51 protein-coding genes (2 of these 51 running past the window's edge) are annotated in these 57,291 nt (G+C 65.5%); 26 read left to right on the top strand and 25 right to left on the bottom strand.

Going from position 1 to position 57,291, the window contains the following annotated elements; all coding sequences use genetic code 11:
* A protein-coding gene (locus KHO22_RS09230) for a hypothetical protein (protein ID WP_211946809.1) crosses the window boundary here: on the top strand, nt 1-426 show its 3' portion. 147 nt of this gene lie to the left of the window's left edge; only the last 426 of its 573 coding nucleotides appear in the window; its start codon lies off the left edge, out of view; it ends in the stop codon at nt 424-426.
* A gap of 94 nt (nt 427-520) precedes the next feature.
* Nucleotides 521-736: a CDGSH iron-sulfur domain-containing protein gene (locus tag KHO22_RS09225; protein WP_211946862.1), complete on the top strand. Its 216-nt coding sequence runs from the start codon at nt 521-523 to the stop codon at nt 734-736.
* 139 nt (nt 737-875) lie between these two features.
* Here the strand turns inward: KHO22_RS09225 and argC are convergent, their stop codons facing one another.
* A complete protein-coding gene (gene argC / locus KHO22_RS09220; RefSeq protein WP_211946808.1) occupies nt 876-1,805 on the bottom strand; it encodes an N-acetyl-gamma-glutamyl-phosphate reductase in 930 nt (309 codons plus the stop codon).
* Nucleotides 1,806-1,932: 127 nt separating this feature from the next.
* Between argC and KHO22_RS09215 the strand changes: the two genes are divergently transcribed.
* Nucleotides 1,933-2,817 carry a LysR family transcriptional regulator gene (locus KHO22_RS09215; protein WP_211946807.1) on the top strand — a complete coding sequence of 295 codons (885 nt, stop codon included), beginning with the start codon at nt 1,933-1,935 and terminating at the stop codon, nt 2,815-2,817.
* 281 nt (nt 2,818-3,098) lie between these two features.
* Nucleotides 3,099-3,482 carry a VOC family protein gene (locus tag KHO22_RS09210; protein ID WP_211946806.1) on the top strand — a complete coding sequence of 128 codons (384 nt, stop codon included), beginning with the start codon at nt 3,099-3,101 and terminating at the stop codon, nt 3,480-3,482.
* A 133-nt stretch (nt 3,483-3,615) separates the two neighbouring features.
* On the opposite strand, the gene KHO22_RS09205 is transcribed toward KHO22_RS09210, so the two are convergent.
* The 6 genes from KHO22_RS09205 to KHO22_RS09180 form a co-directional block, all read right to left on the bottom strand.
* A complete protein-coding gene (locus KHO22_RS09205) occupies nt 3,616-5,226 on the bottom strand; it encodes a FadD3 family acyl-CoA ligase (protein WP_211946805.1) in 1,611 nt (536 codons plus the stop codon).
* Nucleotides 5,223-6,329 carry an alkene reductase gene (locus KHO22_RS09200; protein ID WP_211946804.1) on the bottom strand — a complete coding sequence of 369 codons (1,107 nt, stop codon included), beginning with the start codon at nt 6,327-6,329 and terminating at the stop codon, nt 5,223-5,225. The genes KHO22_RS09205 and KHO22_RS09200 overlap by 4 nt, the downstream gene beginning before the upstream one ends.
* 31 nt (nt 6,330-6,360) lie before the next feature.
* Nucleotides 6,361-7,014: a nuclear transport factor 2 family protein gene (locus tag KHO22_RS09195; RefSeq protein ID WP_230426804.1), complete on the bottom strand. Its 654-nt coding sequence runs from the start codon at nt 7,012-7,014 to the stop codon at nt 6,361-6,363.
* Nucleotides 7,015-7,045: 31 nt separating this feature from the next.
* On the bottom strand, nt 7,046-7,876 hold the full coding sequence (locus KHO22_RS09190; RefSeq protein ID WP_211946803.1) for an SDR family NAD(P)-dependent oxidoreductase: 831 nt from the start codon (nt 7,874-7,876) through the stop codon (nt 7,046-7,048).
* 71 nt (nt 7,877-7,947) lie between these two features.
* On the bottom strand, nt 7,948-8,754 hold the full coding sequence (locus tag KHO22_RS09185) for an SDR family NAD(P)-dependent oxidoreductase (RefSeq protein ID WP_230426803.1): 807 nt from the start codon (nt 8,752-8,754) through the stop codon (nt 7,948-7,950).
* A gap of 31 nt (nt 8,755-8,785) precedes the next feature.
* Entirely contained in the window at nt 8,786-9,874 is a 1,089-nt protein-coding gene (locus KHO22_RS09180) for a 3-ketosteroid-9-alpha-monooxygenase, oxygenase component (protein ID WP_211946801.1), read from the bottom strand.
* Between the two features lie 311 nt (nt 9,875-10,185).
* Between KHO22_RS09180 and KHO22_RS09175 the strand changes: the two genes are divergently transcribed.
* Together KHO22_RS09175 and KHO22_RS09170 are read left to right on the top strand one after the other, a co-directional pair.
* On the top strand, nt 10,186-11,355 hold the full coding sequence (locus tag KHO22_RS09175) for a helix-turn-helix transcriptional regulator (RefSeq protein WP_211946800.1): 1,170 nt from the start codon (nt 10,186-10,188) through the stop codon (nt 11,353-11,355).
* A 153-nt stretch (nt 11,356-11,508) separates the two neighbouring features.
* Nucleotides 11,509-12,306: an SDR family NAD(P)-dependent oxidoreductase gene (locus KHO22_RS09170; protein ID WP_211946799.1), complete on the top strand. Its 798-nt coding sequence runs from the start codon at nt 11,509-11,511 to the stop codon at nt 12,304-12,306.
* A gap of 176 nt (nt 12,307-12,482) precedes the next feature.
* Here the strand turns inward: KHO22_RS09170 and KHO22_RS09165 are convergent, their stop codons facing one another.
* The 4 genes from KHO22_RS09165 to KHO22_RS09150 all read right to left on the bottom strand — a co-directional run bounded on the left by KHO22_RS09165 (nt 12,483) and on the right by KHO22_RS09150 (nt 19,375).
* On the bottom strand, nt 12,483-14,162 hold the full coding sequence (locus KHO22_RS09165) for an FAD-binding protein (RefSeq protein ID WP_211946798.1): 1,680 nt from the start codon (nt 14,160-14,162) through the stop codon (nt 12,483-12,485).
* A gap of 239 nt (nt 14,163-14,401) precedes the next feature.
* Entirely contained in the window at nt 14,402-15,586 is a 1,185-nt protein-coding gene (locus KHO22_RS09160; protein ID WP_211946797.1) for a helix-turn-helix transcriptional regulator, read from the bottom strand.
* Nucleotides 15,587-15,899: 313 nt separating this feature from the next.
* Nucleotides 15,900-18,365 (bottom strand): efflux RND transporter permease subunit, encoded by a 2,466-nt coding sequence (locus tag KHO22_RS09155; RefSeq protein WP_211946796.1) that lies wholly within the window; start codon nt 18,363-18,365, stop codon nt 15,900-15,902.
* Nucleotides 18,362-19,375, bottom strand: coding sequence for a WD40/YVTN/BNR-like repeat-containing protein (locus KHO22_RS09150; RefSeq protein ID WP_211946795.1), 1,014 nt, complete (start codon nt 19,373-19,375; stop codon nt 18,362-18,364). The genes KHO22_RS09155 and KHO22_RS09150 overlap by 4 nt, the downstream gene beginning before the upstream one ends.
* Before the next feature lie 223 nt (nt 19,376-19,598).
* On the opposite strand from KHO22_RS09150, the gene KHO22_RS09145 reads away from it, so the two are divergent.
* The 5 genes from KHO22_RS09145 to KHO22_RS09125 all read left to right on the top strand — a co-directional run bounded on the left by KHO22_RS09145 (nt 19,599) and on the right by KHO22_RS09125 (nt 25,629).
* Nucleotides 19,599-21,098 carry a DUF1302 domain-containing protein gene (locus tag KHO22_RS09145; protein WP_211946794.1) on the top strand — a complete coding sequence of 500 codons (1,500 nt, stop codon included), beginning with the start codon at nt 19,599-19,601 and terminating at the stop codon, nt 21,096-21,098.
* Between the two features lie 51 nt (nt 21,099-21,149).
* Entirely contained in the window at nt 21,150-22,529 is a 1,380-nt protein-coding gene (locus KHO22_RS09140; RefSeq protein ID WP_211946793.1) for a DUF1329 domain-containing protein, read from the top strand.
* 103 nt (nt 22,530-22,632) lie between these two features.
* Nucleotides 22,633-23,874, top strand: coding sequence for an MFS transporter (locus KHO22_RS09135; RefSeq protein WP_211946792.1), 1,242 nt, complete (start codon nt 22,633-22,635; stop codon nt 23,872-23,874).
* Complete coding sequence (locus tag KHO22_RS09130; protein WP_211946791.1) at nt 23,871-25,208, top strand: NAD(P)/FAD-dependent oxidoreductase; 1,338 nt, start codon at nt 23,871-23,873, stop codon at nt 25,206-25,208. Before KHO22_RS09135 ends, KHO22_RS09130 begins: the two co-directional genes overlap by 4 nt.
* A gap of 13 nt (nt 25,209-25,221) precedes the next feature.
* Nucleotides 25,222-25,629 carry a RidA family protein gene (locus tag KHO22_RS09125; protein ID WP_211946790.1) on the top strand — a complete coding sequence of 136 codons (408 nt, stop codon included), beginning with the start codon at nt 25,222-25,224 and terminating at the stop codon, nt 25,627-25,629.
* A 103-nt stretch (nt 25,630-25,732) separates the two neighbouring features.
* Here the strand turns inward: KHO22_RS09125 and KHO22_RS09120 are convergent, their stop codons facing one another.
* Nucleotides 25,733-26,584, bottom strand: coding sequence for a phytanoyl-CoA dioxygenase family protein (locus tag KHO22_RS09120; RefSeq protein WP_211946789.1), 852 nt, complete (start codon nt 26,582-26,584; stop codon nt 25,733-25,735).
* 292 nt (nt 26,585-26,876) lie between these two features.
* Between KHO22_RS09120 and KHO22_RS09115 the strand changes: the two genes are divergently transcribed.
* Entirely contained in the window at nt 26,877-27,338 is a 462-nt protein-coding gene (locus KHO22_RS09115) for a TetR-like C-terminal domain-containing protein (RefSeq protein WP_211946788.1), read from the top strand.
* A gap of 482 nt (nt 27,339-27,820) precedes the next feature.
* On the top strand, nt 27,821-28,300 hold the full coding sequence (locus tag KHO22_RS09110) for a nuclear transport factor 2 family protein (protein WP_211946787.1): 480 nt from the start codon (nt 27,821-27,823) through the stop codon (nt 28,298-28,300).
* A 302-nt stretch (nt 28,301-28,602) separates the two neighbouring features.
* On the opposite strand, the gene KHO22_RS09105 is transcribed toward KHO22_RS09110, so the two are convergent.
* From KHO22_RS09105 to KHO22_RS09095, 3 genes are all read right to left on the bottom strand, one after another.
* Nucleotides 28,603-29,358 carry an SDR family NAD(P)-dependent oxidoreductase gene (locus KHO22_RS09105; RefSeq protein ID WP_211946786.1) on the bottom strand — a complete coding sequence of 252 codons (756 nt, stop codon included), beginning with the start codon at nt 29,356-29,358 and terminating at the stop codon, nt 28,603-28,605.
* A gap of 144 nt (nt 29,359-29,502) precedes the next feature.
* Complete coding sequence (locus KHO22_RS09100) at nt 29,503-30,981, bottom strand: FAD-dependent oxidoreductase (RefSeq protein WP_211946785.1); 1,479 nt, start codon at nt 30,979-30,981, stop codon at nt 29,503-29,505.
* 30 nt (nt 30,982-31,011) lie between these two features.
* Complete coding sequence (locus KHO22_RS09095; RefSeq protein WP_230426815.1) at nt 31,012-31,878, bottom strand: SDR family NAD(P)-dependent oxidoreductase; 867 nt, start codon at nt 31,876-31,878, stop codon at nt 31,012-31,014.
* A 454-nt stretch (nt 31,879-32,332) separates the two neighbouring features.
* On the opposite strand from KHO22_RS09095, the gene KHO22_RS09090 reads away from it, so the two are divergent.
* Nucleotides 32,333-32,812 carry an SRPBCC domain-containing protein gene (locus tag KHO22_RS09090; protein ID WP_211946784.1) on the top strand — a complete coding sequence of 160 codons (480 nt, stop codon included), beginning with the start codon at nt 32,333-32,335 and terminating at the stop codon, nt 32,810-32,812.
* A 27-nt stretch (nt 32,813-32,839) separates the two neighbouring features.
* On the opposite strand, the gene KHO22_RS09085 is transcribed toward KHO22_RS09090, so the two are convergent.
* From KHO22_RS09085 to KHO22_RS09065, 5 genes are read right to left on the bottom strand one after another with little or no spacing between them, the layout of a single operon-like run.
* Nucleotides 32,840-33,115 carry a hypothetical protein gene (locus tag KHO22_RS09085; protein ID WP_230426802.1) on the bottom strand — a complete coding sequence of 92 codons (276 nt, stop codon included), beginning with the start codon at nt 33,113-33,115 and terminating at the stop codon, nt 32,840-32,842.
* A 47-nt stretch (nt 33,116-33,162) separates the two neighbouring features.
* Nucleotides 33,163-33,786 carry a TetR family transcriptional regulator gene (locus tag KHO22_RS09080; RefSeq protein ID WP_211946783.1) on the bottom strand — a complete coding sequence of 208 codons (624 nt, stop codon included), beginning with the start codon at nt 33,784-33,786 and terminating at the stop codon, nt 33,163-33,165.
* 21 nt (nt 33,787-33,807) lie between these two features.
* The gene (locus KHO22_RS09075) at nt 33,808-34,185 is read right to left on the bottom strand and encodes a nuclear transport factor 2 family protein (protein ID WP_211946782.1); all 378 of its coding nucleotides are present in this window, start codon (nt 34,183-34,185) and stop codon (nt 33,808-33,810) included.
* A 19-nt stretch (nt 34,186-34,204) separates the two neighbouring features.
* Complete coding sequence (locus KHO22_RS09070; protein ID WP_211946781.1) at nt 34,205-34,990, bottom strand: SDR family NAD(P)-dependent oxidoreductase; 786 nt, start codon at nt 34,988-34,990, stop codon at nt 34,205-34,207.
* A 40-nt stretch (nt 34,991-35,030) separates the two neighbouring features.
* Complete coding sequence (locus KHO22_RS09065; protein ID WP_211946780.1) at nt 35,031-35,903, bottom strand: alpha/beta fold hydrolase; 873 nt, start codon at nt 35,901-35,903, stop codon at nt 35,031-35,033.
* A 127-nt stretch (nt 35,904-36,030) separates the two neighbouring features.
* Between KHO22_RS09065 and KHO22_RS09060 the strand changes: the two genes are divergently transcribed.
* From KHO22_RS09060 to KHO22_RS09010, 11 genes are all read left to right on the top strand, one after another.
* Nucleotides 36,031-36,819, top strand: a complete 789-nt coding sequence (locus KHO22_RS09060) for an SDR family oxidoreductase (RefSeq protein ID WP_211946779.1) — start codon at nt 36,031-36,033, stop codon at nt 36,817-36,819.
* A 136-nt stretch (nt 36,820-36,955) separates the two neighbouring features.
* Nucleotides 36,956-38,518: a DUF1302 domain-containing protein gene (locus tag KHO22_RS09055; RefSeq protein ID WP_211946778.1), complete on the top strand. Its 1,563-nt coding sequence runs from the start codon at nt 36,956-36,958 to the stop codon at nt 38,516-38,518.
* 67 nt (nt 38,519-38,585) lie between these two features.
* Entirely contained in the window at nt 38,586-39,368 is a 783-nt protein-coding gene (gene dmpE, locus KHO22_RS09050) for a 2-oxopent-4-enoate hydratase (RefSeq protein WP_211946777.1), read from the top strand.
* A 35-nt stretch (nt 39,369-39,403) separates the two neighbouring features.
* Nucleotides 39,404-40,306 carry an acetaldehyde dehydrogenase (acetylating) gene (locus KHO22_RS09045; protein WP_211946776.1) on the top strand — a complete coding sequence of 301 codons (903 nt, stop codon included), beginning with the start codon at nt 39,404-39,406 and terminating at the stop codon, nt 40,304-40,306.
* A gap of 11 nt (nt 40,307-40,317) precedes the next feature.
* Nucleotides 40,318-41,343 carry a 4-hydroxy-2-oxovalerate aldolase gene (dmpG, locus tag KHO22_RS09040; protein ID WP_211946775.1) on the top strand — a complete coding sequence of 342 codons (1,026 nt, stop codon included), beginning with the start codon at nt 40,318-40,320 and terminating at the stop codon, nt 41,341-41,343.
* A gap of 88 nt (nt 41,344-41,431) precedes the next feature.
* Nucleotides 41,432-42,415, top strand: coding sequence for a 5'/3'-nucleotidase SurE (gene surE / locus KHO22_RS09035; protein ID WP_211946774.1), 984 nt, complete (start codon nt 41,432-41,434; stop codon nt 42,413-42,415).
* 137 nt (nt 42,416-42,552) lie between these two features.
* Nucleotides 42,553-43,149 (top strand): phenylacetic acid degradation protein PaaY, encoded by a 597-nt coding sequence (paaY, locus tag KHO22_RS09030; protein WP_211946773.1) that lies wholly within the window; start codon nt 42,553-42,555, stop codon nt 43,147-43,149.
* Between the two features lie 220 nt (nt 43,150-43,369).
* Nucleotides 43,370-43,708, top strand: a complete 339-nt coding sequence (locus KHO22_RS09025; RefSeq protein ID WP_211946772.1) for a hypothetical protein — start codon at nt 43,370-43,372, stop codon at nt 43,706-43,708.
* A gap of 218 nt (nt 43,709-43,926) precedes the next feature.
* Nucleotides 43,927-44,802 carry an acid phosphatase gene (locus KHO22_RS09020; protein WP_338031328.1) on the top strand — a complete coding sequence of 292 codons (876 nt, stop codon included), beginning with the start codon at nt 43,927-43,929 and terminating at the stop codon, nt 44,800-44,802.
* A 416-nt stretch (nt 44,803-45,218) separates the two neighbouring features.
* The gene (locus tag KHO22_RS09015; protein WP_211946771.1) at nt 45,219-48,941 is read left to right on the top strand and encodes an alkyl sulfatase dimerization domain-containing protein; all 3,723 of its coding nucleotides are present in this window, start codon (nt 45,219-45,221) and stop codon (nt 48,939-48,941) included.
* Between the two features lie 8 nt (nt 48,942-48,949).
* Nucleotides 48,950-50,371, top strand: a complete 1,422-nt coding sequence (locus KHO22_RS09010; protein WP_211946770.1) for an aldehyde dehydrogenase family protein — start codon at nt 48,950-48,952, stop codon at nt 50,369-50,371.
* A 195-nt stretch (nt 50,372-50,566) separates the two neighbouring features.
* Here KHO22_RS09010 and KHO22_RS09005 read toward each other — a convergent pair whose 3' ends face one another.
* The 5 genes from KHO22_RS09005 to araD all read right to left on the bottom strand — a co-directional run bounded on the left by KHO22_RS09005 (nt 50,567) and on the right by araD (nt 56,438).
* Nucleotides 50,567-51,544, bottom strand: coding sequence for a Bug family tripartite tricarboxylate transporter substrate binding protein (locus KHO22_RS09005; RefSeq protein ID WP_211946769.1), 978 nt, complete (start codon nt 51,542-51,544; stop codon nt 50,567-50,569).
* Nucleotides 51,545-51,564: 20 nt separating this feature from the next.
* The gene (locus KHO22_RS09000) at nt 51,565-51,777 is read right to left on the bottom strand and encodes an SDR family NAD(P)-dependent oxidoreductase (protein WP_211946768.1); all 213 of its coding nucleotides are present in this window, start codon (nt 51,775-51,777) and stop codon (nt 51,565-51,567) included.
* 298 nt (nt 51,778-52,075) lie between these two features.
* Entirely contained in the window at nt 52,076-53,515 is a 1,440-nt protein-coding gene (locus KHO22_RS08995; protein ID WP_211946767.1) for an NAD-dependent succinate-semialdehyde dehydrogenase, read from the bottom strand.
* A gap of 130 nt (nt 53,516-53,645) precedes the next feature.
* The gene (locus KHO22_RS08990) at nt 53,646-54,593 is read right to left on the bottom strand and encodes a 2-hydroxyacid dehydrogenase (RefSeq protein ID WP_211946766.1); all 948 of its coding nucleotides are present in this window, start codon (nt 54,591-54,593) and stop codon (nt 53,646-53,648) included.
* Between the two features lie 105 nt (nt 54,594-54,698).
* Nucleotides 54,699-56,438: an L-arabinonate dehydratase gene (gene araD, locus KHO22_RS08985; protein ID WP_211946765.1), complete on the bottom strand. Its 1,740-nt coding sequence runs from the start codon at nt 56,436-56,438 to the stop codon at nt 54,699-54,701.
* A 456-nt stretch (nt 56,439-56,894) separates the two neighbouring features.
* Here araD and KHO22_RS08980 point away from each other — a divergent pair, with 456 nt between their 5' ends.
* Nucleotides 56,895-57,291, top strand: partial view of a porin gene (locus KHO22_RS08980; RefSeq protein WP_211946764.1) — the beginning only. 668 nt of this gene lie beyond the right edge of the window; the window shows 397 of its 1,065 coding nt (coding positions 1-397); it begins with the start codon at nt 56,895-56,897; its stop codon lies beyond the right edge, outside the window.

Here is a 57,291-nt window from a genome sequence, read left to right as displayed (position 1 = left end):
GCCGGCGCGGTGACGTTCTCAGGAACGGACAGCAGGCTCGTCGAACCGTGCCGACGGACGGGCGCGGGCCAGGGTGGTTTCTGGATTGTCAGCCTTGACCGGACAGGCCCGGTGCGGTCGAGTCAGGACGCCACTGTTGAAGCCACTGTTCTCGGCGGCGAGTGGCAATGGTGGCAGGCTGACGGTACCCTGCAGAGTGGCAGCGTTACCGGGGGGCGTGTGATATGGCCAACCGATTCGCGCCATGACGTCGGCAGTTGCGGCTACGGAGTTGCACAAATCAGCGTCGCGCTCTCAGTGAGCCAGGCGCATCGGGGTAGCGGCACCTTTGAGGGCTGTCTGGATGGCACGCACATGGACCCGACATTGCCGTGGGTTGTCTTCCCGCCCAAGATCTGGGGCAGGTTGACGACAAGTTCGCCATAGTGCAGTTCGCGCACCAGGACGGAGCCCGATAAGCCCGATGACGCAGGCCGCCCTGCAACATATGCCTGATACTCCCTACCAGAGCGGGGACATCATGAACGAGGACACCGTTTCGACCGTTACCGTACAGGACAATGGCCCCTACCGCATAAAGGGTCCCGTCAGGATCGTGACCCCGGCAGGCGCTGCCTTCACTTTCGAAGGGGATCAGGTCTGGCTGTGCCGGTGCGGCCATTCCGAAAACAAGCCCTTCTGCGATGGCTCGCACAAGCGAGTCGGGTTCTCCAGCACGCCGCAACCCAAGCCTTGAACTGCTGATTGCATACCTGCTCGACGCGCGCGAGCAGGCCCCTCCCCGCAACGTCGGTTCCCGGGCCAGCATGAGACCTTCGACGGCCACGACCAGATTGGCAGCAATCGTTGCGACCTTTAGCTCACGCTATCGGCCGCTATTGCTGCGTGAGCATCAGGTTCAGGTTCTGAACCGCGGCGCCGGATGCGCCCTTGCCAAGATTGTCGAAAACCGCGGACAGCAGGACGTGCCCGTGTTCCATGTTGGGAAATACGCTTAAGTGCATGTCGTTCGTACCGTTCAGCACTTGCGGGTCCAGGTGCTTTAAAACGCACGATTCGTGCAAGGGCAGGACATGTACATGGGCCGCCCCGGCATAGTGGCAGGCGAGGCATGCATGGAGCGTGGCGCCATCCACGTCGGGGGCCAGCAGCCTCAACGCGAGGGGCACCGTCAGCACGATGCCCTGGCGGAACGCACCATACGCGGGAACGAAGATGGGACGCTGCGCGAGCCCGGCGTGCTGCTGGATCTCCGGGGGGTGCTTGTGCGCGAGTTCCAGGCCATACACCTGGAATGCCGGCGCGCCGACGGCATCCGCCCCTTCATACTCCTCCACGCCGGCACGCCCGCGTCCGGAGTAGCCGGACACCGCATGAATGCTGATCGGGTAGCTGGCCGGCACAAGCCCGGCCTGCACCAGGGGACGCAGCAGGCCGATCGCACCGGTCGGATAGCAGCCGGGATTGGTGACCCGTCGCGCGTTCGCGACGCGCGCGGCCTGTCCCGGTGCCATTTCCGGAAAACCATATGTCCAGTCCGGATGCGTGCGGTGGGCGGAACTTGCGTCGATCACCCTGACGGCGGGATTGACGATGGCGTTCACCGCCTCGCGTGCGGCGGCATCGGGCAAACAGAGGATGGCGATGTCGCAGGCATTGATGGCTTCCGCACGACGCCGTGGGTCCTTGCGTTCCGACGCGGCAAGCGTGAACAGGCTGAGGTCGGTCCGGCCGCGCAGCCGTTCGTGGATTTGCAGCCCGGTGGTGCCTTGGTCGCCGTCGATGAAAACCAGGGGAGAGCTCATGCGAGGAATACTCCGGTGACTGAAGGGGTAACACGTCGAAGGAGCCCCAATCTTCCATGGTCCACTAGAATAGGGAAAGTTGAATTTCATAACCCTGACATTCAGCTTTCCTGACTCTGGAGCCGACATGCGAGAGATCAGCCTGGACCGCCTGCGCACGCTGGTCGCGATTGCCGACCATGGCTCATTCGCCGAGGCGGCGCGTGCATTGCACCTTGCGCCGCCCACGGTCAGCCTCCACATCGCTGAACTGGAACACCGCATCGGGGCACCGCTGCTGTCGCGAAAACGCGGACAGGTAAGGCCGTCGGCGATCGGAGAGGTGCTGGTCGAGCGCGGGCGTCGGCTGCTGGCCGATGCCGAGCAGGCGCTGGACGATATACAACGACAGGTGCAGGGGCTCGAAGGGCGCGCCCGGCTCGGTGCGTCGACTGGCGCGATCGCGCACCTGCTGCCACAGGCGCTCGAGGTGCTGCGCCAGCAGCATCCCGCCATCGACATTCAGATTGCGGTCCTCACTTCGCAGGAAACACTGTCCCGACTGGCGGACGGCACGCTGGATATCGGGCTGGTTGCACTGCCTCAGCCGCCGGTGGCCGGGCTGGTGATAAAGCCCTGGCGTCGCGACCCCGTGATGGCCTTCGTGCCGGAGCATTGGCAGTGCCCGGCCCGCGTCACGCCGGAATGGCTCGCCGCCCAGCCTCTGATTCTCAATGACGCCACCACGCGTCTCTCGCGTCAGACTGCGGAGTGGTTCGCGGCCGCGGGACACCATCCCGCACCACGCATTCAGCTCAACTACAACGACGCGATCAAGAGTCTGGTCGCGGCGGGTTACGGCGCGGCGCTGTTGCCCCACGAGGCCACCACGCCATTGACGGACAAGCGCATCGTCATGCGTCCGCTGCGCCCGGCGTTATGGCGTCGGCTCGGCATCGCGCATCGCGCGGGGTACGTTGAACGCTCCACCCAACACGTACTGGATGCGCTGTGGGATTTGCGATTGGTGTAGTAGTGCCAGTCGCAGCTTCGGTTCGTTCTCGCTGGGGCGGTAGCCCTATTGCACGCCACGGCGAATGAATGGCCGGTTTGTAGAGATCTGATTGACGAAATGGGTCGTTCAGGGACGACCCCAACCTGGAGTTGAGCCGGCCGCGACCGGCCATCATCTGCCGACCGTCGTCACCCGCACTTGCATGCCATCAGGCGTCGGCTATGGTGAATCCATGACTACACAGGAGTACCGTCCTGGTCAGAAGGACATACTCCGCCACATTCGGTGAGGGCCGCAACATGGGCGTACAGCTAAACCACACCATCGTCTGGTGCAGCGACAAGCAGAAATCGGCAAGCTTCCTCGTGGACATCCTGGAGCTTCAAAGGCCCATCGAGTTCGGGCAGATGCTGGTCGTTCAACTGGACAACGGCGTCTCGCTCGACTTCTTCGAAAGCGAAGGCGCGATCTCCATGCAGCACTATGCGTTCCTGATCAGCGAGGACCAGTTCGACCGGGTCTTTGCCCGTATTCGGGACAGAGGGCTTCAGTACTGGGCCGACCCCAGCAAACAGCGGGCCGGCGAAACCTATCAGCACAACGGCGGCCGGGGAATGTATTTTGACGATCCCGACGGTCATTTTCTTGAGGTCATGACCCGCCCTTACAAGATCGGCTCCTGACGGATTGCTGCTGAATGGGGACCGGCACCGGCACTTCGTGCCGGGTGTGCTGGCGCTCGCCGATCGCGCCTCAGCCGTCAAGGCACGCGCGCAATGCTTGCGCGAGACGGTTCCGGCCTTGCAGCCGGCATGCTCAAGTGCCGGCCTTCGCCTGAACCGCCCTCAGTTCGTGCTTGACCACCTTGCCCGCGGCGTTGGTCGGCAGCGCCGCCATGAACGCCACGGAGCGAGGCACCTTGTAGTTGGCCAGGCGGGGCCGGCACCATTCCAGCAAGGCCTCGCCGCTCAGAGTCTCGCCTTCGCGCAATACCACGAAGGCGCTGCCGACCTCCCCCATGCGCGCATCGGGAACACCCACGACGGCAACCTGCGCTACCGCCGGATGCGTGCCGATCAGGTGCTCGATCTCCGCCGGATAGCAGTTGAAACCGCCGACGATGAACATGTCCTTGAGCCGGCCGGTGATCGACAGGTTTCCGGCGGCATCCAGCTTGCCGATATCGCCCGTGTGCAGCCAGCCTGCGTCGTCGACGGCCTCGCGAGACGCGGCCTCGTCATCGAAGTAGCCGCGCATGACGTTGTAGCCGCGGATCCACACTTCGCCCTGCTCCCCGGCCATCACGTCGCTGCCTTGCGCGTCCACGCAGCGGATCTCCACGCCGTCAAGCGGACGCCCGCTGGTAGTGGCGATGGTCTGCAGGGCGTCGCCCAGCCGGCAGACGGTGGCCAGCCCGCAGCACTCGGTCAGTCCGTATGCGGTGAGCACGACGTCGAAGCCGAGCACCTTGCGCATGCGCCGGATCAGTTCGGGCGCGATCGATGCCGCTCCGGTGACGGCCACGCGCAGCGACGACAAGTCGTATGCACCCAACCGCGGATGGGCCAGCAGGCTCAGGTAAAGCGTGGGCGAGCCCGGCAGAAAGCTGACACGGTAACGCGCGATGCACCCAAGCACCACGTCGGCATCGAACTGCGCCACTGGCAGGATGGTGGCGCCGCGAATCACGGCCGCGAGCCAGCCGGCCTTGTAGCCGAACGCATGGAAGAAGGGATTGATGATCAGGTAACGGTCGCTTGCGCGCAGGCCGACAATCGCCGACCAATCGGAGAAAGCGCGCAGATTCTGCCCATGCGTGCTGATCACCCCCTTGGGCTTGCCCGTGGTGCCGGAGGTGTATAGCAGGTCGGACGGACTGTCCGGTGTCAGCGCGGCCATGCGCGCGTCAAGCCTCTCCGCTGGCGTGTCTTCGGCGCGCGCCATGAAGGACTGCCAGGACAGCCAGCCCTCGCGTTCGCCGCGCAGGATGACTTGGTGGCGCAAGGCGGGCAGTGCATGCCCGCGCAACATCGCGGGATAGTCGGCACCCAGGAACCCGGCGATGCCGAACAGCACGCGGGCTCCGCTTCTGGCGAGAATGTCGGCCGCCTCACCGCCCTTGTACCGCGTATTGAGCGGCACCAGCACGCCGCCGGCCATGTGGATGCCGAGCGCCGCGACGATCCACTCATGCAGGTTGGGCGCCCAGACGGCGACCCGCTCGCCGGGCTCCAGGCCCAGCGCCATCAGTGCCCGCCCGGCAAGCCGCGCCGACTCGTACAGTTCGCCGTAGCGCATCAGATGGCCATCTTCCTCGATGGCTACCTGATCCCCATATCGCCGCGCCGTGTGCGCCACGGCGTCAGGGATGGTTGAAATCGCCGGATCCGTTGCAATCGCCGGAAACTGTGGCAGGCAATCGCTCATCGCTGCAAACCTCCTTCACGAACGCCACACGCGGCAAGCTCCGCGGCGGCCGGGTAATCCGTGTAGCCGCGCCCACCCGGCGTATAAAGCAGCGAACGGTCGAACGTGGCCAGCGATGCGCCGTGCCGAAGGCGCGCAGGCAGATCCGGATTGGCGATGAAATGCCGCGCAAACGAGACTGCCTGGCCGATGCCGTCGGCCAGGGCTCGTGTGGCGCTCGCGCCGTCAAAGCCGTCATTGACGATCAGCGCGCCGCCGAAATGCCGACGCGCGAGCGCGAAGGCATCCAGCGCGGGATCCGGCGAACGGCTCACGTGCAGGTAGGCCAGCCCGAGCGGTGCCACGGCATCGAGCAGCGCGCCATACGTGGCGGCCGGATCCTCATCGTGCATGTCGTTGAACGGGTTGCCGGGACAGATGCGCACGCCCACGCGCCCCGGGCCGATTGCGCCGGCAATGGCCTCGATCGTCTCCACGACAAAGCGCAGGCGCGCCGTCAGCGAACCACCGTAGCCGTCGCTGCGCCGGTTGGCACAGGCGAGCAGGAATTGCATCGGCAGGTAGCCGCTGCTGCAATGCAGTTCAACGCCATCGAAGCCGGCAGCCATTGCATTGACGGCCGCCTGACGGTACTCGTCGATCACGGCCACGATCTCGTGCCCGGCCAGCGCGCGCGGCGTCTCCATCCCGACCAGGCCATGGCCGTCGGCATAGATGGTGCCGCGCGCTCGGATGGCCGAGGGCGCCACCGTCTGCGCGTCCGCCGCCTTGTTATGACGGCTTGCGATGCGCCCCACGTGCATCAGCTGCAGCACCATCGCCGCGCCCTGGCTGCGGGCGGCGCCGGTCACCTCGCGCCAGGCGTCGATCTGCGCCGCGGTCTCGATGCCCGGGGTACGGCAATAGCCCTTGCCGTGCCGGCTCGGGTAGGTGCCTTCCGCGACAATCAATCCGGCGCCAGCGCGCTGCGCGTAGTACGTCTGATGCAGCGCGGTGGGCAGGTCGCCCGCGCCGGCGCGGCTGCGCGTCATCGGCGCCATCACGATGCGATTGGAGAGTGCTATATCGCCGAGCCGCAGGGGCTCGAACAGGCTGGCGCTCATCTGGGACTCCTCCTGTGGTGTCGGCATCGCGTCAGCGCGTGCGGACTTTCGGTAGCGAGGATCCCCGGCGCATCGCTGCAAGAAACTGATCCAGCGCCACCGGCTCCGAGACGCCGGGCAACAGCTCGCCCGGCTTGGCATTCCAGAATGCCTTCCACGAGGGCCATAGCGCATGCCAGGAGCCTTCGTAGGGTTCGCGGCCCGGCCAGCGCATCTTCCTGTCGCCGATGGGCGGCTTGTTCAGGTCGCTGGCATAGAGATAGCACGGCAGGCGGCGACGGAAATGCCAGCGTCCGCCAATGCGCTCGTAGTCGTCCCAGTAGAGCATCTGCATGATGACCCATTCCGGGCCGGTCTCATGCTCGTTCTTCGAGTACACCACGCCGCTCGCATGATCGGCGTCCTGGAACTCGATGATGTGTCCGCCGATGTGGTGCGACGTCACGGTGAACTGGTTGCGCAGCGTGTCGTCGATCCAGCGCCGCAGATGTTCGCGGCCCACCTGGTCCTTGCCCACCGCCACGTCCTCCGGAAACAGGCTGGTCCAGGCATCGAGGTCGCGCATGTCGAGCGCCAGCGCATACTTGGCCGGCAGCATGCGGATCTCCTCGATCGACTCCAGCCGGTCGAGCCGGGCCTGCAGCGATTCCGTTCGCGCCGCGTCCGGCGCCATGTCAGTTGTCACTTGCCTCTCCTTGGTCAGTCAGCGGATACGTTCAGCTTGCCTGCGGCTCTGCGCGCCGCTCGGTCGACGTTTGCGACACGTAGTCGGTAGCGCCCACATCCAGCCGGCAGGTCTTGCCGCCATCGACGACCAGGCTCTGCCCGGTGATATACGATGCCTCGTCCGAGGCCAGGAACAGGATGGCGCCAGCGACTTCCTGCGGCTCGCCCACGCGCCCCAGCGGCACGGAGCGCGCGGTACCACGGGCCATTTCCTCGCTGGCAAGTGCCTCGCGCGTGCCCTCGCTCCAGACGACGCCGGGAATCACCACGTTGACGCGTACGTTGTGGGCCGCGCCTTCAAGCGCCACGGCGCGGCTGAAATTGAGCACACCGGCCTTGGCAGCGCCATAGGCCGACAGTCCCGGACTGCCGAGCAGGCCCACCACGGAACCGAGGTTGACGATGGCGCCGCCCCCCGCCGCCTTCATGACGCGCAGCGCCGCCCGCGTGCCGAAGAAGGCCACATCGAGGCTTCCGCTCAGGCACTGCCGCCAGGCTTCGGTGCTGACCTCGTCGAGCACGCCCCAGGTGTAGTTGACAGCGTTGTTGACCATGACATGCAGGCCCCCGAAGCGGGAAACGGTCTGCGCCACCGCCCGCTCCACGTCCGCCTCGCTGGTCACATCGGCCTGAATCCACGCGGCCTCGCCGCCGCGCGACTGGATCTCGTCGGCCATGGCACGCAGCGGGCCCTCGCGCCGCCCGCACAGCATCACCTTCGCCCCTTCGGCCGCAAAGCGCACGGCCGTGGCCGCGCCGATTCCCGTGCCCGCGCCGCTGATCAGCGCCACCTTGTCCTGCAAACGACCCTTCACTTGCATGCTGTTCTCCCTTGCATCCTTATTTCCGGGCAGGACAACGATCCGAATGCGTTGCCCTCGTGCCCGCGCCGTTAAATCATGGCCATGCCGCCGCTGACGGACAGCGTCTGGCCGGTCATCTGCATACCGTCCCCGCTCACCAGGAACAGTGCCGCCGCCGCGATCTCCTCCGGCTCGGCCATGCGGCCCAGGGGGATCGCACGCTCCAGGCTGCGCGCCCATTCCTCGCTGATCGACTGCATCATCGGCGTGCGGGTGGGACCCGGGCAGATCGCATTGACACGGATCCCTCGCGGGCCCAGGTCACGCGCCAGGCATCGGGTAAGGCCGAGCACAGCCGCCTTTGACGCGCAGTAGCTGAGCGGACCTTCTCCGTTCAGTGCGGAGACACTGGCGATATTGACAATGGCGCCGCCACTCCCCGCGCGCGTCATCAGCCGCACGGCCTCGCGCGAGCAATAGAACGTGCCATTGAGATTCACGTCCACCACGCGCTGCCATCCGGCATCGTTGAGGTCGACGATCATGTCGGTATGGACCGTAGGGGTTTCGCCGGCCGCCAGTTGTCGTCCGCGCTCCGCCGCGCGCGTCTGATAGTGCTCGAAGCCGTCTCCGGGCACCTGCCCGATGCCTGCGTTGTTGACAAGAATGTCGAGCCGCCCCCAGCGCCGCGCGACCTCGTCGTACAGCGCCGCAACCGCCGCGCTGTCCGCGACGTCGCAGCCGCGCGCGATGCCGTGTGCGTTGCCGATCCGCTCAAGGGTTGCCTGCGCGGCGCCCGCGTCGCGATCGACGACGACCACCGCCGCGCCCTCGGCTGCAAAGCGCTCGGCCATGGCGCGCCCCATGCCGGATCCGGCGCCGGTGACCAGCGCCACCTTTCCTTCCAGTCGCATGATCTCTCCCTGATCAGATCAGATGCAGCTTGCTCACGGCGTCCGGCGGCACGTCGTCGAGCGTGCGCCAGGTGCCGTCGCGCCGCTCGAAGACCTTCTTGCGGTCCAGGTCGGCAGGCAGGTCGGCAACGTCGGTGTAGAACTGGCGGTACCACTCGCGCAGCTGGTAGACCGGACCGTCGGCGTCGCTGAGCACGGGGCGGTCCACGCGGATCTTGTTGTGCCAGATCTCCACGTCCTGGAAGAAGGAGGCCTGCGCCTGCTCGACATAGGCCTGTGCCATCTGCTGGTTCTGCGCCTCCGACTGCCCCGGCACCTTCCTGACCATGACGCCATAGCGCAGCTCGAAGCTCTGCGCGTCGACCGGCACATGGCAATTGAGCAGGATGGTGTCAATGGGCTTGCCGTCCACCTCCGCGGTCATGCGCGTCACGTGGTAGGCCGGCCCGAAGTACGCACTGTCCGCAACCATGCCGCTGCCAAGCAGTTCGCTCTCTTCGCCGCGGAACATCTGGTAGCCGATGTGGCGGTCGAACGTGTTGCAGAAATAGACCGCGGGCGAGCCGTGCACCGGGCCGAAATGGGCGACGTCCGCGAGGTTGTCGACCAGCTCGCGGCAATGGGTGCCGATCACCATCTTGCGGATCGTCCAGCCGGTCCACTCGCCGGTGAAGCAGGCATTGATGCGCGGTACCGCGACCTCGGGCGGCGGCGGCGCGCCCTCGGGGTCATGCCAGATGAACAGCAGGTGGTTCTGCTCGCAGACCGTCCATGCACGTGTGCGTGCCTTGGGCGGAATGCGCTTCGCGCACGGCACGTGCTCGCAGGCGCCTTCGCCATTCCAATGCCAGCCATGAAAGCGGCACACGATGGCATTGCCCTTCACTTCGCCCAGGGCCAGGTCCGCACCCATGTGCGGGCACCACGCGTCGAGGATGCGGATGCGCCCGTCCTCCCCGGCGAACGCCACCAGGCGCGTACCGAAGATGTCCAGCCGGTGGGGCTTGCCGTCCTTATAGTCCGAGGCTTGCCCGAGGCAATGCCAGCCGCGGGCATAGCGACTGGCCGGCGGGGTTGTCTGCGAGGTTTGCTGCGCTTCCATGTCTGCTCCGTGATGACTGTTTGCACACGGCCGTATTGTTTTGACAGGGCCGGTCCGGGGGCATGGTCCTGACGGACTAGATTCGGCGCATTGGCGAGCAACATGACAGCGCGAGGCCCAAAGCTAGTCTGTTGGGACGACATTTCGTCACACGACGGGCGTCGCCAGGACCCGCGTCCGGGGAAATACCCACTGCGAAGCGCGCGGACAAGCCGCTATGATTTCCGGCCGACCGCAGGGCGGTGGCACCGAAGGACCGGTTTGGTGCCGCGCCGATGCGGCCATTGCACGGCAGAATTGAGACAAGACCGATGACACGCCCCTCCTGGATCGACGCCCGGCGTCCCGGCCAGTCCGCGCTCGACATGGACGAGATCAGCGATCTGATCGGCCTGGTGTACGACGGCCCGCTGCTCGAGATCCCGTGGCAGTCCTTGCTCGATGCCCTGCGAAACCTGCTGGACGCCAACTACGTGACACTGGTGTTGCGCCCGCCGTCGAGTACATCACCCGGGCTGATGATCACTTCGAGCGCGGTCGATACCACCGTGGGCACTGGCGCCTACGCGCAGCATTTCTACGCGATCGATCCGTTCGTCAACCTGCCCACCGGGCGAGTCCTGACCGTTTATGAACTGATCGGCGAGGCCAGGTGGCTGGAGAGCGAGATCTATCGTTTCTTCAACAAGCCCTACGACGTGCTGCGGATCATGGGCGTGGACATCCGCGCCGAGCAGGGAGAGGAATGTCGCCTGCGCGTGTGCCGCCCGCACGGAAGCGAGGACTTCTCCGATGCCGACAAGGCGCTTTGCCAGCGCATCGTGCCGCACCTGCAGCGCGCGGTGCGGATCCACGCCAACCTCAACACGACCGAGTCGGAACGGCGCCTGTACGCCGGCACGGTCGACAGGCTGCTCATCGGCTCGGTGGTCCTGGACGATGCCGGCCAGATCCTCACCACCAACGGCATGGCTGACGAGCTGCTCGCGGAGAAGAACGGCCTGGTGGTCTGCAACGGCCAGCTGACAGTCGACTCTCCGCAGGAGAACCGCAAGCTGCAGGCACTGGTCCGCCAGGCCACGACCTTGCGCGACTCGGTGCAGCCTGGCATACCGATCGGGCTCTCCGTGCCGCGCAAGGGCGGCCGCGCCAAGCTGGGACTGCTGGTGCGCCCCATCGCCACGCCGACGTGGTCCCAGCAGCCGCGCCAGCCCGCCGTGGCAGTGCTGATCCGCGACCCGGAGCAAAAGGCCCTGGCGTCGACCGACCTGCTGCGCAATATGTTCGAGTTCACCCGGGCAGAGGCATCGCTGGTGCTGTTGCTGACCCAGGGCCTGTCGCTGGACGAAGCGGCGCAGGAACTCGACATCCGCCGCAATACCGCACGCGCGCACCTGCGTGCCGTGTTCGCCAAGACCGGTGTGACGCGGCAGGCGGCGCTGGTGCAAACCGTCCTGCACAGCATCATTCCGCTCGGCTGATGTGCATGCGGACGGCGAAATGGTCCCCGATGCGGCGGTTCTAGTCAGTTCGGACTATGTTGCCTGCGGCGTCACCCGAAACAATGCGCATATCCGCCGCGCCTGTCGCAGTCTGTCGCAGCGGTTGACCAACCATGACGGGAGACCCACCAAGTGACCATCCAACCTGACGACGCGCATGACTTGCGCGTGACCCTCAACACGCCGGCCAGCGCGGTCGTGGTAACCGGGGGCGCCTCCGGCATCGGCGAGGCCTGCGCGGCAGCCCTGGCCGCCATCGGCCGGCCCGTGGCCGTCTGGGATATCCGGGAGGACAAAGCGCGCGAGGTCGCTACCGCGCTTGCCGAACGCTATGACGTGCCGACCTGCGGGATCGGCATCGACCTGCGGGCCCCCGACGGCATCGGCGACGCGCTCGCACGCACCCGTGCGGCCCTGCCGGCGCTGGGCGGCATGGTGCACGCCGCCGGCGTGGTGGACCAGAGCGGGATCGATGGCCTGACACAGGCGCGCTGGGACGCCGTGCTTGACGTCAACCTGCGCGCCATGGCGCTGCTGGTGCAGGCCATGCTGCCTGACCTGCGCGCGCAAGCCGGCGCCGCCGTGGTCGGCATCGCGTCGATCAATGCCACGCTGGGCAACGCACTGATCCCGGCCTACTCCGCCTCCAAGGGCGGCCTGCTCTCGCTGGTGCGCTCGCTTGCCGACAGTCTTGGCCGCGACGGCATCCGCATCAATGCGGTGTCTCCCGGACAGATCCACACGCCGATGCTCCAGCCTGCCATCGACGCCCTGCCCGCGGGCACCTTCGAGCGTCGCATCCAGCTCGGCCGCCTCGGCACGCCCGCGGAAATCGGGCGCGTGGTCCGTTTCCTCCTGTCCGACGAAGCCAGTTACGTCACGGGTACCGAACTCATTGTCGACGGCGGTAACATCCCCTCGCAGCGCTGAACCGGAGTGACCCGCCCCGTGGCCATGCGCCTGACCGCACGAATCGGCATGGCGCGAAGCCACGGGCTACCTTCCTCGCTTGCCGGCAGCGGCTACGGCGCGCAGCCATTCATCCTTCCAGCCGACACCGCGGGGAGCGCCGGCCGGAAGGACAATCGCTCATTCCGTGCGCCGGCTCATGCCGGAACTGCCTCCGATGGTTGCGCAAGCTGACAGGCGGCAATGTGCCGGCCCGCGTTGCGCCCGGACCAGATACTGTCGGCCAGTGACAGGCCGCTCACGTAATGGTTTGACGCCAGCCCTACCGCGGTGCGGCCCACGGCATACAGCCCGGTGACCGGTGCTCCCGTTGCCGAGAGCACCTGTCCGCACGCTTCGTTGACCCGCAGCCCGCCCAGCGTGATCGAGGAGCACGGGAAAACGCGGCTGTGCGCGGAGATATCGATGGCAAGCCACGGGCCTTCGTCGAGCGGCGCGCACATGGCGGAGGACTTGCCCGCCGGGTCGGGCCGTTCACCGCGCGCTGCGGCGCTATAGGCGGCAAGCGTTGCCTGCAGCGCGGCGCGCGGCAGGCCGAGGCGATCCGCGAGCGTGTCCACCGAAGACGCGCGATGGCTACCGGCCAGCATCAGCAGCGCTGCCGGCACGGCCTGAAATGCCCACAGTTTCCCGCTCAGGCATTCACGCAACGCCGCGCGTGCCAGCTTGCGGTTCAGGATGAGCCAGGCCCGGCCCCCGTGGTGCTCGCACATGGCATGTCCGAGCGTGGCGCCGTAGACCTCTTCATTGCCGATGCGCGCGCCGTGCGCGTCAACCACGCAGCCGCGCGCCCAGTCGAATGGCGGATTGATGAAGCGCCATGCCGATACGCGTTCCAGGTGCCGTGCCTCGCCCCCGGCCGACAGGCCAAGCCGGATGCCGCTGCCATCGCAACCGGTGGCGCCGAGGCGCCAGTTCGAGCGGTACTTGCTCGCATGTTGCGCGACCATCTGCGGGTTGAAGATAAAGCCCCCGCTGGCCAGCACCACCGCGTCGGCCCGTACCGCGTAAGGGCGGGCATGACGCAGTTCCAGCCGCAGCAGCCGCGCGCGCAGCGCATCGGCCAGCGCCGGCGCCATGTTGTGCACCTGCTCCGCCCAGCGTGCCAGGCGCGCATGCCTGCGCTGCAGCCGCCCGGGCGGCACCTGCCACAACTCGACACCGATCACCGCGCCGCTGGCATCCGTAATCAGCCTGCGCGCCGCCGTGTGGCGCAGCACGGATACGTTCGCGCTGCCCTGCACCGCACGCTGCAGCACGCCGTAAAGCGCGCGCCCGGACATGCCACGCCCCTTGGTGCGATGTCCGCGTGGTGCGGGCTCCGCGAAGCGCGCATAGGCCGGCACGGCCTCATTGCCCGAGTAATAAAGGTAATACGGCTGTGCCGGATACGACGTCTTGCGCGGCGGCATGGCCGCCGAAAACCCGGCCCCGAGCCCCTCCAGCCAGCCGAGCATGTCCCGGCTGCGCGCACAGAACGACTGCAGTGTGGTCTCGCTGACGACGTCGCCGACCTCCTGGCGCAGATAGTCCGCCATCGCCTGGGGCGTGTCGTGGTAGCCGGCCTCGGCCTGGTAAGGCGTGCCGCCGCCGGCATAGACCACGCCGCCGCTCTTGATGCTGGCACCGCCGCCTTCGAAGCGCTCCGCAACGATCACCTTGCACCCGCCAGCCGCGGCTTCGAGCGCCGCACAGGCGCCGGCCGCCCCGAAGCCGACGATGACCGCGTCACAGCGTGCCTGCCAGGTGAAGGCGTCAGGGTTGGCGAGCCGCAGAGGCGCGGCGATCGGCGTAGTGGATCCATCCAGTGTTGTCATGCCTTTCTCCCCGCATATGGATGCAGCGTGATGCCGCACACAGGGAACGCAGCGGTGCCGGCGCGGTGTCCGCGCGGCACTGCGGTCTCCTTGTTGGCGTCTTGTGTGGTGTCTTGGTGTCTTGTGCCTGACCGGCATTCATGGTTGCATCGGCACTGGCGGGCGCCATCGTCTGATGGGACTACGGGCGCCCCATTCGCAAGATTCCGGCCCCGACATGGCATGTGGCAACCGGACGGTCAGCCGAGCGATATCACGCTGCCCAGCAGCATCCGCACCAGCTTCGCCTGCCGCGTGACCCCGGTCTTCGAGAAGATCGCCCGCAGATGCGCGCGCGCCGTGTTCTTGCTGATTCCGAGTTCCGCTGCCGACTCATCCAGCGTCAGCCCGTTGGCCAACTGCAAGGCGAGCTCCGTTTCGGCCGGTGTGAAATCGAATAGCTGTCGCACCATGTCACGCGACGCCTGCGACTTCCGCTCGGGATCGCGGATAAAGATCACGCACGCGGGTCGGCGCCGGTTGTCTTCCGACCACTCGCTCAGCGGTATGGTGCGGATCAGCAGGCCCAGCCGGGCCTTGCCGGACGGACGCGTGATCGACATCGCTTCAGTCCCCACCGTAGCCGTGCCCCGGTGCGCCATCATGGACTGACGCAGCAGGCGCTGGAGCTTTCGATTCTCCTGCCCGTAGCTCGCTTCCAGCGTTCCTGCGGCGACACGAATGCCATCCCTGGCGGACAGAATCTCGTCCGCCGCGGCGTTGGTCTTGATCATGGTGCCCGACTCATCAATCATGACCATGCCGACCAGCATTCGATCGATGGCAGCGGCACAGACATTGCGCTCGGATTCGACCATTTCCATCCGCGAGTGCAGGTCCACAGCGCGTTTCAAGTGCGGCAGCAATGCCGTGCAGAGGGACTTGTCAGATTGGCTGAAATCCGGCGCGTCCAGATTGCGCGAGACGCGGAGCCGACACTCCACGCCATCATCCGTACGCAAGTCCGCGCCGAGTACAAAGCGCACGCCGAGAGGATGCAGAAACTGCCGGTACAGCTCGCTGCTGCACCACGCGGCCTGGCCGAGGTGCTCATCGATGGTGACCACACGATTGGACGGCAGCCCGACGAAGGGGTCGAGCGAATAGTAATAGCCGTTGTAGGAAGCTTCGCCGGGCTGCGTCGTACCGTGCTCGGACGCATTGACCATCAGACCCGCGCGGTCCGCGGCCGGCGAGCGCAAGATCAGCGTGACATAGTTCGCGCGGAGTTGCTTGCGTATCAGCTCGAGCGCCTTTCCCCACGGCACCTTCTCCATCGGACCCTGATAAATCTGTCCGAGGAGTGCACTGAAATCCGAAGGCGACAGCTCCAGCTGCGCGAAGGGGCCAACGGCCACCGGATTCTGGCTCACCTCCGTCCGCATTTCCTCTCGCCTCCATCTTTCTCATCTCGGCCGGGGCAACCCCTGGCGTTGATACACATGCTCTGCGGGCACTGATGTCGTCGCGGATTATAGGAGCCGGTATCTCTCATTCCGGCAACCGGCGCGAGCTTAATTCGCAGAATCCAGTGAACGTAATCCGGACGGACTAGGGAGTCGGGCAAGCGCGCACACCCAACCCCGCGCCGCAGTGCCGCGAAGAAAAAAAGCCCGTCGTAATGATGGGCCAAAGCCATGCGATAAGAGGAGATGGATATCGCATGGGCGAGACTACCTGTGCGCTGCCGCGAGCCAATCAAACCTCGCGCTCCAGCACCGGGGTGGCCACTCCGGTCGATGACCGGAAGCCGGAAGACTGCTCTCGCGGATCGCGCATCGCCCCCGTTGACGGGCGCTCCGCCCGCTCGACGCCGAGCCACGCAGCAAGCGCAGGCAGCAGGAACACAGCACCGAACAGGTTGACAAGAAACATGAACGCCAGCAGCACGCCCATATCGACCTGGAACTTGAGGGCCGAGAATACCCACGTCCCGACACCGATGAACATCGTGACAGCGGTAAACAGCGCCGCCGTGCCGCGTTGCCGCATCGCCTCCAGGAACGCGTCGGGAAGCGAAGCGCCGGAGCGAAGCTCGTGCTGCATGCGCTCGTAGAGGTAGATGCCATAGTCGACGCCGACGCCGACGCCGAGCGTGATCACCGGCAACGTGGCGACCTTCAGCCCGATGCCGAGCCGTGCCATCACGGCATTGCACAGGATCGAGACAATGGTGAGCGGCACGACGATACACAGCACCGCGCGCCACGACCGGAAGGTAAGCAGGCACAAGAGGGCGATCGCACCGAAGATCGACAGCAGCATGGCCACCTCGGCTTCGCCGACGGCTTCGTTGGTCGCGGCCATCACGCCCACGTTGCCACCGCCAAGCCTGAACGCGACGTTCGGGTTGGTGTTCTGCGCGGCCAGCCGCTTGGCTTCCGAGATGATGTGCGCAATGGTCTTGCCTTCATGATTGCGCGAATAGACCAATACCTGCGATGCCTTGCAGTTTTCGGTATTCATTCCGTTGTCGGGGTCATAGGCGCTCGCGCCCTGGGTCAGGCCTTCGCTGCTGCGCGGCAATGCGGCCCAGCGGGGATTGCCTTCATTGAAGGCCGCGATCGAAACCTTCGCTGCCGTCGGCACGCTGACGACGGACTGCACGCCCGCCACGCCCCGCATCGACATCTCGAAGCGCTCGATGGCGCTCATGGCCGGGAAGTCCAGGCAGGCGCTCTCGACGCCGGTCACTTCGACGATGACGGACAGCACGTCCACGCCGATGTCGTACTGGCTGGTGATGGCTGCGTTGTCAAGGTTGTAGCGTGAGGTACTGCGCAGTTCCGGTGCGCCCGCGCCGATGTCGCCGATCTCCAGCTTGCGCGATTCCAGCGTCCCGCAGGCAAGCAGCGCAAGAGCGGCCAGCAGCACCGCCGCGGCGGGCACGGGCCTGGCGAACGCTGCAAACCATGCCCAGCGTCGGCCGCCGCCGGCCGTCTCGCGTCGCCTGGCGTGGGCCAGTGCACCCGCTTCGATGCTTGTGTAGGACAAGAGGATGGGCAGGAAGACCTTGTTGGTCAGGATCATCAACAGCACGCCCAGGCAAGCGGTGACACCAAGTTCGCGCACGATTTCGATCCTGATGCGCATGATGACCATGAAGCCGAGCGCGTTGGTAAGCAGGGCAACCGTACCGGGCAGGAACAGCTTGCGGAATGCGTCGCGGGCAGCATCCACCGGATCCAGGCCCGCAACCAGTGCCTGCTTCCATGCATTGGTCATCTGCACGGCATGCGATACACCGATCGAGAAGATCAGGAACGGCACCAGGATCGACATGGGGTCGATGCCCAGTCCGAGCATTGGCAGGGCGCCCAACAGCCACACAACCGGCAGCAAAGCCACGGACAGCGCCAGCAACGTTGTCCGGAGCGAGCATGTGTAGAGGCGCAGCAGGACAGCGGTAATCAGGAAGGCCAGCGCAAAGAAGGCCACCACGCCGCTGATGCCCGCCTCGACGTCCCCGACGAGCTTCGCGAAGCCGATGATGTCGACTTCGATATCCTGGCTGGCGTAGCGTGCACGGATAGCCTCGAGTTGCGTGGCGACGGCCGCATAGTCCAGGCGCCGGCCGTCGGCGGCGTCGGTGTCGCGGAACTCCGCGCGCACGAGTGCCGATTTCAGGTCGTTGCCGACCAGGCTGCCAATCTGGCCGGAGCGCGCCACGTTATGCCGTACCTTGGCGAGGTCGCCGGGACTGGCGCTGGAAAACTGCCCTGGCACCACCGACTCGCCACGGAAGCCGGCTTCCGTCACCTCGGTGTAGTGGACGTTCGGCGTGAACAGCGAGAATACGCGCGCGCGATTGATGCCGGGAATGAAGAAGACATCGTCTGTCGCATGGCGAAGCGCATCCATGAACTTCTGGTTGTAGATGTCGCCCTGGCCCTTCCAGCGCAAGCTGACGAGTACGGTATTCGCGCCCGGGAATGCGTTTGCGTAGCGGTTGAAGACCTGCATGTACGGGTGTTGCATCGGGATCATCTTCTCGAACCCGGGATCGAGGCGCAGCCGCGTGGCGGATATGCCGAGCGCCACGGTTGCCGCCATGCACAGGATCAGGAGGATGCGCCGATACCGGATCAGCATGTCGGCGCAGCGGTCCACCAGGCGAACGGGAAGAGAGCCGGCGCGCAGGCGCGGGGGGCTTGACGGGTTCATGGGCATTCCAGGGAAGTGCTGCAGGCAGCGGACGGGGACAAGGCATTCGATGCGGGCGGCGCTCCGGACTCGACTGTCACGCCGAGGTCGCCACCGAGAGCCAGCATTCCCCGGCCCAGGTCCGACACTGCGGCCAGACTTTGCGCACCGCCCGCGCTACGCACCGCGAACGTCTTTCCGCTGTCCCGTGACGTGACGATGGCCCCGCCCTGCCCGACCAGCACGACTTCGCCATTGTCACGCTGCGTGCCGCCGAAGTACGACGCGCCGAGGCTTCCCTCGGCGCTTGTCCAGGTTTCTCCACGATCCGGACTGCGCAGCACGTGGCCGCGCATGCCATAGGCAATCCAGTCTCCATTGGCCAGCATCAGCACGCCGAACAGCGATCCTTCATAGGGCAGGGACAGCTTCTTCCAGGTGGCGCCGTGGTCGAGCGAGCGCAACAGCAGGCCGGACTCGCCGGCAATGACCAACCGACCTTTGCCGTCGCCCACGATGCCGTTGAGATGGTGGTCGCCCGCCGGCGTCTCCAACTCCTGCCAGGTCAGTCCGGCGTCGCGCGAGACCAGCAACTGGCCGAAGCTTCCCGCCGCCAACACCTGCCCCTGATCATCGCCCCATACCGACAGCAACGGGTCCGGGTGCTCCGCGTCGGATCGCACTTCATGCCAGTGCTCCCCGCCGTCCTCGCTACGGACGATCAGGCCCTGGTGCCCCACCGCAATGCCGATGCGCGCGGAGATGAAAAACACCTGGGTCAGCGTGGTCCCTGCGGCGGGCGAGACTTGCGCCTCGCGCCATGCCGCGCCGTCGTTGTCGCTGATGAGGATGACGCCGCGTTCGCCGACGGCGACCAGCCGGGCGCCGGCCCTGGCGATGCCGTTGATCTGGACATGGTTGGCGTGAATGGCCGTCGCGGCGAACGCCGGCAGCGGGCGCGGCGAGAACGAGAGCAGCGCCGCGCATAGCACAACGGCCGAGAACGAAACGCCGGGAATTGTTGTTTTCATCGGTGCCTTTGTCAGTACGGCGCCGATGCTCTCACAAATGCAACACACGATGCATTAGGGAATCCCAGTACTTCGTCCAGACTATGCGCCGCACACCCGCTGCTACCTACACTTCGCCGGCAACTTTCAGGTAGGCATTCTCAAGAAGAAGGGAGAGGCGATGCGCATGCAGCAGCTTGGGTTGGGCAGGCCACCCGCGCGGTGGCGAAGGACATTAGTGGCAATGGCAACAACGGCGGTGGTCATGCCGGCATGGGCCGGGGACACCATCGATCTCGGGGCGGACACCACGCTCGACTATCACATGACGCTCGGCTACGGCGTCGGCATTCGGACGCGATCGCCGAGCGGCGTGTTGCTCGCGCCCGAGAACATCAACGGCGATGACGGCGATCGCAACTTCAGGAAGGGCGGACTGATCGAGAACCAGGTCAGCCTGCTTGCCGAGGCCGATCTGAAGCACAAAGACCTCGGGTTCTTCCTGCGCTTCAGTGCGTTCTACGATCAGGCCTATCATCGCCCGAACGCCAACGACGCGCCGGAGACGGTCAACCATGACGGGCCGTCCAACCGGTTTACGCCGGACGCGCAGCGTTTTCTCGGCGAGCGCGTGAAGCTGCTCTCCGCCTATGCCTACGACACGGTCAAGCTCGGGGGCACCGACCTGAACGTCAAGCTTGGCAGCCAGGTCGTCGCGTGGGGCGAAAGCCTGTTCTTCGCAAATATCGCCGCAGCCCAGGGGCCTGTGGATGCATCGAAGGGCTATGTCGCCGGCGCGGAAGTCAAGGACATACTGCTGCCCACGCCCCAGTTGTCGCTGCAATGGCAACTGGCGCCGAGCTTCAGCGTGCTCGGGTACTACCAGTTCCAGTTCCGCCCCAATGAACTGGTGCCACCGGGCGGCTATTTCAGTTTCTCCGATGTGGTCGGACCTGGTGCGCAGTTCATCATCGGGCCGGACGGCCTGCGTATCCCCCGCGGCCCCGACATCAAGCCCAAAAGCCACAACCAGTGGGGCCTGGGCACGCGCTGGCGCGCCGACAAGGGTACGGAGTTCGGACTCTACTACCTGCACTACAACGACACGAATCCCAATGTCGTCGCGAGCTTCTTCCCGACCCTGCAGTATCAACAGGAGTACTTCGGGAATATCCAGCTGGTCGGGGCAAGCTTCTCGACAGAACTCGGCGGCGTCAACGTAGCCGGCGAGACCTCATACCGGTCCGGCGCGGCCGTGCTGGTCAACACCGCGGACGGGCCGGCCGCCACGCGCGGCAATGTCTGGCAAACCAACCTCTCCGCGATTCACACCATAGGCCCGACCTTCCTCTCGGCGTCGCAGTCGATCGCGGCTGAACTGTCCTATGTCCGCGTCCTCGGCGTAACGGCGCTGCAGGGTTCGACGGAACTGACCAACACGCGCGACGCGGCCGCTTTCCAGGTCGCCTGGACGCTGAACTACAAGAATGTGTTCGACGGCTGGGATCTCGACGTGCCAATGACTTTTGCGCATCAGTTCGCGGGCAATACCGCCCTGGCCGGATCGTTGGGCGCGTTGAGCGGCATACACGATACGCAAGCGTCGATCGGGCTGACCTTCACCTATATGAACAACCTGAAGCTCGGTCTTGTGTATGCGAGGTACATGGGCGGGGCGAACCCCGTCACCCGCCCGCTCGCCGATCGCGACTATGTCGTCGGCACGGCGACGTACTCGTTCTGACGGGCGCTCCACACTCCCTTCGAGTCACTCACCATCCTGAGGAATCCGAGAATGAAAAGCATCGCTCTTCCCACACTGAGAGCCCTGGCCTGGGTGGCTGGCGCCACCTTCGCCGTCGCGGCGTTCGCCAAGCTCACGCCCGACGAAATCAAGCGGCTTGACGGCCCCCTGACGCCCATGGGCGCCGAGCGCGCCGCCAACGCGGACGGGAGCATTCCCGCCTGGACCGCCAGGATTGTCGGTACGCCGCCCGGCCTCCAGTTCAACTCCGGCGATCGCTACCCGGATCCCTATGCCAGCGAGAAGCCGTTGGCAGTGATCACGCCTCAGAACATGGCCCAGCATGAGTCGAAGCTCACTGAAGGCCAGAAGGCGATGTTCAAGCGCTATCCGGACACGTTCAAGATGTACGTGTATCCGAGCCACCGCGACTTTGCCCTGCCCGAGACCAAGTACAACGCGATCCGGACCTGGGCTGCGCGTACGACCATGACCAGCGATCAGAACGGGCTTCGTGATTTCCCGCCGCTGGCGCCGTTTCCGATCCCAAAGTCGGGCGTCGAACTGATGTGGAACCTGCGCTTCGCCTCCGACCTCGTTGCCGAAGACGCCATCTACGACCAGGCCGTCGTCTACCCGGGCGGCAACATCGTCTGGGGCAAGACGCAGTACACCATCTACGCGCCGATTGGCGCTGAAGTGTTCGATCCGAAGAATCCGTTGAACAGCAGGAGTTTCTATCGTCAGTCGATCCTGCTGCCGCTGTCCGACCGCGGCACCATCATCACCGGCTACGAGTTATGGGACCAGGAAAGCGCGGATACGCGACGCACCTGGGTGTACAACCCCGGCACGCGACGCGTGCGGCAGGCACCGGAGTTTGGCTATGACCAGCCGCAGGGGCCAGGGGGGTTCCGCACTGTCGACGACGACCGGCTCTTCAACGGCTCGGGTCAACGCTATGACTGGAAGATCGTCGGCAAGCGGGAAGTCTATATTCCCTACAACAACTACAAGTTGCTGGACCCCAAGGTGAAGTACGCCGCGTTGCTGACCAAGGGCCACGAGAACATGGAGTTCATGCGGTTTGAGCTGCATCGTGTCTGGGTCCTGCAGGCGACCCTGAAGGAGAACTTCCGCCACCAGTATGCGAAACGGGTTCTCTATATCGATGAAGACACCTGGAACGCAGTGGCCGCTGACAACTACGATGCGCGTGGCACGCTGTGGCGAACGAACTTCGCCCCGAGCATCTATGCGTTCGACGCCAAGGATTTCTATTCCACGTCGACGTTCTATCACGACCTCGTTTCCGGCGCTTATTACGCCGACCGCCTGACCAACGAGGCGCCCGCTCCGGTGCTGACGCCGAACGCCAAGAGCACCGAGGCGTACTACTCGCCCGACGCGATCCGCGGCGCCGGCAAGTAAGGTTCCCGGCTGGCGTCCATCGCCACGCGCGTTCGGCGAGGCGCCAGCACAGTGCGACGCATCAGGCCCGCCCGTCAGGGCCGGCCTGGAGGACTCGAACAACATGAAGACAACCATCCAACCAGACTCGCACAGCGGCTGGGGCATCGTCATCGGCCTGGCCGTGGTGTTATGCATCATCTTCGGTACCACGCTCAATGTGCTGAGCGTATTCACGCCGCCGATCCAGCAGGCGTTTCAATGCTCGAACGAGCTGGCGGCACGCGTGGCCACGGTGTTCCTGCTCGCCATGACGCTCGCCATGCCGGCGGCCGGATGGCTGCTGGACCGCATGTCGCCCCGGCCGGTGATGACCGGCGGCGCCGCCCTGACGGTGCTCGGCTACCTGGCTGCCGCGCAGGCCGGCGACATTGCGCAGCTCACCGCCATGCTGGGCGTGGCAGGGGTTGGCGTTGGCGCCTCGACGTACGTGCCGGCTATCACCCTCGCGTCTCAATGGATCGCCCCGAGCCGGCAGGCCCTGGCCTTCGGCGTCCTGCTCGCGGGCGCGGCACTGGGCGCCATCCTGTTTCCGCTGCCGATCACCTACATCACGCAATGGCTGGGCTGGCGCTACGCCATGCAGGCCATCGCGGCCGTCATTGCCTTCACCTGCGTGCCAATCCTGGTCTGGATCGCCCGGCTGCCCGATTCCCGCCTGACGGCACCGCATGGCGAGCCGGCCCCGATGCCGCTGCATGGACATGAAATCGGCGAGGCGCTGCGCATGCCGCGATACTGGTTGTGGATCGTCATGCTGATGCTGATCACGCTGAGCAGCCTCGGGGTGTATATCGCCCTGGTGCCTTATCTGGTCTCCACCGGCTACTCCGCCGAACGTGCAGCGGCCATCTATATGGCAATCGGCGCGGCAACCCTCGTGGGCAATGTCCTGTTCGGTGCCCTCAGCAACCGATGGGGGGCAAAGGCCGTCCTGCTGATGGGCACGGCGTTGGGCGCGCTGGGCATCCTCTGCCTGCTGGCGGTCGGCCACCAGGCCCTGGGCATGATGGCCATCGCACTGTTCTCGCTGATCTGGGGCAGCACATTCAATCTTGCGAACCAGCTTTCGCCGCTGCTGCTCGCGGAGTCCATGGGGCAGCGCAACTTCGGCAGCCTGCTGGGCATCGGCAACCTGATCTCGGGCGTGGGGTCCGCGTTCAGTCCGGAAGCGCTCGGCTATCTTGTGGATGCCACGCACACATACACGATCGCCCTGGCAATCTGCGCTGCCCTGCTTGTCGCTGCCCTGTTGCCGATCTCCCTTCTGCAGCGGGCCGCGCCTGACTGGGAGGCTGCCCGATGATGCGATATATCCCGTCGGCCAGGCATGCCGACTATGAGACGGGTGCGATCCCCATCGAACACAGCGGATGGCGGCCGGAACAGCGCCTGCCCACACACAGGATGCTGGTCGACGACGTTGATACCGACATCGTCGTGATCGGTGCGGGCCTGGCAGGCGCTTCACTCTCGCTGCACCTGGCCGAGCGCGGCGTGAACGTCGTGACGCTCGAAGCCCGGCAGCCGGGCAATGGCGCATCCGGACGCAACGCGGGACATGTGCAGACGTTCCTTGACAACCTGGAACCACTGCGTAGCTGGGGCGATCGCGGCGAGCGCTTCATCACATTTTTCATGGAACATCGCGACATCGTGTTCGATCTGTGCGCCAGGCACGGCATCGATGGCGACGCCGTCAAATGCGGCATGGTGGAGGCTGCTTACCGGCCGCACGCGGCGCTCGCGCGAAAGGCCGCGCTGTGGAAGGCGCATGGCTACGACGTCGACGTCGTCATGGCGGGGCCGCTGCAGGAGCTTCTCGGTACAGGGAAGTACCGCTACGGTATCCACTGGCGCGAGGGCGGTCGCGTCAATCCGTACCTGTTCACCAACGGAATGGTCTCGGCAGCCGTGCGGCAAGGCGCGCGGGTGTTTGGTGATTCACCGGTCATCGGGTGTCATCGCGAAGGGCAGCGATGGCGCGTACGTACCGCGCGCGGCAGCGTGCGTGCGCAGCGCATCGTCATTTGCACCAATGGGCATGCCGGCAACCTGTTCTTCCCGGAGCTGGCGCGCACGCAATACCCGCTGCTCGCGTGCGGGATGGCAAGCAAGCCCTTGTCGCCGGCACTGCTCGACATCATCAATCCTGCCCGTGTCGCCATGACGCACTATCCGACCGGACTCTACCCGATGGTGATCGACGGACGCAATCGTCTCGTCACCGCCACCATTCCCCATCCGGGGCGTGCGCATGAGGCAAGGACCTACTTCGCCTACTTCCTGCGCCACCTCCACCGCATCTATCCCCGGACACGCGACTTCGACATCGGATTGGGGACGTACTGGACTGGCATCACGGCCAACTCGTCTTCCGTCTACCACGAGGACTACCCGAAGCTGTACCAGGTCGACGACGGCGTGCTTGCGCTGATGAACCTGGGGACATGGGGCAACGTCATGGGGCCTCAGCTTGGCCTGAGCCTTGCGCAGGCGCTCGCAAGCGAGCGTCTCGACGACTGCATGCTGCCGCTTGAACACCCGGAGCCGGTACGTTGCCAAAGACTCTTCGAGTACAAGACCCGACACCTCATGATCCCGGTCGCCAGGGTCATCGACCATTTGCACCTTGCCTGAAAGGAGATTACCTATGACAAAACAGCACCTGAACCCTCCCGGCCTGCTCGGCTTTCCGCCGCTCAGCCAGGTGGTCGTGAGTACCGGCAACAAGCTCGCATTCGTCGCCGGCCAGACCGCCTGCAATGCGCAGTTCGAAGTGCTGGGCGGCAACGATTACCGCCTCCAGTCGATCCAGGCCCTGAAGAACCTTCAGATCGCGGTACAGGCCGCCGGCGCGACGGTACACGATATCGTCAGCAGCACCGTCTACCTGCGCGACCTGACGCCCGCGGTCGCGGAGCAGTTCATCGCGGCGCTCTCGCTCGCCTTGGACGGGGAACCCTTCCCTGCCCATGCGTTCACGATGGTGGGGGTGCAGGCATTGGCCAGCCCCGACGTGCTGGTCGAGATCTCTGCGATTGTGGCCTTTGACGCGTAAGCGCGCCGCCCGAAGCGCCCCGCGGTACGGGTTTCATCGGGGAGCACGGGCGGCTGCTTTCACAAGGAGGAGGGAGCTCCCCCCCGCTTTCCAGGATGCGTTGTCAGAGCTGCCCTTCACTCAGCAGATCAAGCGGATTGCGCAAATCAACCATCCCCAGATAGCCACCGTTGTCCTTGATGGCATCGTGCACGCCATACCCGAGCAATCGCTGCGCCTGGCGCGACAGCCGCCGCGCCCGCGCCGGCGGCACTGACAGGACGTTGTTCTCCTCGGTCCGTAGCCAGCCAAGGGCATAGCTCATGTGGAAGCCGCGCCGCCACTGGTCCGAGGTCGCGTTAGCGCCGCCTGCGTGCAGCGTTGCCCCCTGGTAAATGACCGCGGACCCCGCGGGCATCTCGGCAAAAGCGATTTCGGCTTGCTCGGGCTGGCGTTCGCGCGGCCATCGATGGCTGCCGGGGACGACCAGCGTAGCACCGTTTTCCCTGGTGAAGTCCACCAGGGCCACGACGGTAGCCAGTTGCAGGATCGGGCGCGGGTGGCGGAAGTGAATCCACAAGTCCTCGTCGCGATGCATCGTCTGTGCATGAGCACCCGGGCCGCGGTCCATCATATGCCCGAGGTTGAGCTGGTAGTCCGCGCAGTTGGGCAGCAGGAAGCGATCGCAAAGCGCCAGATAGACGGGATGGCACATGACCTTCTCGGCAAACGCATCGGATTTTCCGGCCAGACCGGTCAGATGACGAACGTGCTTGCCGAAGAACGCGGCAACGGTTTCATTCACGTGCGCTTGCGCCGGGTCGGAAGCCGAGATCAATGGATCGATATCGCGATCCAGTTCGGCAAGCGTGGGGGGATCAAGCAATCCTTCGACAATCACGGCGCCATGCTCCTCAATCGCATTGCCGATGATCTCAAGGGAAGTGTCCGCTCTGTAACGGGCGATGTCTGCCATATGTGTTTGTCCTTTGTTCGGTGGCAACAGTCATGTGGCAAGCGTTGAACGGTGAGATCACCGGCCGTAGCATGCCACTAATGCATCTTGCGATGCATTAGTGGCATGCTAGCTACGAGGAGATGTCGCGTCAAGCTATGATTCGGCGTGCAAAAAAAGACGGAGCGCAAACGATATGGGAGTTAAGAATGGGCCTGGCCTCCTCCGGCCGGGCGGCCGCACGGAACAGGTTCGCAAGGCCATTGCCACGACCGTTCTCAAACTGATCGAGTCAGGCGACCTGGATTTCGAGTTGCAGGAAGTAGCCAGGCTGGCCAACGTCCATCGCACGACCATCCATCGCCGCTGGCCGGATCGCGCCTCGCTGATCGCAGAGGCGCTGAGCGAGCACACCTCGCGCATCGACATCGAGTTCACCGGGGACTGGCGGGCGGACATTACCCGCATGGCGTTCACACTGCGGGATTTCCTCAGCGATCCGGTCGAGGTCGCGATGAATACGATCCTGGCGTCGACCAACAACGCCGAGTTTCGCGAAATGATCTCCGCGCATTGGAGCGGTGTACTGGCTTCCTTCCAGACGCCCATACTGGAGGCGCAGGCCCGGGGCGAGATCGACGCCAAACACGACGCCGAGATCCTCGTGTCGATGATGGTCGCGCCCATCGTTTCGGCCGTGATTTTTCTGAAGCAGACGCCGGATGACCGCTATATCGAACGGCTGGCGGCACAGCTTATCAAGGCTTGCAATTGAGGCTTCCCGGAGGATGTCGGGCGCGTCAGGGCCCAAACGGACATGCCGCCCTGAAGCCACGGCCTTGAAGAGAAAGACGGCTACCCCCGCCGGCACTCTTGCTGGCGACTGTCGACCCGGACCCAGCGCGGGCAGCCGGAGTCGGGCAGCCAGACTTCAAAGGCATGCACGCAACGTACGTGCGAGACGGTCCGCTTCACGTGCATCGGTGATGTTCGCGAAGCCCATCACGAGGCCGCGTGCATTGTGGTCATGAGCCGCGAATTCGCTGCTATCGACCGAACGCAAAGACGATCTCATCGATCGTCACGCGGATCGCGCGGTGTGCCACAGATCCTGATGCGTGACGAGCCAAATCTCTGCACAGAAGCGCGCGTTGCGCGGATCAAAGCCCGCTCATTGCGCATGGTCCGTACAGACGATGAACGCACGCACGCCTGCCAGCAAGATGCATCTCCAGACCATGATTGCCAGGAGACGCAATGGACAATGCCGTACAGAACCTGCTTGAAATCGAAGCCATCCGACAGTTGAAGTACCGCTACTTCCGCGCCGTCGACTGCCACGACTGGCCGCTACTCGCAAGCTGTCTTGCAGAGGATTGCACCACCTGGCTGGACAGCGGGAAGTATCGATTCAACGGGCGCACCGAATTCGTCGCCGAACTGCGCAAGCTCCTGGACAACCCGCCGCTGCTCACGATGCATCAGGGACATCATCCCGAGATCGAACTGCTGGGCGCCGACAAGGCCACGGGAATCTGGTACCTCGAAGACTATGTGATCTCGCAAGAGCAAGGCTGGCTGCTTCGTGGCACCGCCTACTACCGTGACGAGTATGTCAAGCGCGATGGCCATTGGCAGATTCTCTCCACCGGGTACGACCGCGTCTTCGAAGCCGTGACCTCGCCGATCCCCGAACAATTTCGCGTGACGGCCAACTGCTTTGCTCCAGCGCAGTGATGCCAGCGGGAGGCGGCCAGTACCCCTGGCCCGCAGCTCGCCCCTCTGAGCCTTGGCTCCCATGCCAGGACCGATCCACACGCCTTCTTCGATGCCGTTGGAGATGACTCCAGGCTCAAGCGAAACATCGACAGCATGATGGAAAGCTGCAATCGCTTCAATGGCGCCCGCCTGCTTCGGCTTCCTCACCGGCGCGACAGCCCGATTGCGGGCGCCCTATTGCCTGGCGCAAACCTGAACGGAACTGTACCCCCGGAACTGCCCGCGCGTTCTTTGAGCGCCGGGCTGCGCCCGGGTAACGCCTACCCCCAGTAAGCCTGCCCGCCATCAAGAGGAATTGTCGCGCCCGTGAGGTAACCCGCCTCTGCGCACACAAGGTGCGCGACGGCTCGCCCGATGTCCTTCTCGCAGTCACCGACGCGCCCGAGCGGAATCGTCTTGAAGAAGGCGGCTGCTTCCTCCGGTCGCGCGGCGACCCATTCGGCCATGCCGGGCGACATGGCGTGCGGGGCGATGGCGTTGACCCGAATGCCGTCGCTGCCCCATTCACACGCGGCAGCGCGGGTCAGCGCGCGGATGGCTTCCTTGACCGCCGCATAGGGGCCGTAGCCCGATGCGTCCCAGCGCACCGCTGCGGACGAAACACAGTTCACCACCGCGCCATCGCCCCGCAGGTACGGATAGCAGGCGCGCATCATGCGCATCGTTGCCAGCGGCCCCGAATCGATGCCTTGCATGAACGCTTCGTCGGTGACCTCCAACAGGCGTCCGAGCGGCACCACCTGCGCGTTGTTGACAAGGACATTGATGGCGCCGAAATGCGCAAGCACCTGCGCGACGCAACGCTCGATCTCTTCCTTGACCATCACGTCGCACATAAATGGCAGTGCGTCGCCACCGCGACGGCGGATCTCCGTGCATGTGTCCTCCAGCTTGCCGGCAGTACGGCCGACCACGGCAACGTGCGCCCCCTCTGCGGCAAGCGCGTAGGCAATCCCCTGCCCCACGCCCTGGCCGGCCCCGGTAACCAATGCGACTTTCCCTTGCAGCCGACTCATGCCTGCCTCCTTTTACTATCCCTGGCGCATACGTGCGTGCCCGACGATGTCGTGGTCATGCGCCCTCCTTCAAGCGATTCACGCGATCTATCTGCATTCCCGCTGCGCTATGTGCCGTGCATAGCAACGCGTCGTCTTTTCCGACTACGAGATGTCCAAGCCGGCGACATGCCGGCCCGCTTGCCGGCCGAAGAAGGTGGCATCGGCCAGCGACATGCCGGAGCTATAGCCCCCACCCCAGCGCGGCAAACCACAGGCGGTGCGGCCAGCCGCATAAAGACCGCGAACCGGCGTCCGCTTCTCGGTCAGTACCTGTCCGGTTGGCAACGTGTCCAATCCTCCCAGGGTGAAATGCGGATAGAACGCGTAGTCGACGCGGCAATCCAGCGCAACAAAAGGCGGCTCAACCAGTGGCTGCAGCCACTTCGCTGCCTTGTGGAACAACGGGTCGGCGCCTTCGGCGGCGTGCCGGTTGTAGACCGACACCGTGGCACTCAGTGTTCCCTGCGGCAGGCCAAGGTCATGCTCGACCTCTTCCCAGGTCTCACCGGCGGCCGCGATACCGATACGCGTGAACTCCGCCGGTGGCTGGTATGTCGCGCTGTCGACCAGGAGATAGATCCGGTCGCCGAGCTGCTGCATGATGTGGTGCCCAATCCGGCCGTGATAGCAGTCCTCATTGATGAAGCGCTGACCGCGTTCGTTGACGAACACGCCCTTGATGAGCGATTCGGGCGCGTAGAAAGGCAGGCTGACGAACGCCTGGTCCATGTGGATCGCGGCGCCGCCCACACTCATGCCCATCAGAATGCCCGAGCCATCGTCGCCGGGACTGCCGATCGGCTCGTTCGCGCGTAACAGGCCAGGCGCGTGGCGCCGAACCATATCGCGATTCATCGCGAACCCGCCGGCGCACAGAACGACGCCCTTGCGCGCGCGCGCGAAGTGCAGCCGGCCGTCGATCCGCGCGACCACGCCGTGAACGGCATCCGCCTCGTCGGCAATCAACGCGAGTACGCGGCTGTCATAGCGCACATCCACGCCCAGCTTGACGACGCGCGCGGCCAGCACATCCATCAGCATGCGTCCACCACCCCAGCCGACCCATTGCGGGGTATGTCCGCGCGGGCAAGGCTTCGCACTGGCGGAAAACGGCCACGCCTCCTCGCTGCCAGACCAGATGAGACAGTCGTCTGTCTCGGGCTCCATCATCCGTTCGGGCAGGTAGGTGTTCTTGTAGACCAGCCCTTGCTCGACCAGCCAGTCATGGTGCGTCCGGCTGCCTTCGGCATAGAGGCGCACCTTGTCCTGGTCGGCATCGGGACCACCTGCCATCAGCAGGTAACGGTACAGGTCCTCGGTGTCGTCGACAAAACCGGCTTGCCGCTGTGCGGGTGTGCCTCCGTCACCGCCCAGGTAGATCTCGCCACCGGACAAGGCGCTGGTGCCGCCGCTGCCGGAGGCGAGCTCAAGCAGCGTGACAGCCGCGCTGGCCTGCGCGGCTTCGATGGCAGCGCACGCGCCTGCCGCGCCAAAGCCGACAACGATGACATCCGTTTCAATATCCCAATGCGGAACATCCCGGAGGCGACATGGGCGTGTGACAGAGAATTCGGCAGACATGGTGTGGTCTCGCAAGAATAGGGATGCAGATCAATCAACGATGGCCGGATGCGCCTGGACGGGCCCGCCCAGCATCTCGCGATAAGATGGTGGCTGCCTGCCCTCGTCATCCTGAATGCCGTACTCCCGGGCGATCTCCGCGCCGATCAATACCCCGCCGGTCTTATCCATCAGGCGTGGATCGCGGTAGAGCGCGTGGATGATTTTCCCGGTGAATTCCGGTGTCTCGGCCCGTTCGGCAAAGTCGGCGTACTGGTCCGGGCTGCGCGCCAGCGAACGCATGCTGCGTTCGGTCTTGAGCATTCCCATCCAGATAGAAACGGCCGCGACGTTATGGGGACGCAGGTCCACGGCCATGTCCTTTGCAAACTTGTCGACCCCGGCCTTTTGCGCGCCGTATGCCGGCCCGTGCATGTAGCAACTTGCACCAAACGATGAGGTGAATGCGATCAGCCCGCTGCGTTGCTTGACCATCAACGGAGCGGCATGCCAGCTTGCCATGTATGCCGAGCGCAGGCCGACGTCGAGGATATTGACCAGATCGGGCGACTTCTGCCAGAACCCGGCGCGCACAGTCAACTCGTCATGCAGAAAGGTGGCGTTGTTCACCAGGATATCCAGCCTGCCCTGCTCCCGCGACACGCGCTCAAATACAGTACTTACCTGACTGTCGTAGCGGTGGTCGCAGGGCACGGCAATGCCTTCCCCCCCGGCCTTGTCGATCTCCGCTGCAGTCGCCCAGATCGTACCGGGCAGATCGGCATCGCCTTCCTGCTGCGAACGGCCGGTCACATAGACGGTTGCGCCTGCGGCAGCGAGCGCCAGGGCAATGCCCTTGCCGGCGCCACGCGAGCCACCTGTCACGACGGCCACGAGCGGTTGATCAGTAGAACGCACGACATTCTCCTCTCTGGTTGCACTGCCCAGTTGCAGCGCCTCGGCCGCCTGGGCTTCAAGTACGTAGATCTGGGCCGGCGGCTCAATACCACCGGAACTAGGAACGGTAAAGCGCCGCTCCACGCCGGCAGGCGTCACCGCCTGCCGCATCCGCGTAAAGCCGCGCGTACCGCTTGCGCATCTGGCACATCGGGCGATCTGGATCTCCGCGGCCATCGCCAATGGCTGCGGCCGCATATCGGACATCGCAGAAGAACCCAAAAAGAATGCCGACCACCACCGGCCGGCACCAAGCTCACAGCAGCTGGAGACTCGCTGAGCATGCCGTCACTGTGCCTCGTCACCGTGCCACCGACTTCGTCCACGTGGACTCGTCCGTTCGGAGTATGCGCAGGCAAGCTGCCCGGCCCTAGTGTTGAGACTCCCCACAATGACTGACAGTAAGGAGCAGACAATGGCCAAGGCGGAAAACCTGGTGACCTCGATCACCGTAGAGATCGAGGCGCCGGCATCGCTGGTATGGGAGGTGCTGACGGACTTTCCACGCTACGCGGCGTGGAACACGTTCTGCCCGGGACTGGAGACCAGCGGCCGCCTCGGCGACCTGGTCTGCATGCAGGTCCGCATCCCCGGCACCCAGCAGGTCATCCCGGTCAACGAATACCTGATCGCCTGGGAACCCGAACGCCTGCTGTCGTGGGAACAGCGCCCCACCGACGACAACAAGGACGCCGCTCGGCGCGACCAGTATGTCGAGGCGATCGGCCGGAACCGTACCCGCTACTTCACCACGGACCTGTTCCTGGGCCTGAACGCGGACACCATCATGCGCGAACACGGCGGCTGGGTAAAACAGGGCTTCGACCAGGTAGCGCGGGACGTCAAGGCACGCGCCGAGGCGCTCCACATCCAGCGGCAGGCCGGTCAGCGCTGACCGCCGGGACTCCGGGCCCGCGGCCGATCATTGCGGCGGGCGTTGGCTCAATACCAGCAAGGCCGCTGCGCCGCGGCCACGCGCGCAGGCATCATCACAATCATCGTGAACCACGCCGGACAACGCCATGCCGGGCGCAGGGCCCTCGTCCGGGCCGCCATCCGCATAGACGACCCCGCCGCCCGTGACAAACACCCAGGCCACGCCCGCACCAGCCACCGCCGCTATCAGGCCGCCCACCCAACGAAATCCGAGCCGCTTCATCGCTGTCTCCTCCAACCCTTTCCGGGCTTCAAGGTCCATGACAGCATCGTAGGTGCCACCTGTCCCCGGGACTTCGTCCGAGCGGACTAAGGAGTGTCCCGGATGCGCACCGGGCTGCCTGCCGGAAAGGCTGCACCGGGTTGCATGCCCGCTCGCAGATATAGCGTGGCCAGCGCCGGCGCCGCGCCGGACAAGCCGGTTGGCGTCAGCTGCAGGGCGTGCGCGCTCAGCAGGCCCCACACGTGAGCCACCAGCAGCCCGGCAAGCGCCGGGTCGGGCAGCAGATCCGCGAGCGTGCCGCGCAGCGTGCCGATGCCTGTCTGCACACGGTCGCGCAGCGGGCACAGCTCGCACGCGTCGCCGCATTTGTGCTGCAGCAGGGCCGCCAGCAGGCTGACATGGCGCGCGATGGCATCGCCATCGAGCAAGGCGGCCAGTGCCGGCTCCAGCGCGCCCTGCCGGGCCCGGGCCCCATCGGCCAGCGGCGCGAGCCGCGCGGCGAAATCGGCTTCGGCACACGACAGCAGCGCGCCCAGCAACGCCGCGCGCGAGCGGAAATGGGCGTAGACCGCGCCGCGCGTCATACCGATGGCGCGGGCCACGTCCTCAAGCGTGACGCAGTGCAGCCCGCGCTGGTGCATCAGCTGCTGCGCACTGTCCAGGATGCGCGCGCGCGTGGCCACGGCATCGTCGCGGGTTCGCCGGACCATCGGCGGGCTCGCGGCGGCGCGTTACAGGAAATGCACGTCGTCCGGCCCCCAGTGGGCGCGCATGCTCTGGATGCGCCCGTCCGCGGCGAACGTCATGATGTCGGTCACGTCGATGCGCGCCGGCCGGCCTTCCAGGCGCGCGTGGACCGCGAACGTCAGCGCGGCCGCATTGCCGTGCGAGCCGCGCGGCGGCGCCACTGCCTCCAGCCGCGCGCCGAGCGACGTGGTGTGCTGGTAGAACGCCAGGATGGCCGGCTTGCCGGCGATCGGCTGCGCGCCGACCGGGTCCTCCACCGTGGCATCGTCGGCGTAGAGCGCGGCGACGCCCTGGGCGTCGCCGGCATTGAAGCGCTCGACATAGGCGAGCAGCGTGGCTTTCATCGCGGCGCTATCGGGCATGGGACTTTCTCCTTGTCGCTTAGCGTGCGGTGTAGCCGCCGTCGATCACCAGCTCGGCGCCGGTCACGTAGCGTCCGGCGTCGGACACCAGATAGAGGATGCCGGCCGCGATGTCGCGCGGCTGGCCCACCTTGCCGATCGGGGTCAGGCCGCCGAGGTAGTCGAACAGTGCTTCGCCCTGCCCCGATGCCTGTGCCACGTGTTCCAGCATCGGCGTGCGGATATAGCCGGGATGGATCGAGTTCGAGCGGATGCCCCTGGCCGCGTAGAGCATGGCATCGGTCTTGGCCATCATCCGCACCGCGGCCTTGGATGCGTGGTAAGGCGGTACGTCCGGGCCGGCGGCGATGCCGTACATCGACGAGACGTTGACAATGGCGCCGCTGCCGGCGCGCTCCATGTGCGCGATCGCGTGCTTGGTGCACAGGAAGGTGCCGGTCACATTCACCTCCATCACCTGCTGCCATTGCTCCAGCGTCACTTCGTGGGTGGGCATGTTCGGTCCTTCGATACCGGCGTTGTTGACCAGGATGCCGAGTCCGCCGAAACGGGCCGCGACCTCGTCGAGCACGCGCGCGACCTCGCTTTCGCTGGTGACGTCGAGCTTCCAGAACGCCGCCTCGCCACCCGCGCCGCGGATCGCTTCAGCCGTGGCCTTGCCATCCGCTTCCAGCACATCGAGCACGGCGACCTTCGCGCCGGCCGCTGCCAGCACGCGCGCGGTCTCCGCGCCGATGCCACGCGCGGCACCGGTGATGGCGGCAACCTTGCCGCGCAGGTCGAACAGGCTGTACGGGTATTCCATGATGTCTCCGATCGTCTTGTTGGTTGCGTGCGGGCGCCAATTATGCCGCGCGGTCCTGCCCCGTGTCGGCCAGGAAGCCGAGGCATTCGCGATTGAAATAGGCCGCGTGCTCGACCATCACCCAGTGGCCGCAACGGTTGATCATGACAAAGCGCGCATCGGCGCAGCCGCTCAGGAATTTCATCGCGCCGGAGGCGGGATTGAACTGGTCCTCCGTGCCCCAGAAGCCCAGCACCGGGCAGCGGATCTCGCCCAAGCGCGCGGTCAGGTTGGGCACCTTCATGGTGGCCAGCACCTCGCGCGGCTGCTCGCGGCACACCGCCATGCGCTCGTCGACCAGCGCGTCGGTGACCAGGCTGGCGTCGTGCACCAGCAGTTGCAGCAGCTGGCGCATGGTGTCCGGGTTCATGTGGCCGCCGGTGAACAGCGACACCATGCGCTGGATGCCCTCCATCTGGAAATAGGTCTCGCGCTCCTCCACGCCGCCCGGGGCCATCATCACCAGGCGGCTGACATGCTCGGGGAAGTCCAGCGCGTACTGCAGCGCGATGGCACCGCCCAGCGAATTGCCGACGAGCACGCAGCGCGGCAGCTCAAGTGCCAGCAACTGCTCGCGCAGCGCGGCGACAAAGAAGTCCAGTGTGTATTCGACATCATCCGGCTTGGACGACTGCCCATAGCCCGGCAGGTCCACCACCACCGTGCGGAAGCCCGCCTGCGCGAATGCCGGCGCGTTATGGCGGAAGTTGCTGTGCCCGCTCGCCCCCGGTCCGCTGCCGTGGATAAAGACCACCGGTTCTCCGCTGCCCGTGTCGAGGCAGTGCAGCCGCAGGCCCGCCGACGTGGTGACGAAGCGCCCGACCGGCAGGTTCGGGTGCAGGGAAGATGGCGTTTGCTGTGACGTAGCGGGCATAAGGGCGTCTCCGGTGTGGTTGGCTGTGATATTGCTCAGCGACGGCCCCCGGGGCATCGTTCATTCGGACTAAGAACGGCACGGCCACTTCTCCTACGATGGGCGCTCCATGCATCAGGGGGGACCCATGACAGGATTCGACTACACCGGCCAGACCGTGCTGGTCACCGGCGGCATGCGCGGCATCGGCCGCGCCATCAGCGAAGCCTTCCTGCGCGCCGGTGCGCAGGTCTTCGTCTGCGGACGCACCGCGCCCACGCACGACAGCGAGCTGCCGCACGCGGAGGGTCGCCGCGCCCACTTCATCGCGGCGGATATCCGCGACATCGAACAGGCCGACGCCATGCTCGCGCGCATTGCGCAGCACAGCCCTACGCTCGATGTGGTGGTCCACAACGCCGGCGGCTCACCCTACGCGCTGGTGGCCGATGCCTCGCCACGGCTGCTGGAATCGGTGATCCGGCTCAACCTGGTGGCACCCCTGCAACTCGCGCAGCGCGCCAATGCCCGCATGCAGCAGCAGGCCGGCGGCGGCACGCAGCTGTTCGTCGGCAGCATCAGCGCGCTGCGCCCGTCGCCGGGCACGGCAGCCTACGGCGCCGCCAAGGCCGGCATCCTCAATGCGGTGCGCTCGCTCGCCGTGGAATGGGCACCCAGGGTGCGCGTGGTTGCGGTCAGCCCGGGGCTGGTGCTGACCGAAACCTCGCAGCAGCAGCACTACGGCGACCCCGAGGCGCTGCGCGCGACAGCCGCCACGGTGCCGCTGGGCCGTCTCGCACAGCCTGACGATATCGCCAGCGCCTGCCTGTTCCTGGCCTCGCCACAGGCCTCGTACGTTTCCGGCGCCAATCTCGTGCTCGACGGCGGCGGCGAACGTCCGGCCTTTCTCGACACGGCCTCGGTCAATCGCGGCTGATCGACAAACTCTAGGGAAACCGCCTAGTCCATTCTGCCGATTTGTGCGTGGCTCCCCCTCTCTACGCTTGCGGCCAGATGAGCGCCATTCGAAGTGCCAGGCCATGAACCACCACCAAGACCAAGGGGAGACCACCATGCACCAATCACCAAGCGGCACAGTGAAACGCCGCGGCCCGCTGCGGCCGATCGCTGCCGCGGCGGCACTGGCAACGCTGCTCGCGCCATGCGCCCGCGCCGGCGAGACGATCGACCTCGGCCACGACACCACGCTGGACTACAGCGTGACCGCGTCCTATGGCGCGGCGGTCCGTACCAGCCACCAGAGCAACACCCTGCTGAGCCCCGCCAATATCAACGGCGACGACGGCGACCGCAATTTCAAGCGCGGCGACATGACCGCGAACCGCGTTTCGCTGCTGGGCGAGGCGCATGTCAAGCATGATGCCTTCGGTGCATTGGTGCGCGGCAGCGTGTTCTATGACTGGGCCTACAGCGGCACCAACTCGAACAACGCGCCCTTCACGGTCAACCACAGCGGGCCGTTCAACGAGTTCACGGGGTCGGCGCGCGACTATCACGAGCAACGCGCCCAGCTGCTCGACGCATACGTCTACGGCACCACGCCGATCGGCGACACGCAGTTGAGCTTCAAGCTGGGCAACCAGGTGGTGGCATGGGGCGAGAGCCTGTTCTTCGCCAACATCGCCGGCGCGCAAGGGCCCGCCGATGCCACCAAGGCTTTCGTGCCGGGGGTCGAGGTCAAGGACATCCTGCTGCCGGTGCCGCAGGCATCGCTGCAGCTGCAGGTCACGCCGTCGTTCAGCCTGATGGGCTATTACCAGTTCACCTACAAGCCGAACCAGCTCTCCGCACCGGGCAGCTACTTCAGCACCAGCGACCTGGTCGGCCCGGGCGCGGAGTTCATCATCGGGCCCGGCTTCCGTATTCCGCGCGGCCCGGACATCAGTCCCTCGGACTGGGGGCAATGGGGCATCGGCACGCGCTTCCGCGTGTTCGAAGGCACCGAGATCGGGCTCTACCAGCTGCGCTATCACGACAAGAACCCGAGCGTCGTCACCTCGCTGTTCCCTTCGCTGCAGTACCAGCAGAAGTACTTCAGCGGCATCAACCTGACCGGCGCCAGCTTCTCCACACAAGTGCTGGGCGCCAATATCGCCGGTGAAATCAGCTACAAGGACGGCATCCCGATGCTGGTGGACGTGGCCGGCTCGCCCACAGCGTCGCCCGGCCGGGCGCTGCAGGGGCAGTTGTCCGCGATCTACTCGATTGGCCCGACCTTCCTCGCCAACTCGCAGTCGCTGGTCGGTGAAATTTCCTACCTGCACGTGCTCGGCGTGGATTCGGTGATGGGCTACAGCCAGCTGACCAACACGCACAATTCCGCAGCGTTCCAGGTCGGCTGGTCGCTGACCTACAACAACGTGTTCGATGGCTGGGACATGACGGTGCCGCTCACCTATGCGCAGCAGTTCAGCGGCAGGTCGGCCGTGGCCGGCGCGTTCGGCACGCTGATGGGCTATGGCGACAAGCGCGCCAGCGTCGGCGTGACCTTCAAGTACCTGAACAACCTGGAACTCAACCTGACCTACGCCGCGTTCATCGGCGGGCCGAGCATCACCAACCGCCCGCTGGCCGACCGCGACTACGTCGCCTTCAACGCCAAGTACTCGTTCTGACGCACGCCTTGCCCCCATGCCGCCGCGGCGTGACGCCGCGGCGGCGCTATCCGACGCTTCTCCCGCCATGAATGCCGACCTGATCACCACGCTGAGCAACGAACTCCACCATGCGCTCGTCACGCGCACGCCCGTCCCGCCGCTCAGTGGCCGGGGCCTGGCGCTGGACGTGGGCGATGCCTATCGCATCCAGCAGGGCTTTATCGCGCACCGGCTGGCGGCCGGCGACCGCGTCACCGGCAAGAAGATCGGCGTGACCAGCGAGGCCGTGCAGAAGATGCTGGACGTGCACCAGCCGGACTTCGGCATCCTGCTGCAGAGCATGCACTATGCCGCGGGCCAGCCGATCCCCGCGGACACGCTGATCCAGCCGCGCGCCGAGGGCGAGATCGCCTTCTTCCTGCGCCGCGACCTGCGCGGCCCCGGCGTGACGCGCGACGACGTGCTCGACGCCACCGAAGCGGTGGCCGCGTGCTTCGAGATCGTCGACTCGCGCATCCGCGACTGGCGCATCCGCATCGAGGACACCGTCGCCGACAACGCTTCCTGCGGCGTCTACGTGCTCGGCGACGAGCGCGTCAGCCCGCAGGCGCTGGACCTCGCTTCGTGCGAAATGGTGCTGGAAAAGAACGGCGAATGCGTCGCCACGGGCCTGGGCAGTGCCGCGCTGGGCCACCCCGCCGACGCGGTGGCGTGGCTTGCCAACACGCTGGGCAGCTTCGGCATTCCGCTGCTGGCCGGCGAGACCATCCTGTCCGGCTCGCTGGCGGCGCTGATCCCGGTACAGGCCGGCGACCGCCTGTCCATGCGCATCAGCGGCATCGGCGGCTGCAGCGCCGTGTTCTGCTGACCTTCTGATTCTCTCCACTTGCGAAGCGAGACCCCATGAACAAGATCCGATGCGCCCTGATCGGGCCCGGCAATATCGGCACCGACCTGCTCTACAAGCTGCGCCGCAGCGACATCCTGGAACCCGTCTGGATGGTCGGCGTGGAGCCCGGCTCCGAAGGCCTCGCGCGCGCCCGCGAGCTTGGCCTGAAGACCACCAGCGACGGCATCGACGGGCTGCTGCCGCACCTGGAAGCCGACGATATCCGCATCGCCTTCGATGCCACCTCCGCCTACGTCCACGCCGAACACTCGGCCAAGCTCACCGCGCGCGGCGTGCGCGTGATCGACCTGACGCCCGCCGCGATCGGGCCGTTCTGCGTGCCGCCGGTCAACCTCGACACGCACATCGGTACCAACGAGATGAACGTCAACATGGTCACGTGCGGCGGCCAGGCCACCATCCCCATGGTGTACGCCGTGTCGCGCGTGCAGCCGGTGGCCTATGGCGAGATCGTCGCGACGGTGTCGTCGCGCTCGGTCGGGCCCGGCACGCGCCGCAATATCGACGAATTCACGCGCACCACCGCAGGGGCGATCGAAGCCGTGGGCGGCGCGCGCCAGGGCAAGGCCATCATCGTGATCAACCCGGCGGAGCCGCCGCTGATCATGCGCGACACCATCCACTGCCTGACCGACGACGCGCCCGACGTTGCCGCCATCACCGCGTCCGTGCACGACATGATTGCCGAAGTGCGCAAGTACGTGCCCGGCTATACGCTCAAGAACGGCCCGGTGTTCGACGGCAAGCGCGTGTCGATCTTCCTGGAGGTGGAGGGGCTGGGCGACTACCTGCCGAAGTACGCCGGCAACCTCGACATCATGACCGCCTCCGCGGCCCGCACCGCCGAGTGCATCGCCGCCGCGATGCTGGCCGTCCCTGAAATCACCACCGCCTGAGGAGCCACGCCATGGGCCAACGCATCACCCTGCACGACATGACCCTGCGCGACGGCATGCACCCGAAGCGCCATCAGATTTCGCTGGAACAGATGAAGGGCATCGCCCGCGGCCTGGACGCCGCCGGGGTGCCGCTGATCGAAGTGACCCACGGCGACGGCCTGGGCGGCGCCTCGGTCAACTACGGCTTTCCCGCGCACAGCGACGAGGAATACCTGCGCGCGGTGCTGGGCGAACTGAAGCAGTCGCGCGTCTCGGCGCTGCTGCTGCCCGGCATCGGCACCGTCGACCACCTGCGCATGGCGCACGAGATCGGCGTGCATACCATCCGCGTCGCCACCCATTGCACCGAGGCGGACGTGTCCGAGCAGCATATCGGCATGGCGCGCAAGCTTGGCATGGATACCGTGGGCTTCCTGATGATGGCGCACATGGCGCCGGCGCAGACGCTGGTGCAGCAGGCGCTGCTGATGGAAAGCTACGGCGCCAACTGCCTGTACATCACCGACTCGGCCGGCCACATGCTGCCGCACGACGTCACCGAGAAGCTGACCGCCGTGCGCCAGGCGCTGCGGCCCGAAACCGAACTGGGCTTCCACGGCCACCATAATCTCGCCATGGGCGTGGCCAATTCGCTGGCCGCGATTGCGTGCGGCGCGAACCGCATCGACGCCGCCGCCGCAGGGCTGGGCGCCGGTGCCGGCAACACGCCGATGGAAGTGCTGGTGGCGGTCTGCGAGCGCATGGGCATCGAGACCGGCGTCGACGTGTTCCGCATTGCCGATGTGGCGGAGGACCTGGTCGTGCCGATCATGGACCACCCGATCCGCATCGATCGCGACGCGCTCACGCTCGGCTATGCCGGCGTGTACTCGTCCTTCCTGCTGTTCGCCAAGCGCGCCGAGGCCAAGTACCGCATTCCCGCGCGCGAGATCCTGGTCGAACTGGGGCGCCAGCGGCTGGTGGGCGGACAGGAAGACATGATCGAAGACACGGCGATCACGCTGGCTCGCGAGCGTGGCCTGCTGGTGGCGTAAGCAGCGGCCGTCCTGACTGGACCCGGCCCGGCGGCAATCCGGCGCCGGGCACAGACTCCCCACGTATCAGAGACAGGAGACCGTTCCCATGCTCCGCACTCCCGGGCGCCTGCGCCTCGGTATCAGCGCCGCGGCACTGGCTGCCGCGGCCAGCCCCGCGCATGCGCTCAACGTGCTGCTGACCAATGACGACGGCTGCGCGGCGCCCGGCATCACCGCGGTGCGCAAGGCGCTGCTGGCTGCCGGCCACCGCGTCATCACGGTGGGGCCGGCCAGTAACCAGAGCGGTTCTGGTGCCGCCTATGCCGTGCCGGACGGCAGCACCCGGCTGGTCGTGGTGCCACTTGCCGGCAGCGCCGACACGTTCTGCGTGCATCGCGTCAAGGCCGGCTATGCCGCGGGCGGCGCGCTCAACGCCACCAACCCCGACTACCTCGGCAGCGGTTCGCCCGTGGATGCCACCGCGGTGGGCCTGAAGATCGTCGGGCCGGAACACGGCTTTGCGCCCGACCTGGTCGTCTCCGGCGCCAACTTCGGCGAGAACCTGTCGGACTCCATCCCGCACTCGGGAACGGTGATGAACGTTCTGTTCGCCGCACGGCGCGGCGTGCCCGCCATCGCGCTGAGCGTCGGGGTCGATTTCGCCGAAGCAGGCAAGGGCTTCCCTGCCACGCTGGCCGCGTTTCCGAAGGCAGGCGCCTTTCTCGTGCGCGTGATCGCCAGCCTTGAAGCCGGCCGCGCATCCGGCCGGCCGCTGTTGCCGGCGGGACAGCCACTGAACATCAACTATCCGGTCGCAGGCCGGCAAGATCCGGCAGGCGTCCGCATGACCGTAGCCGGCACGGTGGATTCGTTCACCACTGCCTACAGGCGCAACCCGGACAGCACCGTATCGATCGAAGTGGGCGCGCCCGATGCCGAGCCGAAAGCGCTGGCGGGGATCGCCGAAACCCCGGCGTTCCTGTCCGGGTTCATCACCATCTCGCCGCTCGACGTGGACTTCCGCCCTTCGGCCGAGGCACGCCAGCGGTTCCATCGCACGCACCGCGGGCTGACGGCGCTGACGCCGTAGGCAAGGCTGCAGTCGTCGCGGGTCAATGCCCCATCGGCGCGGGACAAGACCATCGCCGTGATGTGGAGCCCGGCGCAGCGGCAATCGTGAACGTGCAAAGCGGTCGCCATGCGCCCACACAGTAGGAGCCCCCATAGATGCCTTGCTACAGCCTCGACGGCCTGACCCCGGTGGTGGATCCGACCGCTTATGTGCACCCGACGGCGGTGCTGATTGGTGACGTCATCGTCGGTCCCGGCTGCTACGTCGGCCCGCTCGCGGCGCTGCGCGGCGACTTCGGGCGGATTGTCCTGGGAGAGGGCGTCAACCTGCAGGACACCTGCGTCATGCACGGCTTCCCCGGCAGCGACACCGTGGTCGAACGCCACGGCCACATCGGGCACGGCGCGGTGCTGCATGGCTGCCACATCGGCGCCGATGCGCTGGTGGGGATGAACGCGGTGGTCATGGACCATGCGCGCATCGGCGAGCGCTGCATCGTCGCCGCTACGGCCTTCGTCAAGGCCGGCTTCGAGTGCCCGCCGCAGAGCCTGGTGATGGGATCGCCGGCCAGGGTGAAGCGACAGCTTGGCGAACAGGAGATCGCCTGGAAGCAGCGCGGCAGCGCCGAGTATCAGGCGTTGGCCAGGCGCTGCCTGGCCGGCCTGCTGGAGTGCGAGCCGCTGGCTGCGATGGAAACGGACCGCCCGCGTGCGCACGATTCGGGGATTCGGCCCAAGCGGCCCGGCGGATAAGCTTCATTCCTCGCGCGTTGCCGGTTCCGATACCGACGGCCTGCGCTTGCGCGCGAAGCACCTGATCGGGATTTACGGACAGGCGTATTGGATTCCATCGCAAGAAACGGAGAGCACCGCCAGGACAGTCTGCCTACTCTTCATTGCGAGTTAGTCGCAACCTGTCCCGGTCCCACGTGTCCGGGGTCCGCCCGCTATGTCCTCAGGCGAGGAGTGTGTCATGCCCATCAATGAAGTCCGGCCAGACGCCTATGCAGACCTTGGCGACATCTGGCTTCGTGATCAATCGGCGCGGCTCATGCAAAAGCATCTGCAGTTTGGACGGCACTATCGGTCGGATGTCGAGGCGCTGCTGGCTCGAAACGCCCGGGCAGCTCGAACGGACAGAGGGACCGCGATACCTGCCAGGAGTCATGGCCTGCCCACCAGTCGCATTCGGCGAGCGACGATCGAGGCCATTGAATACTGTTCGCGGTTGAACGATCCTTTGGCGCGCATGGCACTGCTGCCGGCGGCAAGCAATTCGGGTTCGCGCCGGAAGCCGGCATCGGCCGGTTGAATTCGCAGCGATGAGGCGACATGGTCGTTGCACGCTGTCAATTGCCGTTGTCGGGCCCTGACCGGTCGGGATGGTGGCTACGTTCATATCGTGGAACAAATGGCATAGCCGATCTCCCTCTGCAGCATAGGTTGCTGCCATCCGCCCCCTGCCCGATTTTCAAATGCCGGCGCCGGCAGTAATCTCTCGGTACAGCCAATCCATGAGGAGATCCGCCAATGCCTGTGCCAAGACTCGCCCGCCCCCTGGAATCACCGCGTTCGTCACCTCCTGCCGCGATGACGCTGGCAATCGCCGCCACGGCAGGACTGCTCGCCGCTTGCGCCGCCAACCCGACCATCCAGCCGGTCAAGGTGCCCGAACTACGCCCCGGCGTCCCGGCTGGCTACCTGGCGCCGGAAGCCCGCCCCGACAGCGTGGCCCTGTTGCCGCCGCCGCCGGCGGGCGATTCGGCGGCCTTCGCGCTGGACAAGGACACGGCAAAGCTGGCCCGGACCCAGTGGGCAAAGCCCGGATCGGCGCGCTGGAAGCAGGCGCAACTCGACGCAGACCTGGATTTCCCCGCCGCGGCGGGCACGTTTTCCTGCGCGCTGAACGCGCCCGTCAGCGAGGCGCAGACGCCGCGCCTGTACATGCTGCTGCGCCGGACGCTGGTCGATGCGGGCATGACGACCTACCGCGCGAAGGACCGCTACAAGCGCACGCGCCCGTTCGTTGCCACGAACACGTCGTCCTGCACGCCCGCCGACGAAGCCAAGATCGCCAAGGATGGCTCCTATCCGTCCGGCCATAGCGCTGCCGGGTGGGCGTGGGCCCTGGTGCTGACCGAGATCGCGCCGGAGCGCGCCGATGCCATCCTGGCGCGCGGCCGCGCCTTCGGGCAAAGCCGCATCGCCTGCGGCGTGCACTGGCAGAGCGACGTCAACGAAGGCCGCATGGTGGCGGCAGCCACGGTGGCACGCCTGCATGCCGATCCGGTGTTCGAGTCCGACCTCGCGGCCGCGCGCGACGAACTGAACAAGGTTCGCACCCAGGGACTGCCGCCGAACCGGGACTGCGCCGCGGAGGCTGCCGCGCTGGCGACGAATCCCTGAGGCAGGGTCCGGTAAGGACCGACGACGGTGGGTGCCAGCCGAGTTCGGCCATCCACCGCCTCGCCATTTCTTGCAGACCGACTTCTGCTGTTTTTCCGCCGCTCGTTCTCCTGCCTCGACGGCTCTCAGTCAAGCTTCTGTCATACCCGTTCATCTATCGGCCGCCCCCAGGGCGATCGCGCCACGCACGTCACCGGGAATTGGACGCGCCCGCACCATAAGTCCGTCAGCCCCCCCGGTTATGTCCCTTCGTGGTTTTCCCGAGCCACTCCGAAGCCTTCTTGCACCCATACAGGCGCCTCGCAAGAATGTCATCCCAGCTATGAATTCATCCGGCGGATGCCGCGCGAGGGTCGTCAAAAGCCCCCGAGCGATGCTTCTTCCGCCTTGGGCAGAACCAATACAGAGAAGCGAACATGAACGAGGTTTTCGACTACATCGTGGTGGGTGCAGGGTCGGCCGGGTGTGCCGTCGCGGCACGGCTTGCTGACGGCGGAGCAGGAAGCGTCGCATTGCTGGAGACCGGCGGGCATGACTTCAGCCCCGCCATCACCATCCCGATCGGCCTCGCCTCGACCGTACCGAAGCCCGGCCGCTACAACTACGGCTTCGCCACGGAGCCTCAGCCGGCATTGAACGGACGTCGCGGCTACCAGCCGCGCGGACGCGGCCTTGGCGGCAGTTCGTCGATCAACGGCATGATCTACATTCGCGGCGTGCCGTCCGACTACGACGGCTGGGCTGCGTCGGGCTGCGACGGCTGGGCATGGGAAGACGTACTGCCCTACTTCAAGCGCTCGGAATGCAATGAACGCGTCGCGGGTCAGAGCGAGGACGCGTGGCACGGCGGTCGCGGGCCGGTGCACGTCGTCGACACGCGTTCGCTCAACCCGTTCGACCGCCGCTTCGTCGAATGCGGGCAGAGCGCCGGCATTCCGTACAACCACGACTTCAACGGGGCGCAGCAGGAAGGCGTCGGCTACTACCAGCGCACGCAGCGAAACGGCGAGCGCTGGAACACCGCGCGCGCGTATCTCCACCGTGGCAACCAGAACGCCCTGAGCGGCGGGCGCGCGAACCTGCGCGTGCTGCCGGACACGCAGGTACTGCGCGTCGTGTTCGAAGGCAAGCGCGCGGTCGGCGTGCGCGTGGTGCGCGACGGCGTGGAAAGCGTGCTGACCGCCCGCCGCGAGGTCATCCTCAGCGCCGGCACGTTCGGCTCGCCGCAATTGCTGATGGCGTCCGGCATCGGACCGGCCGCGCACCTGCGCGAACAGGGCATCGAACTGGTAGCCGATGCGCCCGGCGTGGGTCAGAACCTGCAGGAGCATCCGGACATCAAACTGCAGCATCGCCTGCGCAGCACGGACCTTTACGCGGCGAGCGTGCGCGGCGGCCTGCGCCTGCTTGGCGAATGGCGCCGCTACAAGAAGGAGCGGTTCGGCATGTTCGCGTCGAATATCGCCGAGACAGGCGGCTTCGTGAAAAGCCACCCGGACCTCGCCAATCCCGATCTGCAACTGCACTTCTCGACAACGCTCGGCGATTCGAAGCAGCGCAGTGTGCATGGCTACTGCCTGCATGCTTGCGTGCTGCGCCCGCATAGCCGCGGACAGGTGCTGCTCGCGTCCGCCGACACACGCGTTGCGCCGCGCATCGACCAGAACCTCCTGTCCGACCCGCGCGATATGGATACGATGGTCGCAGGCGTTCGCATCGCGCGGCGCATCCTGGCGCAGCCTTCGCTCGCGTCGCTGGGCGGGGCGGCGCACAACTACGACCATCTTCGCCTCGATGGCAGCGACGACCAGGCCGTGCGTGAATGGATCCGCGACCAGGCCGACATCATCTTCCATCCGGTCGGTACCTGCCGCATGGGCAGCGATGCGCTGTCGGTGGTCGATAGCGAACTGCGCGTGCGTGGCGTCGAGGGCCTGCGCGTGGTGGATGCTTCGATCATGCCGACCGTGATCGGCGGCAATACGAACGCGCCCGCCATCATGATCGGCGAGAAGGCGGCCGATCTGGTGCGCGGCATCCGTCGCGCCGACGCTGTTTCGTTCCGGCAGGAGACCCCGGAAGCCGCAGCGGAGCCGGTCGCACAGCGCGAAGCGGCCGGCGCCGCGCGGGCGAACGCCGCGTCGCAAGGGTCCTCGCCCCGGAACCATTGGAAGACGCTGGCGACCGCTGCCGCGCTCGTGGTCGCATCCAGCGCGCAAGCCGTGAACGCCGCCGAACAGCCCAAGCCGGCCAGCGCGATCACCACGGCGGCGAATGCCGCCCTGCTGCAGCAGCTGCCGTTCGACGACCGCAAGGACTACGAAGAGGCCAGCCGCGGCCTGGTCGCACCGTTCACCGGCGACATCCTCAACGCCGACGGCAAGCCCATTCGCAGTGTTTCCGCCTACGCGTTCCAGAGCGCGGCGAAAAGTCCGGATTCGGTCAACCCGAGCCTGTGGCGCATGGCGCAGCTCAACAGCAACGCCGGCCTGTTCAAGGTGACGGATCGCGTGTTCCAGGTGCGCGGCATGGACCTGGCGAACATGACCATCGTCGAAGGCGATCGCGGCATCATACTGGTCGACCCGCTGATGTACACCGAGACGGCCAGGGCCGCGCTCGCGCTCTACTACGCCAACCGTCCGCACAAGCCAGTGGCGGCCGTGATCTACACGCACAGTCATGTCGACCATTTCGGCGGGGTGCGCGGCGTCATCGACGAAGCCGACGTCAAGTCGGGCAAGGTGGCAATCTATGCGCCGGCGGGGTTCATGCAGGAAGCCGTCAGCGAGAACGTCTTCGCCGGCACGGCGATGTTCCGGCGCGCGGTATATCAGGCCGGGTCCGGCGTGCCGCGCGGCGAACATGGGCAGGTCGATACCGGCATCGGCAAGAGCAGTATCGCAGGCGGGACCATCAGCCTGATCGCGCCGACCGTTTCGATTTCAAAGCCATACGAAACGCGCCGGATCGCGGGCATCGACTTCGAATTCCAGTTCACGCCGGGAACCGAGGCGCCGGCCGAGATGAACTTCTACCTGCCGCAGATGCGCGCGCTGTGCATGGCCGAGAACGCGACGCGGACGATGCACAACATCCTCACGCCGCGTGGCGCGCTGGTGCGCGATCCGAAGGCCTGGGGCAAGTTCCTCGACGAAAGCCTGGTGCGCTACGGTGACAAGACTGACGTCCTGCTCGCGCAGCACAACTGGCCGACCTGGGGCGGCGAGCGCATCCGGACGCTGCTGGCCGACCAGCGTGACACCTACACCTACCTCAACGACCGCACGCTGCACCTGCTGAACCAGGGCCTGACGCCGATGCAGATCGCGCAAGCGATGCAGAAGCTGCCCGGCGACCTTGAGAAGAAGTGGTACGCGCGCGGCTACTACGGTTCGCTCAGCTTCAATTCGCGCGCGGTGTACCAGCGCTATCTGGGCTTCTACGACGCCAATCCGGCCAACCTGAATCCGCTCGAACCCGAAGCGGCCGGCCGGCGCTACGTCGAGGCGATGGGCGGCGCGCGCAAGGTGCTGGCGATGATGCGCGACGCCATCGCCAGGGGCGATTATCGCTGGGCAGCCGAGATCGGCAACCGTCTTGTCTTCGCCGAACCGCAGAACCAGGAAGCGCGCAACGCGCAGGCCGACGCGCTCGAGCAACTCGGCTATCAGGCCGAGAACTCGCTGTGGCGGAACATGTACCTGACCGGGGCGCTGGAGCTTCGCAACGGGCCGCGCTCGTATTCCACGCGGCAGGCGGAGGATCTGGTCCGTGCGCTGGAGCCTTCGATGTTCTTTGACTACATGGGCGTGCGGCTCGACTCCGACAAGGCGGTCGGCCACGACATGACGCTGAACTGGGTGTTCTCCGACCTGAAGCAGCCGTTCGCGGTAACGCTGCGCAATGGCGTGCTCACCTATCGCGAAGGCTTGCAGCATCCTAAGGCCGATGCGACCGTGACGATGAGCAAGGCGACGCTGGACCGCATCAGCCTGCGCCAGGTCACACTGCCCGATGCCCTGCGCGGCGGCGAGGTCAAGATCGATGGCGACCGAAGCAAGCTCGCCGAACTGATGGGCTTCATGACCACGTTCGATCCTTCGTTCAACATCGTGACGCCGATCGCGGAGCATTGATCACCACCATGAAGAGAATCGACACCTTCTATATCCATGGCGAGTGGATCCCGCCGGCCGCCGGCGCGACCACGATGGACATCGTCAACCCGGCCACCGAAGAAGTCATCGGCAAGCTGTCCCTCGGCACTGCCGCCGACGCCGACCGTGCCGTGGCCGCCGCGCGCGCCGCGTTCCCGTCGTGGTCGCAGTCGAGCCGCGAAGACCGCATCGCGCTGCTCGGCCGCATCATGGCGCTCTACAAGGAACGCCTCGGCGAACTGGCCGAGGCCGTGCGTACCGAAATGGGTGCGCCGGTCGGCGTGTGCAACGCCGTGCAGGCCCCTGTCGGCCTTGCGGCCATGAACGCAACGCTCGAAGCGCTGCGCACCTTCGAGTTCGAAACCGAGCACGGCCGGAACTTCGTGCGCCGCGAGCCGATCGGTGTCGCCGCGCTGGTCACGGCGTGGAACTGGCCGCTGATGCTGATTGCGACGAAAGTCAGCGCGGCCATCGCCGCCGGCTGCACGATCGTTCTCAAGCCCTCCGAAATCGCGCCGCTCGACGCGCACCTGTTCGCGCAGATCATGCACGACGCCGGCACGCCGGCCGGCGTGTTCAACATGATCTACGGCGAGGGCAAGTCGGTGGGCGCGCGGCTGTCGTCGCACCCCGAAGTCGACGTGATCTCGATCACCGGCTCGACGCGCGCCGGTGTGGAAGTGGCGATCAGCGCCGCGCCGACGGTCAAGCGCGTGCATCAGGAACTCGGCGGGAAGTCGCCGCTCCTGATCCTCGACGACGCCGACATCGCGGATGCCGTGCAAGGCGGCGTGGCGTCGATCATGATGAATTCTGGCCAGACCTGCATCGCGCCCACGCGCATGCTCGTGCCGCGCACCCGCTACGACGAAGCCGTTGCCGTGGCCGCCGCAACTGCCAACGCGCTGAGGGTCGGCGATCCGGCGGACCCGGCAACGAAGCTTGGCCCGATCTCGAACCGCGCGCAGTACGAGAAGGTGCAGCACATGATCGGCGTCGGCATCGAGGAAGGTGCGCGCGTGATCGCCGGTGGTCCGGGTCGCCCCGAAGGTCTCGACAAGGGCTTTTACGCGCGCCCGACCGTCTTAGCCGACGTCAACAACGCCATGACCATCGCGCGCGAGGAAATTTTCGGGCCGGTGCTCGTGATAATTCCGTACGATGCCGAGGACGATGGCATCGAGATCGCCAACGACACGAACTACGGCCTCGCCGCCTATATTGCGTCGGCCGACCGCGCCCGCGCTCTGCGTGTGGCGGCTCGGCTTCGCGCGGGCTCCGTCAGGATAAACGGTGCTCCGGTGGACTTCTCGTTGCCGTTTGGCGGCTACAAGTCGTCCGGCAACGGCCGCGAAAACGGCGCCCATGGGTTGACGGAGTACCTGGAAGTGAAGTCTGTTTCGATGTGAGGCGTACCTGGCCGCGGGGACCGCCTTGTTTCCGTCTGTCGTATGAAGTTCCGTTGCAGCCACAAGCAAGCCGTGCGCCCGTTACTGCCGCCACGCCTCACTGTGGAACCCTGCCGGAAATCTTCATAGCTACGAGGCCAGCACAGATTGTGAGAAGCATCCGTTCTCGAAGCGGTCGCGTCCGCACAAGTGCTGCTACTCGCGATGCAGGCCGGCCTGCTTCACCACGACAGGCCATTTCTTTTCGTCCGCCTGTATCAGCTCTGCAAATGCCCCCGGCGTGCTGCCACCCGGTTCGAAGCCGCGGCTCGTCAGGCGCTGGCGAACGTCCGGGCTGCGGAGAGCCTTGACGAATTCGTCGTTGAGCCTGGTCACGACGCTGGCGGGCGTACCGGCAGGCGTCACTACGCCATACCATTCCGCGGAGTCAATGCCGGGCACGCCCGCTTCGGCGAGCGTCGGCGTGTCCGGCAGGCCGGGCAGCCGGTGCTTGCCCACCACGGCGAGAGCCTTGAGCTGGCCGGACTTCAGCAGCGGGGCCACCACCGGAAAGCCGGGGAACATCATCGCGATGTGGCCGCCCACCATGTCCACCAGCGCCGGCGGCGCCCCTTTGTATGGGACATGGACGATGTTCACCCCCGTCTGCTTCTGGAACGCCTCGCCGATCAGGTGAAGCTGTGTTCCCTCGCCGGACGACGCATACGTGATCCGGCCCGGCTGGGCCCTGGCCTTGCTTACCAGTTCCTGCACCGATCCGGCCAGCGAAGGGTTCACGACCAGCACATAGTTCGAGGTCACGAGCGTGCTGACCGGGCTAAAATCCTTTGCCAGGTTGTATGGCAGGCTGTCATTCAGGCTCTGGTTGATGATCATCGCACTGGTGGCGACCAGCAACGTGTACCCGTCGGGCGCGGACTTCACGGCCGCCACGGCACCGATGTTCCCCGTGGCACCCGGCCTGTTCTCCACGATGATCGGCTGCCCAAGCCCGGCGGAGGCCCGCTCCGTCACGATGCGGGTGGCGATATCCACGCTGCCGCCCGCTGGCCAGGGGACGATCATGCGTATTGGCCGCGTCGGGTATGCCGCCTCGGCCAGCGCGCCGGTAGCACAGGCTGCCAGCGCCATCGCGCCAATAGCGCGGCTAATGCGTTGTCGTATCGTTTTCATCGCGCTATCCGCTTCCGCCTTCATTTCAGTCGCTTGCCGACCGGATAGAGCGCCGGTGCGTTGGGACTCGACGTGAGCTGAGTCAGCAGCGTCGGGAAGGGCTGGGCGAAGCTGTGCCGATCCGTGATGACTACGCGCATGCCCTTGCGCAAGACGGCTTCAGCCAACGCGAATCCCATGCCCGCGGCTGCACCGGTAATGACGGCGACCTGTCCTTCTTCCAATCTGGCCATGTCAGGGCCTCCTTTCAAGCGGAATGATGTGTTGGCCCCGGTGTTCGCGTCGGTGGCGAACGAAAATGGTCCGGAAGTATGCGGATCCATTGGATAAGTGCGACGGTGGATGACATGATCGCCATAGGGCTTTGGGGATCTGCATTGGCTGAAGGTCTGCGTGGCCGACACCCGGGAAGGAGCCAGGATCCTGAATTCGGACTTTCAGAGATACCTGCACCCGCCGCATACAAGAGAACGCTGCACAAGACATGTGCGCAGCCTGGAACAGGTTAATGGGTTGACCTAAAGGGCTCACCTAAACATTCGCAACCGAGATGGCACGCACGTTCAAATAGGCATCCATCGCTTCGGGCCCACCCTCCGAGCCATAACCCGAATCCTTGATCCCGCCGAACGGCAACTCGGCCGAAGGCATCGCAGGCATGTTGACCCACAGCATGCCGACTTCAATCTTGCGCGCGAGCAAGTCGGCATGCTTCAGCGACCGCGTGAACGCATAGCCAGCCAAGCCAAACGAAAGGCGGTTTGCCTCGGCAATGGCCTCCTCCATGGTATGGAATCCTCGAATCGCTGCCATGGGGCCAAAGGGCTCATCGTTGAATACCTTCGCCTCGAGCGGAACATCAGTCAGGATCGTGGGGCGCCAGAAGTTGCCGGCGTCACCGAGTCGTTCCCCGCCAAACGCCAACGTGGCCCCTTTCTCCATGGCGTCCTGCGTGAACTCGGCCATGGCGGTCACCCGTCGGGCGTTGGCCAGCGGACCCATCCTGGTGCCTTCCTGGAGGCCGTCACCGACCGTCAACCCTTGTGTGTACCTGACCAGCTCCGCGACGAACTCGCACTTGACACTTTCATGCACCAGGAATCGCGTGGGAGAGATGCAAACCTGCCCGGCATTGCGGAACTTTGCCGCACCGGCAGCCCTGACGGCCAAGGCAATGTCCGCATCCTCGCAGACGATCACGGGCGCATGCCCGCCCAACTCCATCGTCACACGCTTCATGTGCTGACCGGCGAGCGCAGCGAGTTGTTTGCCAACCGGTGTGGAACCCGTGAACGTGACCTTCCGGATAGTCGGATGCGGGATCAGGTAGTTCGAGATCTCGACAGGGTTTCCATAGACCAGTCCGAGGACGCCTGCAGGCAGGCCGGCGTCCGCAAACGCACGAATCAATTCTGCCGGTGAGGCGGGCGTCTCCTCCGGTGCCTTGACGATCATGGAACAGCCGCAGGCCAATGCCGCACCGAGTTTGCGGACTACCTGATTGATCGGGAAATTCCACGGCGTGAATGCCGCGACCGGACCGACGGGATCCTTGACCACCATCTGGCGCGTCGAGAGACTGAAGCGCGACGGGACCAGCCGGCCGTAGACGCGCAAGCCTTCGTCCGCGAACCACTCGATGATGTCCGCGGCCGCCATGGCTTCGCCCTTCGCTTCGGCGAAAGGCTTGCCCTGCTCCTGCGTGAGCACACGGCCAATCTCCGCCGCGCGCTCGCGCATCAGCGCTGCAGCGCGACGCATTATCTGATTGCGTTCGATAGCGGGCAATTCTCGCCAGGTCTCGAAACCTCTTTGGGCCGCCGCCAACGCACGGTCGAGGTCTGCAATTCTCGCGTGTGCCACGCGACCAATCTCCTTGCCCGTGACGGGGTTGAACACTGCCAGTGTCTCGCCGCCGGCGGCGTCCTGCCATTGCCCATCAATGAAGAGCTGAACATCGGGATATGTCATGAACGCAATCTTTCGTCTTGTAAGTGAACACTCTCGGTAATCCGGCCCACCGAAAGACAAACAGCACCATCGCATGGCCCGTCGACCGGACCTCGCACATCTTGATCGCTGGAAGGAGCTCCCTTTTTGGCTATTCCAATGCAGAAACTCTGACGCACTCGGTGGAAAAGTAGCCGTGCAGGTTGTCAAGAACCAGGTCGCCCATCGCCTTGCGTGTCTCCTCGGTGGCACTCGCAACGTGCGGCAGCAGCACGACGTTGTCGAGTCCAACCAGCGCCTCGGGCACCTGTGGCTCGTTCTCATAGACATCCAGGCCAGCGCCGGCGATGCGGCCGCTTACCAGGGCATCGACCAGTGCAGCCTCATCAACCACAGTGCCGCGGGCAATATTGATGAGATAGCCCGTCCGGCCGAGGGCATCGAGCACGCCAGCATCAATGAGATGTCGCGTTTCCGGTCCCCCAGCCGTCGCAATCACGAGGAAATCGGCCCACTCCGCGAGTTCAACGAGAGAGGCCGCTCTTTCGTAAGCAACATCCGGCACCGCCCGACGGCTGTAATAGCGCACCGGCATGTCGAATCCCACGCTGCGCTTCGCAATCACTCGCCCGATCCGGCCCATGCCTACGAGACCCAGGCGTTTGCCGCTGACGCGCGTGGAAAGCGGAAACGGCCGGCTGGTCCAGTCACCCCGCCGGACAAAGCGGTCGCCGGCACTCACGCGCCTCGCCACGTCCATCAGAAGAGCAAATGCAACGTCTGCCACGCAGTCATTGAGCACGTCGGGCGTATAGCCGACCGCGATGCCACGCCGACGCGCGGCCTCGAGATCCAGCTTGTCCAGGCCCACGCCCAGGCTCGAGATCACGCGAAGCGCCGGCAAGGCGTCAATCAGTCCCTTGCTGGCACCCACTGTCGCTGTCGTCGCCAGCGCATCAAATTCATGGCCGTGGGCTGCCAGATAACTCCACGCATCGGGTTCTGCCCACAGCGGGTGGACGTCGTACGCCTCTGCGAGCCGTGATTCCACTGCAGGTGGCAGGCGAGTGCTCTGCAACAACTTGTATTTTTCGGTCATGCGAATCGCTGAAGTGGATTAGCCGACAAGCTGCCGGACCCCGGCTGGCACCGTTCATACCGAGGCTCCCGAACAGATCGACGGGGAATTCCTGCCATCTCGGAGTCAATAGATGCTTGGTTCGCCAACAGGTGCGCCGAAATCCGTTTCCAGGTAGTCGAAATCGCAACCGTCGTTAGCCTGGCGGACATGCTGGGAGAACATCCAGCCATAGCCGCGTTCAAACCGGGCGGGTGGTGGCGTCCATTCTGCGCGGCGGCGTGCCAGTTCCTCGTCGGAGACTTCGAGATGGATGCGTCGTGCATCGATGTCGACCGAAATCAGGTCGCCGGTCCGTACCAGCGCGAAAGGCCCCCCGACATACGATTCCGGCGACACATGGAGAATGCACGCGCCGTAGCTGGTGCCGCTCATCCGGGAGTCAGACATGCGCAGCATGTCGCGGACACCTTGCTTCACCAGCTTCGTCGGGATGGGCAGCATGCCCCATTCCGGCATGCCCGGGCCGCCTTGCGGACCCGCATTGCGCAGGATCAGGATGTGGTCTGGCGTGACATCGAGATCTTCACGGTCCACGGCTTCCTTCATGGATGGATAGTCATCGAACACGAGTGCCGGACCCGTATGCTTGAAGAACCGCTTCTCGCAGGCACTGGGTTTCATCACACAGCCGTCGGGAGCAATATTGCCTTTGAGCACTGCCAGTGCGCCTTCGTGGTAGAGAGCGTTTTCCGTCGTGCGAATGACGTCATCGTCGTAGACCGCCGCGCCCTCAATGTTTTCTCCCAGCGAACGGCCCGTGACGGTTTTTGTGTCAAGGTTCAGTTTGTCCCGGATGCGGCTCATCAATCCAGGCAATCCGCCCGCGTAATAGAAATCCTCCATCAGGTACTTGTCGCCGCTGGGTCGGATGTTGGCGATGACCGGCACCTTTCGGCTGGCCACGTCAAAATCCTCCAGCCCGATATCGAAGCCTGCGCGACGGGCCATCGCGATGACGTGAATGATTGCATTGGTAGAGCAACCCATGGCCATGGCGACGGCAATCGAATTTTCAAACGACTGGCGTGACAGGATGCGCTTCGGCGTGAGGTCTTCCCAGACCATGTCGACAATGCGCCGGCCCGATTCCGAACACATGCGGATATGACTGGCATCCACGGCCGGAATCGAAGACGCATTCGGCAGTGTCATGCCGATCGATTCGGCAACGGCAGTCATCGTGCTTGCCGTGCCCATCGTCATGCAGGTGCCATGGCTGCGTGCGATACCGCCTTCGATCCCGATCCATTCCACCTCACTGAGATTGCCGGCACGACGTTCGTCCCAGAACTTCCACGTATCCGAGCCTGATCCCAGCACCTTGCCCTTGTAGTTCCCGCGCAGCATCGGTCCGGCCGGCACATAGATGGCGGGCAGGCCCGCGCTGATCGCGCCCATCAGCAAGCCCGGCGTGGTCTTGTCGCAACCGCCCATCAGCACTGCGCCATCGACAGGGTGGGAGCGAAGCAGCTCTTCCGCCTCCATGGCCAGGAAATTGCGATACAGCATTGTGGTCGGCTTGACCATGACTTCCGCCAGGGAGATCGCGGGCAATTCGATGGGGAAGCCACCCGCTTGCAGGATGCCTCGCTTGACGTCGTCGACGCGTTGCTTGAAGTGGGCGTGGCACGGGTTGATATCCGACCAGGTATTGATGATCGCGATGACCGGCTTGCCCATCCACTCGGAAGGTGCGTAGCCCATCTGCATGGTCCGGGCACGATGGCTGGACGAGCGCAGGTCATCGGGGGCGAACCAGCGCGCACTGCGCAGCGTGTCGGGCGTCTTCCTGAGAGTCTTCATGGAGTTTCCACCTTTTCGAGAATTGCCTCCGCGAGGCACGCTGTCGGTGAAGCGAGCTGCCGCGCGGGAGGAAGGGGCGTCTTGGTGGGAACAGTGTCAGGCAAGCGGCCGGAACCGTCGAATGACGGCGCCACAACAATGTCCGCATTGTTGCAATGTGCCGAACTCGAGCCGGCGACAACGCCCCTGAAGTCCGGATCGTCTCGATAGCATGCGCGAAAACCCTGTGTGTCGCCCTCGCAACTACCGGCCGGCACATTGCAACAAATCGGACATTTGCCCGCCATTGCCAATCGACCCTTGCCGGCAGCAACGCCAGACTGGTTGCGTCGGGCATTTACCTGGCTCAGGTAGCCTCATTGAACCGATGCATGCCAGTCATCACCGTTCCGATTTCATCGACATGGCTGGCAGGACGAACATAAACCACAAAAAGGTAGACAACGGAGGAGATAGATGGGAACACGTAGTATTTGGTCGGCTTGCATTGGCCTCGCAGTCCTTTCGAGCCAGGCATCCGCATATTCAAGTCAGACCTCCTCATCGAACATGCTGTTGTTTGGCACCGCCGACGCATCGATCGAGTACGCAAAGGGATCGCAGAGCGTGGTGAAGATGCGCGAAGGCGAAGGTGCCGCATCACGATTCGGCATGCTCGGCAGCGAGGATCTCGGTGGCGGCCTGAAAGCCATCATGACGCTCGAAGCGGGATTCAATATTGATACCGGCACCGAGTTCTTCGGGAACGGCACCCTGTTCGGGCGGCAGGCGTTCGTGGGCCTGTCAAACGGTTGGGGTGAGGTCCGTTTTGGCCGGCAATACTCTCCGGCCTTCTATGCACTACTGAAGCTCG

Source organism: Cupriavidus yeoncheonensis (assembly GCF_905397275.1).
Taxonomy (GTDB): Bacteria; Pseudomonadota; Gammaproteobacteria; order Burkholderiales; family Burkholderiaceae; genus Cupriavidus; species Cupriavidus yeoncheonensis.
Note: the sequence above shows the minus strand (reverse complement) of the source record. Positions and strands in the feature narration are given on the sequence as shown.

Bases quoted from the DNA above. Each gene is read 5' to 3' on its own strand.
- KHO22_RS09225 (WP_211946862.1), top strand. From the start codon at position 521: ATGAACGAGGACACCGTTTCGACCGTTACCGTACAGGACAATGGCCCC.
- argC (WP_211946808.1), bottom strand. From the start codon at position 1,805: ATGAGCTCTCCCCTGGTTTTCATCGACGGCGACCAAGGCACCACCGGG.
- KHO22_RS09215 (WP_211946807.1), top strand. From the start codon at position 1,933: ATGCGAGAGATCAGCCTGGACCGCCTGCGCACGCTGGTCGCGATTGCC.
- KHO22_RS09210 (WP_211946806.1), top strand. From the start codon at position 3,099: ATGGGCGTACAGCTAAACCACACCATCGTCTGGTGCAGCGACAAGCAG.
- KHO22_RS09205 (WP_211946805.1), bottom strand. From the start codon at position 5,226: ATGAGCGATTGCCTGCCACAGTTTCCGGCGATTGCAACGGATCCGGCG.
- KHO22_RS09200 (WP_211946804.1), bottom strand. From the start codon at position 6,329: ATGAGCGCCAGCCTGTTCGAGCCCCTGCGGCTCGGCGATATAGCACTC.
- KHO22_RS09190 (WP_211946803.1), bottom strand. From the start codon at position 7,876: ATGCAAGTGAAGGGTCGTTTGCAGGACAAGGTGGCGCTGATCAGCGGC.
- KHO22_RS09180 (WP_211946801.1), bottom strand. From the start codon at position 9,874: ATGGAAGCGCAGCAAACCTCGCAGACAACCCCGCCGGCCAGTCGCTAT.
- KHO22_RS09175 (WP_211946800.1), top strand. From the start codon at position 10,186: ATGACACGCCCCTCCTGGATCGACGCCCGGCGTCCCGGCCAGTCCGCG.
- KHO22_RS09165 (WP_211946798.1), bottom strand. From the start codon at position 14,162: ATGACAACACTGGATGGATCCACTACGCCGATCGCCGCGCCTCTGCGG.
- KHO22_RS09160 (WP_211946797.1), bottom strand. From the start codon at position 15,586: ATGCGGACGGAGGTGAGCCAGAATCCGGTGGCCGTTGGCCCCTTCGCG.
- KHO22_RS09155 (WP_211946796.1), bottom strand. From the start codon at position 18,365: ATGAACCCGTCAAGCCCCCCGCGCCTGCGCGCCGGCTCTCTTCCCGTT.
- KHO22_RS09150 (WP_211946795.1), bottom strand. From the start codon at position 19,375: ATGAAAACAACAATTCCCGGCGTTTCGTTCTCGGCCGTTGTGCTATGC.
- KHO22_RS09145 (WP_211946794.1), top strand. From the start codon at position 19,599: ATGGCAACAACGGCGGTGGTCATGCCGGCATGGGCCGGGGACACCATC.
- KHO22_RS09140 (WP_211946793.1), top strand. From the start codon at position 21,150: ATGAAAAGCATCGCTCTTCCCACACTGAGAGCCCTGGCCTGGGTGGCT.
- KHO22_RS09135 (WP_211946792.1), top strand. From the start codon at position 22,633: ATGAAGACAACCATCCAACCAGACTCGCACAGCGGCTGGGGCATCGTC.
- KHO22_RS09130 (WP_211946791.1), top strand. From the start codon at position 23,871: ATGATGCGATATATCCCGTCGGCCAGGCATGCCGACTATGAGACGGGT.
- KHO22_RS09125 (WP_211946790.1), top strand. From the start codon at position 25,222: ATGACAAAACAGCACCTGAACCCTCCCGGCCTGCTCGGCTTTCCGCCG.
- KHO22_RS09120 (WP_211946789.1), bottom strand. From the start codon at position 26,584: ATGGCAGACATCGCCCGTTACAGAGCGGACACTTCCCTTGAGATCATC.
- KHO22_RS09110 (WP_211946787.1), top strand. From the start codon at position 27,821: ATGGACAATGCCGTACAGAACCTGCTTGAAATCGAAGCCATCCGACAG.
- KHO22_RS09105 (WP_211946786.1), bottom strand. From the start codon at position 29,358: ATGAGTCGGCTGCAAGGGAAAGTCGCATTGGTTACCGGGGCCGGCCAG.
- KHO22_RS09100 (WP_211946785.1), bottom strand. From the start codon at position 30,981: ATGTCTGCCGAATTCTCTGTCACACGCCCATGTCGCCTCCGGGATGTT.
- KHO22_RS09090 (WP_211946784.1), top strand. From the start codon at position 32,333: ATGGCCAAGGCGGAAAACCTGGTGACCTCGATCACCGTAGAGATCGAG.
- KHO22_RS09085 (WP_230426802.1), bottom strand. From the start codon at position 33,115: ATGGACCTTGAAGCCCGGAAAGGGTTGGAGGAGACAGCGATGAAGCGG.
- KHO22_RS09080 (WP_211946783.1), bottom strand. From the start codon at position 33,786: ATGGTCCGGCGAACCCGCGACGATGCCGTGGCCACGCGCGCGCGCATC.
- KHO22_RS09075 (WP_211946782.1), bottom strand. From the start codon at position 34,185: ATGCCCGATAGCGCCGCGATGAAAGCCACGCTGCTCGCCTATGTCGAG.
- KHO22_RS09070 (WP_211946781.1), bottom strand. From the start codon at position 34,990: ATGGAATACCCGTACAGCCTGTTCGACCTGCGCGGCAAGGTTGCCGCC.
- KHO22_RS09065 (WP_211946780.1), bottom strand. From the start codon at position 35,903: ATGCCCGCTACGTCACAGCAAACGCCATCTTCCCTGCACCCGAACCTG.
- KHO22_RS09060 (WP_211946779.1), top strand. From the start codon at position 36,031: ATGACAGGATTCGACTACACCGGCCAGACCGTGCTGGTCACCGGCGGC.
- KHO22_RS09055 (WP_211946778.1), top strand. From the start codon at position 36,956: ATGCACCAATCACCAAGCGGCACAGTGAAACGCCGCGGCCCGCTGCGG.
- dmpE (WP_211946777.1), top strand. From the start codon at position 38,586: ATGAATGCCGACCTGATCACCACGCTGAGCAACGAACTCCACCATGCG.
- KHO22_RS09045 (WP_211946776.1), top strand. From the start codon at position 39,404: ATGAACAAGATCCGATGCGCCCTGATCGGGCCCGGCAATATCGGCACC.
- dmpG (WP_211946775.1), top strand. From the start codon at position 40,318: ATGGGCCAACGCATCACCCTGCACGACATGACCCTGCGCGACGGCATG.
- surE (WP_211946774.1), top strand. From the start codon at position 41,432: ATGCTCCGCACTCCCGGGCGCCTGCGCCTCGGTATCAGCGCCGCGGCA.
- paaY (WP_211946773.1), top strand. From the start codon at position 42,553: ATGCCTTGCTACAGCCTCGACGGCCTGACCCCGGTGGTGGATCCGACC.
- KHO22_RS09025 (WP_211946772.1), top strand. From the start codon at position 43,370: ATGCCCATCAATGAAGTCCGGCCAGACGCCTATGCAGACCTTGGCGAC.
- KHO22_RS09020 (WP_338031328.1), top strand. From the start codon at position 43,927: ATGCCTGTGCCAAGACTCGCCCGCCCCCTGGAATCACCGCGTTCGTCA.
- KHO22_RS09015 (WP_211946771.1), top strand. From the start codon at position 45,219: ATGAACGAGGTTTTCGACTACATCGTGGTGGGTGCAGGGTCGGCCGGG.
- KHO22_RS09010 (WP_211946770.1), top strand. From the start codon at position 48,950: ATGAAGAGAATCGACACCTTCTATATCCATGGCGAGTGGATCCCGCCG.
- KHO22_RS09005 (WP_211946769.1), bottom strand. From the start codon at position 51,544: ATGAAAACGATACGACAACGCATTAGCCGCGCTATTGGCGCGATGGCG.
- KHO22_RS09000 (WP_211946768.1), bottom strand. From the start codon at position 51,777: ATGGCCAGATTGGAAGAAGGACAGGTCGCCGTCATTACCGGTGCAGCC.
- KHO22_RS08995 (WP_211946767.1), bottom strand. From the start codon at position 53,515: ATGACATATCCCGATGTTCAGCTCTTCATTGATGGGCAATGGCAGGAC.
- KHO22_RS08990 (WP_211946766.1), bottom strand. From the start codon at position 54,593: ATGACCGAAAAATACAAGTTGTTGCAGAGCACTCGCCTGCCACCTGCA.
- araD (WP_211946765.1), bottom strand. From the start codon at position 56,438: ATGAAGACTCTCAGGAAGACGCCCGACACGCTGCGCAGTGCGCGCTGG.